Genomic DNA, 55,362 nt, shown 5'->3' on the forward strand with positions numbered 1-55,362 from the left:
GGCGCGCCCCCCCCCGCCGGCGCCGGGGGGCCCCCGCGCCGGGGCGGCGGCGGAGGCGGCGCGGGCGCCGCCCGGGCTGGGTCAGCGGGAGGCGCGCAGCTCCGGGAGCTGGAGCAGCTCGGTCTCCTCGTCCGGGGTCAGGTCCACCACGGTCGGCTCGACGCCCTCCGGCTCGGCGTCCTGGTCCGGGTCGGCCGGTACGGCGTCGGCCTGCCCGGTCTCGGGGTCGAGGCCGGCCGGCTCGACCGAGGGCCGCGCCCGGTCCGGGAGGGCGGCCGGCGGCACGGCCCTGACCGCGGCCACCGCCTCGTCGCCCACCACGTCCGCCAGATCGGCGCGCTCGCCCAGCTCGGCGACGCTGCCCAGGGCCGGCGCCGGGGCCGCCGGACGGCCGGCCGCTCCCGAGCGGCCGAAGAAGCTGAAGCCCTGCCCACGGGCCTGCTGCGGGCGCGGGCGCTGCCGCTCGGCCGGCACCACGGGAGCGCTGGGCGTCCCACCCAGCTGGCCCACCGTCGCCGTCAGCGCGGGCCGCGGCGCGGGCGCCGGAGCGACGGCTGCCGGGGCGGCCGCCGCGGGCACCGACGCGGGCACCGACGCGGCCGGCGTGGGGACGGCCGGAGCCACCGGGGCCGGCACCGGACGGGCGGGCGCCACCGGCGCGGACGCCGGGACGGTCGCCGGCGCGGTGCGGGCCCGCAGCGCGACCTCCGCACCGGCCGCGCGCTCACGCTGGGCGTCCCGGGCCGCCGCCTGCCGCTGCAGCTGCCGCAGCACGGCCGCGGCGCGGACGAACGCGGCCGGACTGGCCGGGTACTTGGGGCGGGCGGCGGCGAGGGCCCGCTGGGCCGCCTCGGCCTCCTTGAGCGCCTGCTCGGCGACCGCCACGGCGCGCTCGCGCAGCAGCCTGGCGATCTCCGTCTCGGCCTTGGCCAGCCGCGACTTCTCGGCCGTCAGCCGCCGCCCGAAGCGGGTGGCCCGCTCCTCGGCGACCTCCGCCGCGTACTCGGCCTCGGCGAGCTGCTCCTCGAAGCGCTCCTCGGCCCGGAGCCGCTGCGCGACGGACACCTCGGCGGCCGCCCGGGCGGCCCGGTCGCGCTGGCGCAGCAGCACGGCGATCCCGAGCGAGGCCAGCACGGCGGCGACGCCCACCGAGCGGACCAGGACGGTGTCCTGACTGAAGAGCAGCGCGGCCACCGCGGCGACGATGAGCACGCCGGCGGCGGTGGGAGGAAGGATCCGGCCGAGGACGGAGGAATGACGGTGGCGTCCGCGAGACATGCCAAGAAACTAGCGTGCGAATTGGGGCCGTGTCAGCCCAGGGTCCGCTTTGGCCCTTGACACTGCGCAAGCTTTACCGCTTGTACCCGGGCCCTCACCCAAGATCACCGAAGCGGGTCCGCTCAGCGGTGCGAGGTCGCCGCCGGCCCGCTCGGGTCGTCGTGGTCCTCCGGCAGCTTGCACACGTGCTGCAGCCAGAGCGCCGCCGCGATCACCGCCACCCCGGCCAGCACCGCGAAGCCGGCGGTGACGGCCTGGTCCTGGCGGGCCTGCACGTCCAGTTCGCCGAGCAGGTAGATGCCCGCGCCCGCGTAGATGCCGGTGACCACCGACGAGACCAGCGCGCTCGCCTGCGCCAGCACCACCGCCCGGGCGGCGCCCAGCGGGTCGACGCCCTTCGCCCCGGGCTGGCGCTCGCGCGCGGCCTTCAGCCGGGAGCGCAGCGAGATCGCCGTGGCGAGCAGGATCACCGCCACCGCGGCCAGCACCACCGGAGCCGCACCCGGCACCGCGGGCAGGGTATCCAGGGAGGCCCACAGCTTGGCACCGGCCCAGGACAGCGCCGTGGTCGCGGCGGTGATGCCGACCAGCAGACGGAGGCGAAGCAGCTTCACTCGGACGTGGTCCTTCCCGGGGTTGCGGTGTCGGGCGGCCGCCCCCGGGCCCGGCCCTGCTCCCCCCGGCCGACGGCTGGGAGGCGCCCCGGCCCGGCGACGGGGCGGGGCGGACGGTACGACGGCGCCAGGCCACCGTACCGGGCCCGGGCCGGCGGGCACCCGCGCGGATGGCGGACACCTACTCGTACGGCCGGGACCTCGTCCGAGTTCCCGGCCGTACGGGCTGGCGGGGCCTACTCCGGCAGGGTCAGCCCGATGTCCTCGCGCCGCCGGACGCCCTGGGCGTCGGCGCCGCCGAGCGCCTGGAGCAGCGCGGCGACCTGGCCGTGGCCGGGCACCTCGGCCTCCGGCTGGGCGTCCAGCCAGGGGGCGAGCACGAAGGCCCGCTCGTGCGAGCGCGGGTGCGGCAGCAGCAGCTGCGGGTCGTCGCTGGTGACGCCCTCGTAGGCCAGGATGTCGACGTCCAGCGTCCGCGGGCCCCAGCGCACGGTGCGGACCCGGCCGAAGGCGTCCTCGATCGCGTTGCCGCGCTCCAGCAGGTCGCGCGGGGGCAGGGTGGTGCGCAGCACCACCACCGCGTTGTAGTAGTTGGGCTGCTCGTCGGGGCCGCCGAGGGCCTCCGTCTCGTACACGCCGGAGACGGCCTTGATCTTGAGCCCGGGGGTGTCGGCGAGGGCGTCCACGGCGCCCTGGAGGGTGTCCAGGCGGTTGCCCAGGTTGGAGCCGAGGGCGATCACGGCGCAGCGCTGGCTGTGCAGCGTGGCGTCGGCCGAGTCCACCCGGTTCTCCAGGTCGAACGTGCTCGGCGAGGCGGTCGGGTCGCTGGTGCTCATCGGGCTTCCCCTACAACTGGAACGGGCTCTGCGGCTGGCACGGGGTACGCGGTGCGGGTCATGCGCGGCCCCGGTGGATGGTCACGGTCACGTCGTCGAACGGCACGGTGATCGGGGCGTCGGGCTTGTGCACGGTGACCTCGACCTCCTCGACCGCCTCGTGCGCCAGGCACTGGTCCGCGATGCGCTGCGCCAGGGTCTCGATCAGGTCGACCGGCTCGCCGGCGATGATCGCGGTGACCTCCTCGGCCACGACGCCGTAGTGCGCCGTGCGGGTGAGGTCGTCGCCGGACGCGGCGGGGCGGGTGTCCAGGTGGAGCACGAGGTCCACCACGAAGGTCTGGCCCTCGACGCGCTCGCGCTCGAAGACACCGTGGTGACCCCGGGCACGCAGGCCCCGCAGGGTGACGCGGTCCAGCAAACGAATCACTGCTCCCACTCGGACGGGCCCTGCCCCGGAAAGCGGGGGGAAGGCAGGGCGGAGGCGGACACGACGGCCGCCACTGCGTTTCGAATCTACCCGCGAGCGCCGACAACGCCTGACCGTCCTACCCGGCACGAACCGACGCCACGCACGCCGGATCGGCGATTGACGTGAACGTTCGGCGGCCGTCCGGGAATTCCCGGGCCGCCTCCGGCGGGCATTTCCCCGGCGGCCCCCGGGTCAGTCCTCGTCCTCGTCGTCCCCGCTGGTCAGAACGGGTGAACCGTGGTGGGACCAGAGCTTCCAGCCCGCCGGGGTGCGGCGGAAGAGATTGGTCGAGACGACCTTTCCGCCGACCAGCGGGCCGAGTTCGCCCTCCTCCTCCGCCTCGCCGCCGGAAAGGATGTTCTCGGTGCACGTGACAAGGGCCACATCCCCCTGAACCTCGGCCTCGACGTCGGTCAGGATGAACTGGATGTACTCCGTGTTCGCCATGATCAACATGTAGGAGCGGGTCACCTGGGCCCGCCCGCGCAGCACCGGCCAGCCGGGGTGCACGCAGACCACGCCGCCCTTGTCGTCGGCCTCGTCGGCCCCCAGCCAGGCCTCCTCGACGGCCTCCAGATCGCCGTTCTCCAACGCCTCGTACAGCGCCCGGTTGGCCTCCAGTACGGCCTCCCGGTCCGCTTCCCGGGCGCGCTGACCCGCGGTCTCGCCGCTCACCCTGCCGTCACCTGCCACAGACCCTCCCGTTTCACCTGCCGCTCCGGCCCGCCGACGGGCCGGAGGGGTCCTGCCGGGCCGCCCGCTGCCAGGCGGCGACCACCCGGACGGCGTCCGCCGTGCCGGCCACGTCGTGCACCCGCACCGCCCAGGCCCCGGCCCCGGCCGACAGCACCGACACCGCGGCGGTCGCGTCGTCGCGCTCCCTGGCCGGGCGCGGTTCCCCGGTTTCCGGGTCGGCGAGCAGCGTACCCAGGAACCGCTTGCGCGATGCGGCGACGAGGACGGGACGGCCGAGCGCGGTGAGCGCCGGGAGCCCGCCGAGCAGGGCCCAGTTGTGCTCGGCGGTCTTGGCGAAGCCCAGGCCCGGGTCCAGGATCAGCTGCTCCTCCTTGACCCCGGCCGCCAGCAGCGCGTCCATCCGGGCGGTGAGCTCGCCGACCACGTCCGCGACCACGTCGCCGTAGACGGCCAGGCTGTCCATGTCGGCGGACTGCCCGCGCCAGTGCATCACCACGAAGGGCACGCCGGTCTCGGCCACCACCCGGGCCATCGCGGGGTCGGCCAGGCCGCCGGAGACGTCGTTGATGATCCGGGCACCGGCCGCGACGGCCCGCTCCGCGACGGAGGCGCGCATGGTGTCGACCGAGACGACCACCCCGGAGTCGGCCAGCTCGCGCACCACCGGCAGCACCCGGCCCAGCTCCTCCTCCTCGGGCACCCGCTGCGAGCCGGGGCGGGTGGACTCGCCGCCGACGTCCACCAGGTCCGCGCCGCGGGCCCGGAGCGCCAGGCCGTGGGCGATGGCCCGGGCGGGGTCGTGCCACATCCCGCCGTCCGAGAAGGAGTCGGGGGTCACATTGACCACGCCCATCACGGAGCAGCGGTCGAGCCGCGGCAGTCCGGCCGGCAGCGAGAAGGACAGCGAAGTGCTCATAACCCCATTATCAGTTCAAGTCCCCGCTCCCCCGGAGACGACCGGACCCCCGCCGGGTCTCCGACGGGGGTCCGGGGGCGGGCGACGGCCTACGCGGCCTCGGTGACCTCAGGGCGGCCCGGGGCCGGCAGCGGGCCCTGGCGCTGCGGCTTGCGGCCGAAGCGCGGCATGCCGAGGGTGATGAAGGCCTCCGCCTGCATCGCGGCGAACCCGATCCGGGGCAGGTCCCGGGTGTTCGGGAAGACCAGGAACCGCGGCTCCCACTCGGGCTGGAACTTGGCGTTGAACTTGTACAGCGACTCGATCTGGAACCAGCGCGACAGGAACACCAGCAGCCCGCGCCAGGCCCGCAGCACCGGGCCGGCGCCGATCCGCTCACCGCGCGCCAGGGCCGAGCGGAACATCGCGAAGTTGAGCGAGACCCGGCGCACGCCCATCGCCGGCACCGCCTGCAGCGCGGCGACGATCAGCAGCTCGTTCAGACCGGGGTCGGCGGCGCGGTCGCGGCGCATCAGCTCCAGCGAGATGCCGTCCGGCCCCCAGGGCACGAAGTGCAGCACGGCCTTCAGGTCGTCGCCGTCCTCGCCCTCCTCCGGCGCCTTGTGCGCGGTGACCACCACGCAGGCGTCGTCGCCCGGGTCGCCGAAGCGGCCGAGGGCCATCGAGAAGCCGCGCTCGGTGTCGGTGCCGCGCCAGCGGGAGGCGGCGTCGGCGATCCGGTACTTCTCGTCCGGCGTGAGGTCGGCGACCCGCCGCACCTGGCAGGAGTAGCCGTTGCGCTCGATCCGCTTGACCATCTGGCGCACGTTGCGCATCGCCCGGCCGGCGAGCGAGAACGTCCCGGTGTCGACGATCGCCTCGTCACCCAGCTCCAGCGCGTCCAGCCCCGCCTCGCGGGTCCAGACCTCGCCGCCCACCTCGCTGCAGCCCATCACGGCCGGCACCCAGGCGTGCTCGCGGGCCTCGGTCATGAACACCTTGATCGCGCCCGGCCAGGCCTCGACGTCGCCGACCGGGTCACCGGAGGCGAGCATCACGCCGGAGACCACCCGGTAGGAGATCGCCGCCTTGCCGGAGGGCGAGAACAGCACGCTCTTGTCCCGGCGCAGCGCGAAGTAGCCGAGCGAGTCGCGCTCGCCGTGCCGGTCGAGCAGCGCGCGGACCTTCTCCTCGTCCTCGGCGGTCAGCTCCGGCTTGGGCTTCTCCGGCCGCAGCGCCAGGTAGGCGGTGGTGAAGGCGGTGATCAGGCCCAGCCCGCCGAGCAGGTAGGCGACCTGGTCGGAGACCCGGTCCGAGCTGTAGTCGACCGGCCCTTCGAAGCCGAACAGTCCGTATCCGACGTGCTCAAGCCGGTGGAACAGGCTCGGGTCGCCGATCTCGTACCCGGTCCGGGTGGAGACCACCAGCAGGCCGAGCGCGACGCTGATCGCCCCCATCACGACCAGGTTGACCACCGCCCGCCAGCGGGTCCGGGGGTCGGCCTTGGCGTAGAACTCGCGCCGGTGCACCAGCATCACCGCGAACAGCACCAGCGAGACGACCGCCGGGCCGATCTGGTGCCAGCGCAGGATGTGCAGCGCCGCGCCGACCGGCAGCAGCACGCAGACGGCCCGCCAGGCCCGCCGCTTGCGGCGGCGCAGGGCGTGGGCGAGCAGCACCAGCAGCAGGCCGACCATCAGCGTGCCGGCCGCGGCCAGGGTCGTGGTGCCGCCGGGCAGCTGCCCCGCGAAGTCGTGCACCTTGGTGTGCCGGAGCTTGGGGAACACCGCGCTGGCGGTGTCCACCAGACCGATCAGCAGACAGGCGTAGCCGACCGCGCCGGGGAGCCAGGCCCGGGGGACGGCGGCCGCTTGGGTACGAAGCGTCTGCAGGCCGCGGCGGCGGGGCGGCTGCTCGGGGCTCGGCTCAACGGACACGGGAACGCTCATGGAAGCTCAGCGTAGAGGCTGCGGACTGCAGTCCTGTCACTCCGGGGGAGGAGTTGTGAGGGACCTTCATGCCATTTCCTTCATCGGGCAATGCGCACACCAAACATCCGGCAACGGAGGGTAAACCGGTGTTCGGCGGACGCTGTGGTTGAGCCGAGGGGTGGGCGCCGGAGCCTTCCCGCCGCGTGGCGCGACGGACCCCCGCATACCCGGTACGTACGGTGGACGCCGCGTTCCGGGGGACCGGTTGCGTCGGATCGCCCCGGACTCCGCCTGCCCCGACGTCCGGACAGCCTAGCCGCGATGGCCGTGGCTGACGCACCGCCAGACGATGAAGCCTGCACCGAGAGTTTCCCACCGGAAGGCCGACGGCATGGAACTGACCAGCGACGCGCTGGTGAACTCGCTGCTCGCGCTCGGCGCGGCGGCCCTGCTCACCACCCTCTGGCTCTGGCCCCGGCTGGCCCGGCAGCGCCCGCTCCCGGTGCTCGGGCGGATCGGTCTGCTGACCGTCACTCAGGTCTCGGTGCTCGCGGTGCTGGCGCTGTCGGTCAACAACTCGTTCGGCTTCTACACCTCGTGGGACGACCTGCTCAGCCCCGGCGGCGCCAAGCTCGCGCTCACCAGCAGCGAGCGCCACCACAGCGGCACCCCGGTCTCCGACGCGCTGGTCCAGCCGACCGAGGAGGGCGGCCTGGAGACCGTGACCGATCTGCCCAAGGGCCCCCCGGAGGAGGTCGGCAAGGTCGAATCGGTCCGGGTGGCGGGCAAGGAGACCGGCCTCTCCGACCAGATGTTCGTCTACCTACCGCCCGAGTACTTCGACCCGAACCTCGCCATGGTGCGCTTCCCGGTGCTGCTGACCATCGCCGGCTTCCCCGGCACCACCATGCACCTGCTCAAGGACCTGCCCGTCCCGCAGACCGCCTGGGAGCTGCGCAAGGGCGGCAAGATGGCCCCCACCATCATCGTGATGGCCCGGCCGAGCGTCGCCCCGCCGCGCAACACCGAGTGCGTCGACGTCCCCGGCGGCCCGCGCGCCGAGTCCTGGTTCGCCAAGGACGTGCCCGAGGCGCTGCGCTCGGCGTACCGGGTCAGCCGCTCGCCCTCGTCCTGGGGCGTGCTCGGCTTCTCGACCGGCGGCAGCTGCGCGATGCGGCTCGCGATGCGCTACCCGGACGTCTACGGCAACGGCGTGGGGATGCACGGCGACTTCAAGGTCGCCGAAGACCAGTTCACCGGCGGCAACCTCTTCGGCGGCGACAAGGCGCTGGCCGACCAGAGCGACCTCGGCTGGCGGCTGCAGAACCTCCCCGCGCCGAACCTCTCGCTGCTGGTGATCAGCACCCGCAAGGAGACCGACTACCCGGAGACGGTGAAGTTCGTCGAGCTCGCCCAGCAGGTCGCGGCCGCCAATCCGCAGTTCAAGGTCGAGTCGCTCTACCTGGACGACGGCGGCCACAACTTCGACAGCTGGATCCGCGAGCTCCCGGCCGCACTGGAGTGGATGAGCGCCCGGCTCACCTGGACCTGACCACCGGCGGCGACGGCCGCCGGACGAGTGGTTACCGGCCGGTCGGGCCGGTCCGCCGCCACCACGGGGAACGTATCGCGACCGCCCGGCCGAACGGCCCGGGTGGACACCTGATCCGTGCAGGAGGCCCCATGCTCAGCACCCGATCGCTCTTCACCGAGATCTACCGCAACGACGAGGCCTATCAGCTCTTCTGCAGCATCGCAGCCGGCGGCGAGGACCAGGGCGGCTGGGAGAACGAGCGGATCACCGCCCTCACCCGCGACCCGGTCCTCGCCCCCAAGATCGCCCGGCACGGCGCCGACGAGCGCAAGCACGGCCGGATCTTCACCCAGCTGCTGCACAAGCGCGGCCTGCCCAGGATCGACGTCCCCGCCGAGGCCGACTACTGCATGCTGCTGGAGCGCCAGGGCGTCGGCCTCTCGCACGAGCGGCTGAACAGCGAGGTGCCGCTGGCCGAGCGGGAGATCATCACCTACCTGGCGCACAGCCGGGTGACCGAGCAGCGCGCGGCCGAGCAGATGCGCCAGCTGGTCAAGGTGTACGGCGACGACCCGGACCTCGGCCGGGCGATGCGGATGATCTCCGCCGACGAGGACAACCACCTCGCCTACTGCCACGAGGAACTGCTGCGGCTGGTCGCCGAGGGCCACGGCCCGTACGTCCGGCACACCCTGGAGACCAGCGCGCGCGGCGAGATCCGCACCCACCGGGACGTCGGGCTCGCCGTGACGGCCCGGATGGCGCGGATCCTCGGGTGGCCGCGCTGGCAGCGCGCCGTGGTGACGGCGGGCGTCCACGTGCTCTACCTGTACGACCGGGCGTTCGGCTGGCGGCGGATGGTGACCCTGCGGATGCCCCGGCGCCGCAACGCCCTGGGCACCCCGGCCCCGCCGCACGCGGAGCACCAGCTGCTCTGAGCCGGCGGGGCCGCGGGTGCCGACGGGGCCGTGGGGCTGCGGGGCCGCCGGGCCGCTAGCGACCGATGATCAGGCTCATCGCCTCGGCCCGGGTGGCCGGGTCGCGCAGCTGGCCCCGCACGCAGGAGGTGATGGTCTTGGCGCTGGGCTTGCGGATGCCGCGCATCGACATGCACATGTGCTCGCACTCGATCACGACGATCGCGCCGCGCGGTTCGAGGATCCGCATCAGCGCGTCCGCGACCTGGCTGGTGAGCCGCTCCTGCACCTGCGGGCGGCGGGCGTAGACGTCGACCAACCGGGCCAGCTTGGACAGGCCGGTGATCTTGCCGTTGACCGACGGGATGTAGCCGACGTGCGCGACGCCCCGGAACGGCACCAGGTGGTGCTCGCAGACCGAGGTCAGCTCGATGTCCTTGACCAGCACCATCTCGTCGTGGCCCAGGTCGAAGGTGGTGGTGAGGACGTCCTCCGGCTCCTGCCAGAGGCCCGCGAATATCTCCTTGTACGCCCTGGCGACCCGGGCCGGGGTCTCCAGCAGACCCTCGCGGTCCGGGTCCTCGCCCACCGCGAGGAGCAGCTCGCGGATGGCGTTCTCGGCCCGCTTCTGGTCGAAGGTCCCGACGGCGGACGGACCGTCGAGCGTCACCGGGTCGATCATGCGGGCCTCGCTAACTAGGGGGACGACTTGGCTGAACAGCACGGATGCCGCGCCTCCAGAGTACAAACCCTGGTGGCGCGGCATCCATTCCGTCCGTGTGCTGGCGCGATCAGCCCTCGGCGGGCGGCTCCACCGGCAGCGGCGGGAGCTTCACCACGTCGACCGGAGCGGCCTCGACGGCGGCGGCGCCATTGGTCAGCGCCAGCTCCTTCGGGGACTGCACCGGCGGCCGGGTGGACGGCGTACGACGGGACGAGCCCGTCCAGGCCGGCCGGGCCGGGCGCTTGACGATCGGGGCGAAGATCTCGGCGATCTGCTCCTTGTTCAGGGTCTCCTTCTCCAGGAGCTCCAGAACCAGGTTGTCGAGCACGTCGCGGTTCTCGACCAGGATCTCCCAGGCCTCGTTGTGCGCGTTCTCGATGAGCTTCTTCACCTCTTCGTCCACCAGCCCGGCGACCTCTTCCGAGTAGTCGCGCTGGTGGCCCATCTCGCGGCCCAGGAACGGCTCCGAGTTGTCCGAACCGAACTTGATCGCGCCGAGCCGCTCGGTCATCCCGTACTGGGTGACCATGGCCCGCGCGGTCGCGGTGGCCTTCTCGATGTCGTTCGAGGCGCCGGTGGTCGGGTCGTGGAAGACCAGCTCCTCCGCCGCGCGCCCGCCCAGCATGTACGCCAGCTGGTCGAGCATCTCGTTGCGGGTGGTGGAGTACTTGTCCTCGTCCGGCAGCACCATGGTGTAACCGAGCGCCCGGCCGCGGGACAGGATGGTGATCTTGTGCACCGGGTCCGCGTTGGGGGAAGCCGCCGCGACCAGGGCGTGACCGCCCTCGTGGTACGCGGTGATCTTCTTCTCCTTCTCGGACATGATCCGGGTCCGCTTCTGCGGTCCGGCCACGACGCGGTCGATCGCCTCGTCCAGCGTGAAGTTGTCGACCAGCTTCTTGTCCGAGCGGGCGGTCAGCAGCGCCGCCTCGTTCAGGACGTTGGCCAGGTCGGCACCGGTGAAGCCGGGGGTGCGCTTGGCGACGGCCTTGAGGTCGACGTCCGGCGCGACCGGCTTGCCCTTCTGGTGCACCTTGAGGATGTCCAGACGGCCCTGGAGGTCGGGGCGCTCGACCGCGATCTGCCGGTCGAAGCGGCCCGGACGCAGCAGCGCCGGGTCCAGGATGTCGGGGCGGTTGGTGGCCGCGATGAGGATCACGCCGCCCTTGACGTCGAAGCCGTCCATCTCGACCAGCAGCTGGTTGAGGGTCTGCTCGCGCTCGTCGTGACCGCCGCCGAGACCCGCACCGCGGTGCCGGCCGACGGCGTCGATCTCGTCGACGAAGACGATCGCCGGAGCGTTCGCCTTGGCCTGCTCGAAGAGGTCGCGGACGCGGCTGGCGCCGACACCCACGAACATCTCCACGAAGTCCGAGCCGGAGATCGAGTAGAACGGGACCCCGGCCTCGCCCGCGACGGCACGCGCCAGCAGGGTCTTGCCGGTTCCGGGCGGGCCGTAGAGCAGCACGCCCTTCGGGATCTTGGCGCCGACCGCCTGGAACTTGGCCGGCTCCTGCAGGAACTCCTTGATCTCGTGGAGCTCCTCCACCGCCTCGTCCGCACCGGCGACGTCCGAGAACGTCGTCTTCGGCGTGTCCTTGGTGAGCAGCTTGGCCTTCGACTTGCCGAACTGCATGACGCGGGACCCGCCGCCCTGCATCTGGTTCATCAGGAACAGGAAGACCAGAACGATGATCACGATGGGCAGCATCGACAGCAGGAGGCTGACGAAGGTGCTCTGCTTCTCCGGGCTGACGGTGTAGCCCTCGGAGAGCGAGTTCTGGTCGCTGTCGTTGATCTGGGCCTGGAGCTTGTCGGCGAGCGCGACACCCTGGTCGCCGATGTACGAGGCCTGGAACTTGCTGCCGGACGGGGTCTTGCCCGTGCCGGCGTTGGACAGCGTGGCGCCGTCCTTCAGTTGGATCTTGATCGTGTTCGAGTCACCAGTGGTGATCTGCGCCGACTTGACCTGCTTGGCGTCGATCGCTGCGACGACCTGCCCGGTGTCCACCGTCTTGTAGCCGTTCGAGTCAGAAACGACCTGCATCAGCACGATGACGGCGAGGACGGCCAGCACGATCCACATGATCGGCGCACGGAAGTATCGCTTGACGTCCATCCATGCGGGGCGTTGCCGCCCCGTCCCTCCTGCCACTCGACGGCGCCGCGGGGCCTGGGCCGCCGGCGCATCCGGTTCTGCTCATGTGAAGAGCGGTTTTATTGGACCGTACCGCAGTCCGACCCGCCGGTGGCGGGAGCACAGCGACACGACCTACTTCTATTTCCCCCGATGCAACGGGCGGGAACGGTCCACTGTTCCCGTCCGTAGCCCGAACGGGCCCCGAAACCCTCAGCCGCCGTAGACGTGCGGGGCGAGGGTGCCGATGAAGGGGAGGTTGCGCAGCTTCTCCGCGTAGTCGAGCCCGTAGCCGACCACGAACTCGTTGGGAATGTCGAACCCGACGTACTTGACGTCGATCTCGACCTTGGCCGCGTCGGGCTTGCGAAGCAGCGTGCAGACCTCCAGCGAGGCCGGGCCGCGCGAGCCCAGGTTGCCCAGCAGCCAGGACAGCGTCAGCCCGGAGTCGATGATGTCCTCGACGATCAGGACGTCACGGCCGGCGATGTCGGTGTCGAGGTCCTTGAGGATCCGCACCACACCGGAGGACTTGGTGCCCATCCCGTACGAGGAGACGGCCATCCAGTCCATGGTCACCTGCGAGTGCAGGGCCCGGGCGAGGTCGGCCATCACCATCACGGCACCCTTGAGGACGCCGACGATCAGCAGGTCCTTGCCTGCGTAGTCCCGGTCGATGCGCTCGGCCAGCTCCAGGAGCTTGGCGTCGATCTCGTCCTTGCTGATGAGCACCTTCGCGAGGTCAGCGCCCATGTCGTTCTGGTCCACCGGGGATACGTCCTCAAACGTTCGGGGTCTGGATGGCCGGCGGCCCGGCGCCCCGGGAGCATGCCTGCCCGTCAGTCGCCCTGCCGCCGAAAGACCAGCGTGCCACACCTACGGGTGGCTTCGACGCCCCCGGGTAGGTGCAACGGCCCCTGGCCGCGCCAACCGGTGACCAGCAGATCGATCGTTTCGAGGTGGCGCGCGAAGAGGTCCCCGGCCGGGCAGCCCGCCCGCAGCGCGGCCCTGCGCAGTACCCGGCGGCGCACCGCGGGCGGCAGTTCGGCCAGCTTCCCGACGTCCAGGGTGCCCTCGCCGGTACGGAGATCGCGCTCGGCGAGCGCGGCCCACTGGTCCAGCGCGTCGGCGTCGTCGCGGAACAGCCGGGCGGTCCGGGCCAGCGCCTCGACCACGCCGCCGCCCAGGTGCTTCTCCAGCACCGGCAGGACCTCGTGCCGCACCCGGGAGCGGGTGTAGGCGGGGTCACAGTTGTGCGGGTCGTCCCAGACCGGGATCGCCTGGGCGGAACAGGCCTGGCGGGTGGCGGCCCGGTCGAGCTCCAGCAGCGGGCGGCGGTAGCGGCCCTTCTGGGCCGGCATGCCGGCCAGCGAGCGGGCACCGGAGCCGCGGGCGAGGCCCAGCAGGACCGTCTCCGCCTGGTCGTCGCGGGTGTGGCCGAGCAGGACGGCCACGGCTCCGTGGCGCTCGGCGGCGGCGTCCAGGGCGGCGTAGCGGGCGTCCCGGGCGGCGGCCTCGGGGCCGCCGGCGCGGCCGACCCGGACCGGCACGGCCTCCACCGGGTCGAGCCCGAGCGAGCGGAGCCGCTCGGCGACCTGGGCGGCGCGGTCGGCGGAGCCGTTCTGGAGACCGTGGTCGACGGTGACGGCGCCGACCCGCAGGCCCAGCTTGGGGGCCTCGAAGGCGGCCGCGATGGCCAGCGCCATCGAGTCGGCGCCGCCGCTGACGGCGACCAGGACCAGCGGCGAGCCGGGCGCGGCCGGGGTGCGCGGCAGACCGGACGGGTGGCGGTGGGCGTTGCCGATCAGGGTGGTCCCGACGGCGGCGCCGACCAGCGGCGCACCGCTGGGACGCTCGCGGGGCTCGCGGGGTGCGGCGAAGGTGGTGCCGGCCTCGGCGGCGAGGTCGGTGAGCGTGCGGCGTACGGCCAGGCGTATCGCGGCGACAGCGGGGTGTGGGCCCACGGCGGACGACTCCTTGACGGAGGGGACGGGACGGCGGTGGGCGCGGCGGGGGCCGCGCATCTGTGAGCGCCGTGTTACCGGGCGCTCACAGATGGTGGCAGAAAGGAGGCACCCGCTACGCCACCCGCGCCACCGGTACGACCACCGTCCCACGTACGGGTGAATGGAGAAACGTATCTTCACCCGCCATCTGCACGATTGGACCACTCGTACGAACGGCTTTGACCGCTGCCGACCGCCCCCGGCCCCGCCCGAAGTGCGCGCACGGAGAGCGACCGCGGCGAGTCCCCGGCCACCCCGGGCCGAAGGGACGCTCCGGCGGGCGAGTCACCTCGCGACGCGGGCCACCCAGGCGGCGGGGTCGTGGATCTCGTCCTTGGTGGGAAGGGTGTTCGGGGACGTCCAGACCCGGTTGAAGCCGTCCATCCCGACCTGCTCCACCACGCCCCGCACGAAGACCGCGCCGTCCTGGTACTGGCGGAGCTTGGCGTCCATGCCGAGCAGCCGGCGCAGCACCAGGTCGAGCCGGTTGGCACCGCGGTCCCGGCGCTGCTGGAACTTCTCCCGGATCTCGGCCACGCTCGGCACCACGGCCGGGCCCACGCCGTCCATCACCACGTCCGCATGGCCCTCCAGCAGCGACATCACGGCCGTCAGGCGGCCGAGGATCTCGCGCTGGGACGGCGACTGGACGATCTCCAGCAGTCCGGTCGACCCGGACGCCTCGCCCCGCCCGCCGAGGCCGGGCAGGCCGCCGAGCGTGCCCGCCGCGTCCCGCAGCCGGTCCAGCAGCGCCCCCGGGTCGACGTCCGTCTCGGCCAGGAAGGACTGCACCTCCGACTGGATGTGGTCGCGCAGCCACGGCACCGCGGTGAACTGGGTGCGGTGGGTCTCCTCGTGCAGGCAGACCCAGAGCCGGAAGTCGGCCGGGTTCACGTCCAGCTCCCGCTCGACGTGCACGATGTTCGGCGCCACCAGCAGCAGCCGGCCCGGGCCGGGGCCCTCGGGGCCCAGCCGGGGCTTGTCGAAGAGCGCGGCCGGGCTGTCCGGCGCCTCCAGCGAGGGCTCGGCCGGGGCGAAGGTCTCGTACTGGCCGAGCACCTTGGTCGCCAGGAACGCCAGCAGGGCGCCGACCTCGATGCCGGTGGCCTTCTCCCCCACCGCGCCGAGGACGCCGGCCGCGGCGCTGCCGCTCCGGCGGGCCTGGAGCTTCTCCACCAGGGGCTGGACCACCGTCCGGAAGCCCGCGACGTTGGCCCGCACCCAACCGGGGCGGTCCACGATCAGCACCGGGGTCGCGGTGGCCGCACCGAGGCTGCTGGAGCGCATGCCCGTGAACGCCCGGACGTGCTCCTCCGCCTCCAGGGCGTGCCTGCGCAGTTCGGCGACCACGGCCGCCGCCTCCGCGCGACTCACCTCCGGCCCCGGCCGTACCAGCCTGGTCGCGGTTGCGACCGCGAGATTCCAGTCGACCATGTCAGCACCGCCGCTCGCGCTCGTCATGCCCTCACCGTACGTGCTCCGGCCCATCGGGGGGAGCCACGGGAGCCCACGTCCTGCCGGTCGGGTGCCCGGACGGCCGGACTCCGGGCGGCGGCCGTGCGGGGCCGAACCCCCCGCCGGTGTAGGGGGATCGGCCCCGGTCGGCGTCGCCGAGGGTGACTCAGTGGCAGCCGCAGGCCGCCAGTCTGGCCACGACGCGGTCCATCGCGGCGCGGGCGGTGTCGGCGGCCGCGGTGGTCTTCGTCATCACGGCGAAGGCGAGCAGCCGGCCTTCGGCGTCCACCACCGTGCCGGCCAGGGTGTTGACGCCGTTCAGGCTGCCGGTCTTGGCCCGGACCAGGCCGGCCGCCTCGGCAGCGCCGGAGCCGGCGCCGAAGCGCTTGCCGAGGGTGCCGGTGAATCCGGCGATCGGCAGGCCGGTGAGCACCGGACGCAGCGTCGGGTGCTGCTCCGAGGAGGCCAGCGCGAGCAGTTGGACGAGGACGGCGGGCGGGATCGCGTTGCCCGTGCTCAGCCCGCTGCCGTCGCCCAGCACCACCCCGGTCATCGGCACGCCGAGCCGGGCGAGCTCCTGGGTGACGGCGGTGGCGGCGCCCTCGAAGCTGGCCGGCTGGTGCGCGGCGAGCGCGGCCTGACGGGCGATCGCCTCGGCGAGGGTGTTGTCGGAGGTGGTGAGCAGGCGCTCGACCAGCCGGGCGACGGTCGGCGAATCGACCCGGCCGAGGACCGGCGCGGTGGCGGCCGCGGGGGCGGCGGCGGGCTTGGCCTTGCCGTCCACGGTGATGCCCTGGGCCTTCAGCTGGGCGGCGAAGGCGTCGGCGGCCTGGCCGGCCGGGTCGGCCACCCGGGCCGGCGCGTCCTCGCGGCTCTTCGGGTCGACCCTGCCCTCGTCGATCATCAGCGGGGTGACCAGCGCGATGTTGGCGGCGTCGTAGTTCTTGTGCTGGGGGCTGCCCGCGTAGAGCGAGAGGTCGTAGTCCAGCTTGACGGCGGTGGTGCCGGCCGCCTTGAGGGCGGCGGCGGTCTGCCGGGCCAGGGCCTCCAGGGAGGCGGGGGCGGTGTCCGCGTCGGCGGGCGCGCCGCCGATCTGCACCTGGTCGGCGGGCAGCGCGGTGAGGGTCGGGTCACCACCACCCACGAGGGTGATCTCGCCGGGGTTCGCACCCTTGACGACCCGGGTGGCCAACCGGGTGTCCCCCGGGATCAGCGAGAGCGCCGCGACGGTGGTCGCCAGCTTGGTGGTGGAGGCCGGGGTGGCGGGCGCGTTCTCCCCCGAGCCGTAGAGCACCCGGCCGTCCGCCGCGTCCGCGACGGCGAAGCTGACGGTGCCCAGGCTGCGGTCCGCGAGCGCGGCGGCGAGCGCCTGCTGGAGGCCCTGGGCGGTCGGCAGCGCGGCGCCCGGTCCGGCCTCGGCCGAGGCCAGGACGGCCCCCGCGACCGGGGCCGGGCGGCCGGCGGCCGGGGTGGCGGACGTCCCCGTGGGCGAACCGGCGGGCCCGGCGGGCGGGGTGCCGGGCGGCGGGGTGGCGGACGGCCCGGCGGCCCCGGTCGGGCCGGTCGGCTCCGCCGCTCCCACCCGGTTCCGGCCCTGGTCGCCGCCGCGGTCGTGCCCGCGGTCGCCGCCGCGGCCACCGTCCCCGCCGTCGTGCTTCTTCCCGTCCTCGCCGTGGCCCGCGCTGTGCCCGCCGGCCGGAGGGGAGGGCTGGGCGTACGCGCCGCCGCCCGAGCCCAGCACCGTGCCGGCGACCAGTAGTGCCGCCCCGAACAACCCTGCGGCCGTCCCCCTGCGGCGGTCTCCCGCCCCGACCACTGCTCCCACCGACCGGCCCCTTTCCTGAGCACCCGCTCCCGTAGGAGACACTTGGATTCTGTCAGTCCCTACCTTGGAGGAACCGTTGGAGTTCGACGTCCTTATCGAAATCCCTAAGGGCTCGCGCAACAAGTACGAGGTCGACCACGAGAGCGGTCGCCTTCGTCTTGACCGGATGCTGTTCACCTCGACGCGCTACCCGGCCGACTACGGCTATGTCGAGGGCACCCTGGCGGACGACGGCGACCCCCTGGACGCCCTGGTCATCCTGGAGGAGCCGACCTTCCCCGGTTGCCTGATCAAGTGCCGCGTCATCGGCATGTTCAAGATGACGGACGAGGCCGGCGGCGACGACAAGCTGCTCTGCGTCCCGGCGACCGACCCCCGCTGGGAGCACCTGCAGGACATCCACCACGTGTCGGAGTTCGACCGTCTGGAGATCCAGCACTTCTTCGAGGTCTACAAGGACCTGGAGCCCGGCAAGTCCGTCGAGGGCGCCAACTGGGTCGGCCGCGCCGAGGCCGAGGCCGAGGTCACCGCGTCGATCAAGCGGCTTGCGGAGCAGGGCGGTCACTGAGCCCTCGTACCGATCTCGTTCGCAGGGCGGTTCGAGGTAGGTCGGGGCAGTCGGAGGCCGGGGTTCGCGGATTCGTCCGCGACCCCGGCCTTCGCCGTTCCCGGACGCGCCCGGAGGCTCCCGCGCCGCTCCCGGACCGGCTTTGCCGACACTCTGTCGGTATGACGGCCACTTAGGTTAGGCTAACCAAAAAGTCGGGGCCCGTTCCGATCCCTGGAGGCCGCATGCCCACGCCCGAGCAGCCCGTCCCGTTCTCCACCGTGCTCCGCACCGCCAGCAGCGAGGAGCACGAGGCCGCGGAGCAGTCGTCCTTCATGAGCCGCCTGCTGGGCGGACGGCTCGGCATCGACGCCTACGCCGACCTCACGGGCCAGCTCTGGTACGTCTACCGGGCCCTGGAGGGCCGGACCGCCGAGCTGGCGGACCACCCGGTGGCCGGACCGTTCATCGACCGGGCCCTGCTGCGCACCGCCGCCATCGAGCGCGACCTGGAGCACCTGCGCGGGCCCGGCTGGCGCGAGGGGCTGGCGCCGCTGCCCGCCACCGCCGCGTACGTGGCCCGGGTGGAGGAGCTTGCGGCCGAGTGGCCGGCCGGGTACATCGCGCACCACTACACCCGCTACCTCGGCGACCTGTCGGGCGGTCAGATCATCCGCGGCATCGCCGAGAAGACCTGGGGCTTCGAGCGCAAGGGCGACGGCGTGCGCTTCTACGTGTTCGAGGAGGTCGACAACCCGGCCGCCTTCAAGCGCGACTACCGGGCCAAGCTGGACGCCGCCGGGCTCGCGCTGGACGACATCGAGCGCCGCCGGGTGGTCGAGGAGTGCAAGCGCGCCTTCGTGCTCAACGGCGCGATCTTCCACGACCTGGACGGGCGTTACCCGCTGAGCGCCTGACCACCGCCGAGCGGGAACGTCCCCGCACCGGTGCGCCCGCGCCCGACCGGACGGCGAAGCACCGGGCCCCGGCGAGCAACCGCTCGCCGGGGCCCGGTGCTTCCTGGGTGCCGGATCAGGCCTGCGCGGCGGTCCGGCGGCGGACCAGCACCGTGGCGCTGCCACCGAGCAGCAGCAGACCGGCCGCGGTGGCCAGCAGCGGCACCACCGGGGTGTCCGCGCCGGTGGAGGCCAGCGAGGCGCCGCCACCGGTGGTCAGCGAGGCGCCCACACCGCTCCCCGCGGCGCCGCCTGAGCCGCTGCCCGCCCCCGTACCCGTCCCCGCGCCCGTGCCGGCACCGGCCGCCGGGCCGGTGGGCAGCTGGGCACCCTTGTCGAAGGACAGCGCGACGGTGACCGGGTCGAGGGCCTCGCCGGCCGGGTAGCTGCCGAACGCGGGCACGCCCTCGGCGGTCAGCGTGGCCGGCACCCCGGAGAGCGTCACCACGCCGTTGACCGGGGCGAAGCTCGCCCCGGAGAGGTCCAGCCTGGCGATCCGGACGCCGGTGAGCGCGGTGTCGCCCCTCCCGTCCCGGGACTTCGCGTTGACGTCGGCGGTCAGGTAGGCGCCGTCCTTGTCGATCTTCAGGCCGAACCCGGCGAGGGTGGTGTCCAGCTGGTAGCCGCCGCCCTCCGGGTGGCCGAGGAAGCGGACCGAGCCGTTGAAACCGGCCGACACCGCGTGGGTCGCGGTGTCGTAGCTGCCGGTGCCGCCGCCGAAGCGGTAGTCCGCGGCGCCGCCGCCGAACTCCACCCTGCCGTTGGCCATCGTCGTCAGGTACTTGCGGAAGCTCTCCTTGACCGACCAGTCCAGGGTGGCGTTCACGATGGCGAGTTCGCCGTTCAGGGCGGCGGTGGCCGACGGCGAGCCCGGGGCGCTCGGCGACTTCGAGACGGACGGCGAACCGCTCGCGGAGGGCGAGCCCGAGGCGGACGGCGAACCCGAGGCGCTCGGGGACTGCGAGGCCGACGCCGAACCGGTGGCGCTCGGCGACCGGGTGGCGGAGGGCGAACCGGTCGCGGACGGCGACCCCGTGGCGGACGGGGACTGCGAGGCGGACGGCGAGGCCGAGGGCGCGACGGTCGCCGTGGCGGTCGGCGACGGCGTGGCCGGGCTCTGCTTCAGCAGCAGCGCCAGCGGGTCCATCGCGGTCCCGGCCTGGTAGAAGCCGGCGAACGCCTTGGCACCCTGCTCGGTGAGCGCGGCCGCCGTCGGCACGCCCGTGGTGGTGTCCCGGCCGACCGTGAACGTCACCAGCGGCACGTCGTCCCGGCGGGTGACCTCGGTGGCACCCATCGACTCCTTGGAGGCGGTGTCGGCGGTGAGCGTGCCGGTCGTCCCCGAGGTGGAGATCTTCAGATCGCTCAGACCGACGTCCAGCGCGCCGTGGTGGGCGGTGAACCGGACGCCGCCGCTGAAGGCCGAGGTGAGCGCGTGGGTGGTGAGGTCGTAGGACGCGCTCGCCAGGCCGAAGTGGAAGCTGCCGTCGGCGTTGGTGGTGGCGCCGCCGGTCAGCTCCACGCTGCCCCCGCCGACCGGGCCGGTGACGTAGCCGCGGAAGCTGCCCTTGACCCCCCAGTCCAGCGCGCCGGTGTCGTACGTGACGCTGCCGGGCCCGCCGGCGCCGAAGGCCAGGGCGGGAGCCCCGAAGGCGGTCAGGCCGAGGCCCGCGGTGGCGGCGGCGAGGGCGGCCAGCCGGGTGCGGTTGCGGCGGCCTGCGGGCATGGCGGAACTGCGGGACATGGTGGGACTCCGTTCGGTGGGCGGGGGACGGGAACCGACGTCAGGCCGCGTCGGCGGGGCTGGCACGGCGCCGGCGCCGGGCGAGCACCGCGGCGGTCGCGCCCAGTGCGACCACCAGGGCGCCGCCGGCCACCGCCACCGCCGGGACGCCGCCCGAGGAGGAGGACGCGGCGACGGGGGCGGCGGAGGCCGTGGTGGCGGCGGGGCCCGGCGCGGCCGGCGGGGCGCTGCCGATGTCGGGCAGCGGGGGGAGCGCGGCGGCCGGGTCGAGGGCGACGGCGAAGCTCAGCGGGTCCATCTCGGTACCCGCCGGGTAGAGCGTGCCGAAGGCCTTGGCGCCCGCCTCGGTGAGCTTGAGCGGGAGTTCGGCGGCCTTCAGCAGGCCCGCCTCGGACGTGAGCCCGGCCGGATCGAAGGCGGCCAGCTCGACCCCGGTCAGCGCCTGCGAACCGCCGTCCGGCGTACGGCCGGAGACGTCCGCGACCAGCCGGCCCCGACCGTCGGCCACCGTCACTCCCGGGTTGGCGAGGGTGAGGTCGAGCCCGTAGCCGTCGCCGCTCCGCAGGCCGGTGAAGCGGACGCTGCCGGAGAAGGCGGCGGTGAGGGTGCCGGCCGCCGGGTCGTACCCGCCCTTGGCGGGGGTCCAGCGGAAGAACGCGCCGCCGTCCGCCGCGCCGCCGGCGAGCTCCCAGCGGCCCTGGGCGATCGCGCCGGTGACGTAGTCGCGGAAGGTCCGGCGCACCCCCCAGTCGAGGGCGCCGTTCGCGAACTCCGTCCGGGCCGGAGCCGCGGGGGCGGCCGCCGACGGGGGCGTCGACGCCGGGGCGGCCGTCGGCTGTTCCGGCGACGCGGTCGGCCGGTCGGTGGTCGGGGCGGCGGCCGGCGCGGACGGCGACGGGGCCGCCGGGGTCGGCTGGGCCGCCGGCAGGTTGACCGAGAGGTTGACCGGGTCCAGCGCCGTCCCGGCGGTGTAGAAGTTGCCGAAGGCCTTCGCTCCGGCATCGGTCAGCGTCGCGGGCACGTTGCCGAGCGTCAGGGTGCCGGCGGCGCCGCGCAGGTCGACCCCGGCCAGCGAGAGGTCGGCGAGCTTGGCCTGGCTCACGCTGCTGACCCGGCCGGTCTCCTTGGACTTGCTGCTGACGTCCGCGTACAGCCCGGCGCCACCGCCGGCGGCGGCCCGGAAGGTGAGCCGGCCGATGCTCAGGTCGAGCGCGTCGACGCCGTTCTCCTGGTGCCCGGTGAACCGGACCCCGCCGGAGAACGCGGCGCTCAGCGCGCCGGTGGCCGGGTCGTACGCGCCGGTGGCCGAGTGGAACCGGAAGGTGCTCCCGCCGACCGTGGCGGCGCCCCCGGTGAGCGCCCAACTCCCCTTGGCGATCGGGCCGGTGACGTAGGTCAGGAAGGACTGCCGGATCCCCCAGTCCAGTCGGCCGCCGGACACCCGACCCTCCGCCGCCCCGGCCTGGACCGGCAGCAGCGCCACCGTCAGGAGGGCGGCGAGGGTGGCCACCAGGGTGGCGGCCAGGCGACGGAGCCGTCTGGGCAGAGGCACGGCGGATCACTCCTCGGCACGACTGGGGAGGGGTCGGCGCGGCGCCGACCCCCTTGCGAAACTCAGGTAAGGCTAACCTAATATATGAGTCAAGAGTCCCGCCGACCTCCCCGGCCCGCCGCCGATGGCGACGACAACTCCCAGCGAAGGGAAGCATGTTGAGCAGCAGCACGATCCGACCCCGGGTGACCCGCGGCCCCCTCCTGCTGCTGGTGGCCCTCGGCATGCTGCTCGGGCTGACCGCCTGCGGATCGGGCGCCGGCGCCACCGGAGCGCCCGGCCGGGCCGCCGCCACCCGCGCCCCGGACACCGTGGAGCCACTGGCCGAGACGCCCGCTCCCCGGCTCCCGGCCACCGCCGCCTCCGCCGACGGCCGCCAGGTCACGGTGACCAGCGCCGAGCGGATCATCCCGCTCAACGGGAGCCTCGCCGAGATCGTGTTCAGCCTCGGCCTCGGCCCCAGGGTGGTCGCCCGGGACGTCTCCACCACCTTCCAGCAGGCCGCCGCGCTCCCGGTGATCACGCAGGCGCACGATGTCTCCGCCGAGGGCGTGCTCTCGCTGCACCCGACCGTCGTCCTCGCCGACCGCTCCACCGGCCCGGCCGAGGCGATCGCGCAGATCCGCGCGGCGGGCGTCCCGCTGATCGTCCTCGACGACGCCAAGAAGCTCGCCGACGTCGGCCCCCGGATCGACGCCGTCGCCGCCGGCCTCGGCGTCCCGGACGCCGGACGGCAGCTCAAGGAGCGCACCGAGCAGCGGATCACCGAGGCGAAGGCCGGGCTGCCCACCGCCGGCCGGCACCCCAAGGTCGCCTTCCTCTACCTGCGCGGCAGCGCCTCCGTCTTCCTCCTCGGCGGCCCGGACTCCGGCGCCGGCTCGCTGATCGAGGCCGTCGGCGGCGCGGACGCCGGCCAGGGCGCCGGGCTCACCGGCGACTTCACCCCGCTCACCAGCGAGGCCCTGGTCAAGGCCGCCCCCGACGCGATCCTGGTGATGAGCAAGGGCCTGGAGTCGGTCGGCGGCGTCGACGGCCTGCTGAAGCTGCCCGGCGTCGCCCAGACCCCGGCCGGGCTGGACCGCCGGATCGTCTCGATCGAGGACGGCCAGCTGCTCAGCTACGGCCCGCGCACCCCGCAGGTGCTCCGCGAGATCGCCGACCAGCTCTACCCGGCGGCCGCCAAGTGAGCACCGCCGTACGGAAGAAGGCCCTCGCACTGCCCGGACCCCGGCGCACCGCCGTGATCACCGCCGGTCTGGCCGCCGCCCTGGTGCTCTGCGCCCTGCTCGCGGCCGGCATCGGCGCCTACCGCATCCCGCTCGGCGACATCCTCGCCTCCTTCGGCCACCGGCTCGGCCTCGGCGGCCACCCGCTCGACCGCGTCCCGGAGTCGGTGCTCTGGAACGTCCGCCTCCCCCGGGTGGTGCTCGCCCTGCTGGTCGGCGGCTCGCTCGGCTGCGCGGGCGCGCTGATGCAGGGCGTGTTCGGCAACCCGCTGGCCGAGCCCGCCGTGATCGGCGTCTCCTCCGGCGGCGCGGTGGGCGCGGTCGGCTGCATCGTGCTCGGCCTCGACGCCTTCGGCAACTGGACCGTCACCGCCTTCGCCTTCGCCACCGGCCTGCTGACGGTCTTCGCGGTGTACGCGATGTCCCGCTCCGGCGGCCGCACCGAGGTGGTCACGCTGATCCTCACCGGTGTCGCGGTGAACGCCTTCTGCGGAGCGCTGATCGGCCTCTTCCTGTTCACCGCCGACTCCGCCGCGATCAGCCAGGTGACGTTCTGGCAGCTCGGCTCGCTCTCCCAGGCCACCTGGGGCAAGGTGCTGGCGGTGCTGCCGTTCGCACTCGTCGGCCTGGCCCTCGCCCCGCGCTACGCACGGCAGTTGGACCTGCTGGCGCTCGGCGAACGGCCGGCCCGCCACCTCGGCGTGGACGTCGAGCGGATGCGCCTGGTACTGATCACCCTGGTCGCCCTGCTCACCGCCGCCGCCGTCGCGGTCAGCGGCATCATCAGCTTCGTCGGCCTGGTCGTCCCGCACCTGCTGCGGATGCTGGCCGGCCCGGGCCACCGGTTCCTGCTGCCCGCCTCCGCCCTCGGCGGTGCGCTCGTCCTGGTCGTCGGCGACCTCGCCGCCCGCACCCTGGCCAAGCCCGCCGAACTGCCGCTCGGCGTGCTCACCGCACTGATCGGCAGCCCGTTCTTCTTCTGGCTGCTGCGCCGCACCAGGACCAAGCAGGGAGGCTGGGCATGAGGCTGCGGACCCGGCCCGAGGTACCCGGACGCCCCGCCCCGGGCACCGAGCTGCTCGCCGCCGAGGGCGTCCGGCTGACGGTCGGCGGGCGCGAGCTGCTGGCCGGCGCGGACGTCCGGGTGACGGCCGGCGAGGTGGTCGCCCTGCTCGGGCCGAACGGCGCCGGCAAGTCCACCCTGCTCTCCGTACTGGCCGGCGACCTCGCGCCGACCGCCGGCACCGTCCGGCTGCTCGACCGCCCGCTGGCCGGCTACCGGCCGGCCGAACTCGCCCGGCACCGCGCGCTGCTGCCGCAGTCGGCCGCCCTGTCCTTCCCGTTCCCCGCCGACGAGGTGGTCCGGATGGGCCGGGCCCCCTGGGCCGGCACGGCGGCCGCCGCGGAGGACGCCGCGGTGGTCGCCGGGGCGATGGCCGCGACCGAGTCCACCGCCTTCGCCGGGCGGCCGTTCACCGCGCTCTCCGGCGGCGAGCGGGCCCGGGTGGCGCTGGCCCGGGTGCTGGCCCAGCGGACCGCGCTGCTGCTGCTCGACGAGCCCACCGCCGCCCTCGACCTGCGTCACCAGGAGCTGGTGCTGCGGGTCGCCCGGGCGCGGGCCGCCGCCGGGGACGGTGTGGTCGTCGTGCTGCACGACCTGTCGCTGGCGGCGGCCTACGCGGACCGGGTGGTGCTGCTGACCGCCGGTGCGACGATCGCCGACGGCCCGGTGGCCGAGGTGCTGCGCGCGCCGCTGCTCAGCGAGGTCTACGGGCACCCGGTGGAGGTGCTGGCGCACCCGCGCACGGGCGTCCCGCTGGTCCTGCCCGAGCGCGACCGCTGAGCTGGGGACGGGCGCCGGGCACGGGCGGGCGCCGAACTCCGGCGACCGCTGGACACGGCCGACCCCTGCGCACCGGGGCCCGGCGCGCGCCGGGCCCCGGTCAGGCGTCGTCGTCGAGCCGGAAACCGACCTTCAGACCGACCTGGTAGTGCTGGATCCGGCCCTCCGCCAGGTGCCCCCGGACCTGCGTCACCTCGAACCAGTCGAGGTTGCGCAGCGTCCGGGAGGCCCGCTCCACCCCGTTGCGGATGGCGGCGTCGATGCTCTCGGTCGAAGACCCGACGATCTCGGTCACCCGGTAGACGTGCTCGCTCATGACGGACTCCCTCACCTGTGCGACGGCCCCCGTCCACCGTGCACCGCCACCGGCCGGTCCGCACTCCGGCGCCCGCCGGGCGGGCCCCGGCCCCGTCCTCGGGAGCGCGGCGCCGCCCGTGCCGGGGAACCCGGGCGCGGGCCTAGAAGGCCGCCCGGATCCCGCCCACCGGCACCCCGCCGCCGAGCAGCGGCGCGGCCGCGATCCGCTCCACCGTGCCGTCCGCCGTGGTCACCCCGAGCCGGCGCAGCGCGGCCGCCAGGACCGGCCCGCGGGCCCGCTCGGCACCGTCGTCGATCTTGAAGGCGAGAGCCCGGCCGTCCGGCAGCGCCACCGCCTGCACGGCCTCGGCCCCCATCTTGGACAGCGCGCCCGGCACCGCCCGCATCAGCCAGGTGTCGGCCCGACGGGTGCCGGCCACGTACTCGGGGTGGGCGCGCATGGCGTCGGCCACCCGGCGCTGCGGCGTCCCCGGCTCGGCGCCCAGCAGCGCCCGGTAGCCGCGGGCCAGGCCGGTCAGGCTGACGGCCAGCAGCGGGGCGCCGCAGCCGTCCACCCCGGCGTGCGCCGCCGGCTCGCCGGTGGCCTCCGCCATGGCCTCGCGGGCCAGCACCTGGAGGGGGTGCGCCGGGTCGAGGTAGCTCTCGGTCGGCCAGTCGTTGGCGACGCAGGCGGCCAGCCAGCCGGCGTGCTTGCCGGAGCAGTCCATCAGGATCGGTGCGCGCCCGCCGCCGGACCGCAGGTGCAGCTCGGCCTCGGTCTCGTCGAGCGGCAGGTCGGCCGGGGTCCGCAGGGCGGACTCGTCCAGCCCCGCGTCACCCAGGATCCGCCGTACGCCGTCCAGGTGAAACGATTCCGCGGAGTGGCTGGAGGCGGCCAGCGCCAGCAGCTCGCCCTCGATCGCCAGGCCCGCCCGCAGGGTGGCCACCGCCTGGAACGGCTTGGCGCACGAACGCGGGAAGACCGGGGCGTCGGGGTCGCCCAGCGCGAAGTCCACCGAGCCGTCGGCGGCGAGCAGGACCAGCGATCCGTGGTGCCGGCCCTCGGTGAAGCCGGAGCGTATGACCTCGGCGAGCACGGGCAGGGCGACGGAGTGGGACATGGCGGAAGCCTTCCGGGGTGAGGGTGGGCCGGGGGCGAGCCGGACCGCACGCACCCGCCCCGGACACCTCACCCGGTCAGAGCGGGCCGCCCGCGAGCAGGTCGTCGACCCGCGCTTCCCCATCACGGTACCTGCGGGTGATCTCGGCACTGCAGCCGTCCGCCGTCCGCAGCAGCAGCTGCCGCCGGCCGGACACCTCGCGCTCGTGCGCGCGCAGCCGGTCCAGCGCGGCCAGCAGCTCCTCGGGCGGGTGCGCGGCCAGGTCGGCCAGCTGGACATCGCCCATCAGGGCGTCCGCCTCCAGCTGGGACTGCTGGCCGCGGGGCGGCCCCAGGGTGACGTGCCGGGCGGAGCGGCGGACCGTCGACGGGGCATCGGTGAGGATGGCCGGCAGCCGGTCCAGCAGCGCGCCGCCCGCCGGGCTCTCACCCCCGGCCGCCACCAGGAGCGCGCCCGGCCGACGGTCGAGCTCGGCCCGCAGGATGTCCATCCGACCGTGCAGCAGGCGCCGCAGATAGGAGAGGTCCGCCTCCTGCTCCAGGGTCTCCCGGCGCAGGGTGCGCAGCTGCTCCAGGCGCAACCGCCCCAGATCGGGCTCACCCTCCGTACCCGCTGCCGGGCCGGAGGAGCCCCCCACCGGCTCCGGCCCCTCGGGCGTCTGCCCGGACCGGCCCCGTGCCGTGCTGCTCGCGTCCATCAACCAACCACCTGCCGTCGTCCGATCCCGCCCGCTCGCGGCACCCCGTCGCCTGCCGCCGGTCCGACCCGTCCCCCGGGCGGGCCGTCGCGCGTACCCGCCGCGCACACCCGTCCGATGGCACGCGCGATCGCCCCCGAAAGGTTCCCGCCCCCGCCGATGCCACCCCACGGGGCGACACCACCAGAACGCCTGACCTACCGACTCGACCACCCGGCCGAACGGACCCGGCGCGGCGGACCTCTGGCGCCCCGGACCCTCGTACCGCCCCAGCGTGCCACCCCGCCCACCGCCGGTGCACCGCCCGTGCACCCGAACGGCCCCCTGGCGAACGGGGGTGGCTGATATGACCGGGGCTTTTCGCAGCGAGAGCGGCGTCCCCTGGCGCGCAGGCGCGCACCACCCGGCGCGTACGGGCCTGCCGCACGCCCCCAGGGGGCCGCCGGAACGCGCCGCCCGCTCCGGCACAATGGCCGCATGCGAGCAGTGGTGCAGCGAGTGACCGAGGCCAGGGTGACGGTGGCCGGCGAGACCGTCGGCGCGATCGAGGGACCGGGGCTCTGCGTCCTGGTCGGCGTCACCCACGAGGACACCCCCGCCAAGGCGGCCCAACTGGCCCGCAAGCTCTGGACGCTACGACTGCTGGAGCCGGACGGGGCCCGGGCCGACGGGGTCGAGCAGTCCTGCTCGGACCTGGGCGCGCCGCTCCTGGTGATCAGCCAGTTCACCCTCTACGGGGACGCCCGCAAGGGCCGCCGCCCCACCTGGAACGCCGCCGCCCCCGGCCCGGTCGCCGAGCCGCTGGTGGACGAGGTGGTCGCCCAGCTGCGCGCCCTGGGCGCCAAGGTCGAGACCGGCCGCTTCGGCGCGGACATGCGGGTCGCACTGGTGAACGACGGCCCGTTCACCGTCCTGGTCGAGGTCTGACCGGACCGGGGCCGACCGGCCCGGCTACTGCGGGACGATCACGTCCTGCGTCCCCGGCACCGTCCCGGCCAGCAGCACCGCGTCCACCGGGACGTTCCGCTTGACGATCGCCAGCGCGATCGGCCCCAGCTCGTGGTGGCGCGCCGAGGACGTCACGAAGCCCAGTGCCCGGCCGTCCGGGTCCGAGGCGAGCCGCACCTCGGTACCGTGCGGGGGCAGCGTCTCCTCGGTGCCGTCCAGGTGCAGGAAGACCAGCCGGCGCGGCGGCCGGCCCAGGTTGTGCACCCGGGCGACCGTCTCCTGGCCGCGGTAGCAGCCCTTCTGCAGGTGGACGGCGGTCGTCAGCCAGTCCACCTCGTGCGGGATGGTCCGGTGGTCGGTCTCGAAGCCGAGCCGCGGCCGGTGGCCCTCGATCCGCAGCGCCTCGTACGCCCAGATCCCGGCCGCCGGGCCGTAGCCCCCGGTCAGCGCCGCCAGCTCGGCACGCGGCAGGAAGAGGTCCCGCCCGTAGGCCAGCTCGCGGACCGCCGCCGCGCCGTCCGCCGCGGCGGTGGAACCGGCCGGCAGGTGGACCACCGCGTAGTCGGCGGTCGCGTCGGCGACCTCGACCCGGTAGAAGAACTTCATGCTCTCCAGGTAGCCGAGCAGCGCCTGCGCCGTGCCCGGCTCGACGTGCGCCCAGGTGGTGGTGCCGTCGTCGACCAGGTACAGGGCGTGCTCGACGTGTCCGTTCGGGGAGAGCACCAGCGCCTCGGTGGCCTGCTGCACGGGCAGCTCGCTGACGTGCTGGGTGAGCAGCAGGTGCAGCCAGGCCAGCCGGTCGTCGCCGGTCACGGTGATCACGCCGCGGTGCGAGAGGTCGACGAAGCCGCTGCCCCGCGCGAGGTTGCGTTGCTCGCGGAAGATGTCGCCGTAGTGGGCGGCCACGCCCTCGTCGGTTCCCTCGGCGGGGACGGCACCGGGCAGCGCAAGCAGCGGGCTCTTCATACCGGCCAGCTTACGGCCGGTCCTCGGCGAGCTTGGCGGTGCAGTCGGCGCAGCGGCCGAAGATGGCGAAATGCTTGAGGTCGGTGTCGAAGCCGTGCTGCTCGCGCAGGCTCTCGATCAGCGGCCGGGCGATCTCGGTACCGGTCTCGGTGACCTTCTCGCAGTCCCGGCAGACCAGGTGCAGGTGGTGGTGACGGCCCGCCAGGTGGTACGTCGGAGCGCCGTGGCCGAGGTGCGCGTGCGACACCAGGCCGAGCTCCTCCAGCAGCTCCAGGGTCCGGTAGACGGTGGAGATGTTGATGCCGCTGGCCGTCCGGCGGACGTGCCCGAGGATGTCGTCCGGGGTCGCGTGGTCGAGCACGTCGACCGCCTCCAGGACGAGCTGGCGCTGGGGCGTGAGGCGGTAGCCGCGCTGACGCAGATCGGCCTTCCAGTCGCCGGAGAGCTGCCAGTCTGTGGTGCCGGTGTCCGCCACGGTGCTGTCCCTGCCAAGGTCGGGGGTCCTGATGCAAGTGTAGGGACCGGCCGTCAGCCGGTCCCTACCTCGTGCGCCGTGGGCTGTGGGCTGTGCCCGGCGGTGCGCTGTGCCCTGCGGTGCGCTGTGCTCAGCGGTGCGCCGTGCTCAGCGGTGCGCCGTGCTCAGCGGAAGAAGGCGATGCCGTCGTCCGGCAGGTCGTTGATGTCCTTGATCAGCTGGGCCGGGCTGAGCACCTTCTTCAGCTGCGCCGACATGTACGGGCGCAGCGGCACGTTCGGGGCGGCCTTCTCGCCGACCCAGAGCAGCTCCTCGTTGACGAAGCCGAAGAGACGCTTGCCGCCCGAGTACTCCGGCGAGCCCTCGATCCGGGCCACCGCGTCGGTGGAGACGTCGATCTGGGGCTTGCCGTCGGCCAGCTCGCCGTACCAGATCTCGACGGCGCCGTCGTCCCGGACGGAGGAGATCTCGATCCCGCGGGCACCGCTGGTGCCGTGCTGGTTGCTGGTCACGCGCCAGAACGCGTGCTCGTTCTCCAGCGGGCGGACCTTCTCGCCCTCGCTGTCCAGCACCCAGGTGCGGGAGCGGAACTCCAGGAACGGCCGGCCGTCGTGCCGGAAGACGATCTCCTGGCCGAAGTTGCACTTCTCCGCACCGGCGGCCTCCTCGCCGGGCAGCGGCGCGTAGACGCCCGCGCCCTCCCAGGTGCCGAGGAGGAAGGCGAGCGGGACGACGTCCTTGTGGAGGTCAGAGGGGATCTCGATCATGTTCCTGGTCGCTGTCGTCGACGATGTGGGGCAGCTTCAACCGTACGGCAGCCGGACTCAGCGCTGGCCCTGGTACAGCTTCATCACCGAGAAGATGGCGAACCAGGTGATCAGCACGGCCATGAGGGCCAGCAGACCGTCGAAGAAGATTTCCAGACCGGACACGGGGGGCTCCCAGGGCGGCGACAGTGTGGTGGATTTTGCTGGCGCTCACTCTATCCGCCGGGTGACGACGGGTCTCGGTGAGCCCCACCACGTCGGCATTTCGCCGGGATCTAGGGTGGCGGCATGTCCTCCGATACGAAGTCCGACTCGAAGAAGCTCGTCATCAAGGTCACCGCCGGTGCGGACGCGCCGGAGCGCTGCTCGCAGGCCTTCACGGTGGCGGCGGTGGCCGTCGCCAGCGGGATCGAGGTCTCGCTCTGGCTGACCGGCGAGTCGTCCTGGTTCGCCCTGCCGGGGCGGGCGGCGGAGTTCGAGCTGCCGCACGCGGCGCCGCTCCCGGACCTGCTGGAGTCGATCCTGGCGGCCGGCACCGTCACCCTCTGCACCCAGTGCGCGGCCCGACGCGGGATCGAGCAGAAGGACACCGCCGAGGGCGTCCGGATCGCGGGCGCGCAGGTCTTCGTCAGCGAGATCATGGCGGACGGCGTGCAGGCCCTCGTCTACTGATCCGGCCCCCGCCGCTCCTCGTGGTCCGGGTGGTCCCGGTCGTGACCGGGGTCGTCCCACTTCGGGTCCTCCCAGCGCGGGTCGTTCCACCAGTCGTCCTCGGGGTCCCGCTTGTTCGCGAACACCGCGGCGGCGGGCGGGATCACCATCGCGACCACGCACATGCCGATCGCGGCCGGGACGGACCAGAACCGGACCACGCCCCAGGCCAGGACGAACAGCCCCAGGCAGACGCCCATCATGGCGAAGTAGTAGCGATGCCGCCGGCTCCCCTGCACGCTTCCACCGTACGACCGAGGGCCCCTGCGGAAGCAGGGGCCCTCGGGATCGGATCCGGCCGTTTCGGGCCGGATCCGGCGCACTCGGTCACCCGGAGCGCTCGGCGTGCGAAGCGCACGCGGGGCGCTCGGAGCGGGGTCGGAGCGCTCAGACGGCGATGGCGACCTCGGTCAGGTTGCCCTGGGAGGCGACCACCTGACGGTCCACGGTCTGCCCCGGGACGAGCGCGCGCAGCGTCCACTTGCCCGGGCGGGCGAAGAACCGGAACTGGCCGGTCGCCGAGGTGGGCACCTCGGCCGTGAACTCGCCGCCCTCGTCGAGCAGCCGGACGTAGCCGTTCACCGGCTCGCCGTCTCGGGTCACGGAACCCTGGATGATCGTCTCGTTCGCCACGTCAACTCCTGCCAGGTCCGGCCCACCGGCCTTCGCACCGCACATGTCTTGTCTTCCCTTCAGCCTTACGGGTGGAGCCGGCGGTTCAGTTGCCGAGCTCGATCGGCACGCCGACGAGGCTGCCGTACTCGGTCCAGGAGCCGTCGTAGTTCTTCACGTTCTCCTGGCCGAGCAGCTCGTGCAGCACGAACCAGGTGAGCGCGGAGCGCTCGCCGATGCGGCAGTAGGCGATGGTGTCCTTGGCCAGGTCGATGCCCTCGGCCTCGTACAGGGCCTTCAGCTCGTCGTCGCTCTTGAAGGTGCCGTCGTCGTTGGCGTTCTTGGCCCACGGGATGTTGCGGGCGCTCGGCACGTGGCCGGGGCGCTGCGACTGCTCCTGCGGGAGGTGGGCCGGGGCGAGCAGCTTGCCGGAGAACTCGTCGGGCGAGCGGACGTCGACCAGGTTGAGGGTGCCGATGGCGGCGATCACGTCGTCGCGGAAGGCACGGATCGAGGAGTCGACGGCCTGCGCCTTGTACTCGGTCGCGGGGCGGGCCGGCACCTCGGCGACCAGGTCGCGGGAGTCCAGCTCCCACTTCTTGCGGCCGCCGTCCAGCAGGCGGACATCGCCGTGGCCGTACAGCTTGAAGTACCAGTAGGCGTACGAGGCGAACCAGTTGTTGTTGCCGCCGTAGAGCACCACGATGTCGTCGTTGGCGATGCCCTTGGCGCTCAGCAGCGCCTCGAAGCCGGCCTGGTCGATGAAGTCGCGGCGGACCGGGTCCTGGAGGTCGCTCTTCCAGTCGATCCGGACGGCGTTGCGGATGTGGTTCTTGTCGTAGGCGGAGGTGTCCTCGTCGACCTCGACGATGACAACCTTCGGGTCGTCCAGGCGGGCCTGGACCCAGTCGGCGTCGACCAGGACGTCGCTGCGGCTCATGGTGGTGTTCTCCATCCGAGGGCGGTTTGCGGAAGGTGCTGCTGCGGGTGCTCGTCGGCGGCCGTTCCGAATTCATGTCCGAATAATGGGACGAACCAGGGAGGCGCACTGTTCCGAGCGGTGGTCTGCGGTGTGCAGCGGGAACGGCCGGTACGGGGTACCGGGCCAGATCACCGGGAGAATCGGCGGCGGGCGGGAAATGCCCTGCAAAGACGCCGAGTTAGCGCATTCGACACAGACAGGCGGCCACGCGGCACAGGTCTACCGCCCGCCGCTTCGTGAGGTCCGTCTGTCGCTTCATGCCGACGATGCTAGGGACACGGGGCACCCGCTGTCACCAGCGTATCGAATACTGAGACCAGATGGCTCAGATAACGAGATTTGACCTTCTCATGGTGGGCGGGAACCGGCCAGCCGCCGTTCGGGGCCTCCCCGGGGGACGGCCGGGGGCGGGAAGCACACCGCTCCACGGTCGGCGCTGGACAGCGCGTCTCGCGGAGCGGAACAGGGGCGAGGAGTGCGGGGTACGGCGGTACGGGGTACGGCGGTGCGGGCCGGTGGCGCGGCAGGCGGTGCGGCAGGCGGTGCGGCAGGCGGTGCGGGCCGGCGCTGCGGCCGGCGTCAGCCGATCAGGGTCACGCCGTCGCCCTGGAAGGACAGCTGGAGGCCCTCCTCCTTCGGGGTCACCCCGGACAGCTTCAGCCCGGCCGGGAGCTGGTCGAGGGTGAAACTGACCGGATCGACCTTCTGGTTGGTCAGGCCCGCCACCATCGCGGCCACCCCGCTGAGCTGGAACCCGTCCGTCGTGACGGTGTTGCCCTGGCTGTGCACCGAACCCTCGCCGACCGCGAGCGGGCCCAGCGCCGCCTTGATCCTGCCCGGCCCGCCGTACGACAGGCTCAGCCGGGCGTTGGGGGCCACCGGCAGCTTCCCGGCGGCGGGCACCATCTCGGCGGCGGGCGGCAGCAGCTGGGCGAGGTCGGCGTAGGAGATCAGGCCGCTGCCGCTGCCCTTGGCCACCGTGGCGCTGCGCAGGCTGTCGCTCACCGCGACGCCGGACAGCCGGGCCTCGAAGGAGTGCAGCGCCACCTGGCGGGTGCCGTCACCGACGGTCAGCCCGTCGGCCGAGATCCGGAGGTCGTCCACCCTCTTCGACAGCAGATCGGTGAGGAACGGGACGTCGCCGATCGACACGTCCGGCCGATGGCTCATCCGGCCGCTCTTCACCAGTTGCTCGGCGACCTCGTCCTCGGCCAGGCCCACGGCGATCCGGTCCGCGCCCACCAGCAGGCCGGAAAGGACCACCAGGCCGATCGTCGCCTTCAGCCAACCGCGCATCGCTCTCCCCCGTCGTCGCCCGCCGCTGTCGTCGTACGCGTCGTTCTCTTCGTCGATCTCGTCTTACCGGTCGGTCTCGTCCTACCGGTCGGTCCGGTCCTACTCGTCGGTCCGGTCGGCGCCACCGGGCCCGCGAGCGCCCCGCCCGCCCGGCCGCCGCGACGGCCGCGCTCGCACGACCGTACGACGCCCGGCTCCGGACCATGGTTCCGGAGCCGGGCGTCGCGGGGCGTGCCGCCGGACCTCAGCCCGCCAGCAGCCGGGTGGCGAGCCAGACCAGCGGCGAGGCCACCGCCAGCGGCAGGGCCACGCCCGCCGTCATGTGCACGAAGCGGGACGGGAAGTCGTACCCGGCCACCCGGCGGCCGACCAGGGCGCCCAGACCCGCCAGCACGCCCAGCGCCAACGGGGCGCCGACGACCAGGCCGAACACCACGGCCGCCAGCAGTCCGAGCACCGGGCCCAGCTGCTTCGGACCGGGCAGCGGCGCCGCGGCCAGCACGGTGGCCAGCGCGACCGCGCCGACCGCCGCCGGCACCCAGTCCGCCAGCAGCAGCGCGGTGCAGAGCACCGTCACCACGCTGGCCGAACCGAGCACCGTGAGCGCGTAGAACCGCTCCTTCGGGTCCGAGGGGCGGAACGTCTGGAGCACCAGGACCAGCAGGAAGAACCCGCCCAGGGTGCCGACGACGGCTGCCGCCCCGCCGTCCGAGTCGGCCAGCAGCACCGCCACGTCGGCGGTGAGACCGGCCAGCACGGCGAGGGCGATGCCCTGACGGGCAGGCCACATGCCGTTCAGCCGGAACCAGCCGGCCGCGGTCAGCACCTGGAGCAGCGCGACGACCAGCGCCAGCGCCGGCTGCCCGATCGCCGCGCCCCCGGCCAGCAGCGCGGCCGCACCGGCGGTGATCAGGGCGGGCTGCAGGCCCGGGTCGATGATCGGCGAACCGGTCCGGACGGGCGCGGCGGAACCGGGCGCCACCGGTCCGGGCGCGGCGGTGCCTGGCCGACCCGGCACGGCGCCGTGCGGGGCACCGGCGCGGCGGCGGCCGGTGGGGGCACCGGGGCCGTCGGCGGGGGCCGTCGGGCGCTTGAGCGTCATGGTCGGCGAGTCGAGGACGTGCGCCGGGGCCGGGGCGGGGGCCGGGTTCGCGGCCGGGGCCGGCGCGGGCGGCATCGTGCCCGACACCACCACCGGTGGGAGCAGCGTCGTCGCCGCGTCGTCCATCGGCGGGACGGGCGGGAGCAGGGCCGTCGCCGCGTCGTCGACGGGCGGCTGGGCGTACGGCTGCTGCCCGTACGGCTGCTGCCCGAGCGGCGGCTGTCCGTACGGCTGCGGCTGCTGCCCGTACGTCGGTCCGGCCTGCTGCGGTCCGGCCTGCTGCTGACCGCCCGGCCGGGCCTGCGGACGCTGCTGCCCGTACGGCTGCTGCGGAGGCCGGGGCTGTCCGTACGGCGGGGGCTGCGGGGGCTGCTGCTGCCCGTACGGCCGCTGGGGCGGCTGCTGCGCGGGGCCGCCGCCGTACGGCGGCGGCTGCCCGGGAGCACCGGCCGGCGGCCGGCTCCCCGGGTGCTCCGGCTGCCCCGGTGCCCGGCCCGCGGCGGGAGCGGGAGCAGGGGCGTACGGCCGGGCCACCTGCTCCTGCGGCTCCGGCGCGTACCCCTGCTGGGGGGCGTACGGGTGCTGGGACTGCGCCTGCGGATGCGGCGGCTGCTGCGGCTGCTGCTGCCAGCCGCCCGGGCCGGTCCCCTGCGGGCCGCCGTTCACGTTGTTCGGGTCCGTCACGCCGCTCACCCTCCCGCGAACGGCGGGAGCACCTCGACCGTGCCGCCCTCGGTGAGGGACACCGTCGCGTGGTCACGGCCGCCGACGGGAGAGCCGTCGACCAGGTAGGAGCAGTGTCCGAGCAACCGGACGAGCTTCGGCCGGTCGGCGTGCCGCGTCCTGGCCGCCGCGAGCGCCTCCGCCAGGGTCGCCGCCTCGTACGGCTCCTCGGCCAGCCCGGCCTCCGACTTCGCCGCCGCCCAGTAGCGGATCGTCCCGCTCACCCGAGCGGCGCCCGCTGGTTCGGTGGTCGCGCCCATGGCAACCCCTTCTCGTCGTCCTCGCCCGGGCCCGGTGCCCCGGGCGGGTCCCCACCGGCGGCCGAACACCACTCGAAAGAGGTACGCGCACGGTGCCGCCGATACGCGTCCCATGATGGCGTGTCCGCCGACCCGACCGGCAATCGCCCTGGCCGTGCGGGTGCCGGCGCCCGCACGACGCTGTGGTCAGGCTCACCCCCGGCGTGCCCGAAAAGGCCGAACGGCCGCTTTCGAGCCCTCCCGGCGAGAGAGCAGGTCGGCTATCCTCGACCCCTGAGGGATCCGGGCAGAGTCGCCCCCGGATCCTTTCGTGCTTTCAGGACGCCAGTACGGACGTTCTTGCGATTCGTCGGTCCACCCCCGGCGCGGAGCAGGAACCGCCCCGCCATTCCCGGCACAACGACGTACCGGGACCAGGACGGGGTGTCGGATCCCGGCTCCGGGCCGCCGCCCGGTACGGGACAGACCGGAAGGTTCACGGGATGGGCAGGGCAGAAACGGTGCACCAGGGGTTGCGGGACCTCCGACGCACGCCTCGTTCTGCCGTGCACGCCGGTGAATCCTCCGGTGGACGCCTGGCCTCCTCCCCCACCTCCCTCGCGTCGCCCGCCGCCGCCCCACCCGGGGCCCGCGCGCGACACCTCCTCGCACGTGCGCCAACCGGCTGTGGCGGCAGCCGTCACGCGACCGCGACGACCCGGAAAGGGGACTACCGGGTATGAGTTCTCTGCTCCTCCTCACCAACGCGCTGCAGCCCTCCGCGGAGGTACTGCCGGCCCTCGGCCTGCTGCTCCACAACGTCCGGGTGGCGCCCGCCGAGGGCTCCGCCCTGGTGGACACCCCCAGCGCGGACGTCATCCTGGTCGACGGCCGGCGGGACCTGCCGCAGATCCGCAGCCTCTGCCAGCTGCTCCGCTCCACCGGCATCGGCTCACCGCTGATCCTGGTGGTCACCGAGGGCGGCCTGACCGCCGTCACCGCGGAGTGGGGCATCGACGACGTCCTGCTGGACACCGCCGGCCCCGCCGAGGTGGAGGCCCGGCTGCGGCTCGCCCTCGGCCGCCTCCAGGTGACCACCGACGACAGCCCGATGGAGATCCGCAACGGCGACCTCTCGGTCGACGAGGCCACCTACTCCGCCAAGCTCAAGGGCCGGGTGCTCGACCTCACCTTCAAGGAGTTCGAGCTGCTCAAGTACCTCGCGCAGCACCCCGGCCGGGTCTTCACCCGGGCGCAGCTGCTCCAGGAGGTCTGGGGCTACGACTACTTCGGCGGCACCCGGACGGTCGACGTCCACGTCCGGCGCCTGCGGGCCAAGCTCGGCGTCGAGAACGAGCAGCTGATCGGCACCGTGCGCAACGTCGGCTACCGCTTCGTCGTCCCGGAGAAGCCGGACAAGGGCGAACGGCCGGACCTCGCGCAGCGCTCCTCGGCCTCGCTGGAGGCCTGACCGCCGGCCGGGCGGCCGACCGCCGCCCGGCCTGTCCGGATTCGCCCCGCGCTGTCCTGCCGGCATCCGCCGAGCAGCCGAGCTACCACTGCCCGGGCGGACGCCACACGCGTAGACTCCTCCCGTGGCCAAAGTGACGCGCGACGATGTAGCCCGACTGGCTGGTACCTCGACCGCGGTCGTCAGCTACGTCATCAACAACGGGCCGCGCCCGGTCGCGCCCGCGACCAAGGAGAAGGTGCTCGCGGCGATCGAGCAGCTCGGCTACCGGCCGAACAGCGTCGCCCAGGCGATGGCCTCCCGCCGCACCAACCTGATCGGCATGGTCGTCCCCGACGCCCGCCAGCCGTTCTTCGCCGAGATGGCGCACGCCGTGGAACGCGCCGCCTCCGAGCGCGGCAAGCTCGTCCTGATCGGCAACTCCGACTACGTGGACGACCGCGAGGTGCACTACGTCCGCGCCTTCCTCGGCATGCGGGTCTCCGGCCTGATCCTGGTCAGCCAGGGCCCCTCGCAGCGGGCGGCCGAGGAGTTCGCCGCGATGGAGGGCGCCAAGGTGGTGCTCCTGCACCGCCGGCCCGAGGCGATCGACGACGTCGCGGTGGTCACCGACGACGTGGCCGGCGCCGAGGCCGTCGTCCGCCACCTGCTGGAGGAGCACGGGCACCCGTACGTGGCCTGCTTCGGCGGCCCGGTCGAGTCCCCCGCCCCCGGCGACCCGGTCATCGACCACGTCGAGGGCTGGCAGCGCGCCATGGACGCCCACGGCCTGCCCACCGAACCGCACCTGATCGACGCGCCCTTCCACCGCTACGGCGCCTACGAGGTCGCGCTCGGCCTGCTGGGCTCGGCCGAGCGGCCGCCCGCCGTCTTCTGCTCCACCGACGACCAGGCGATCGGCGTGCTGCGGGCCGCCCGCGAGCTCGGCCTGCGGGTCCCGGAGGACCTCGCGGTGGCCGGCTTCGACGACGTGCCCGAGGCCGCCTTCGCCGACCCGCCGCTGACCACCGTCGCCTCCGACCGCGACGCGATGGCCCGGGCCGCGGTGGACCTCGTCCTCGACGACTCGCTGATGGTGCCCGGCTCGGACACCGAGCGGGTCCGGAAGTTCCCGTCGCGCCTGGTCATCCGCCGTTCCTGCGGCTGCCAGCCGAGCGCGCCGCAGGAGACTCGGCCGTCCTAGCGGCGGTCCCGGCCTGACCAGGCTTTATGAGAAGTCAACGGGCTTCTCGGGGGCTTCTGACCCCGTTCTCATCGGATCCTCATCCGGCGGGCGGACGTTGGTCGGCATGAGCGATCAGCAGCACGGCAGCGAGCAGTACGACCCGTACCGGGCCCCGCACGGACACCCGCACCCCGCCGAGGGCCAGGTCGTCCGGGGCACCGTCCTCGACAGCACGACCACCGGGTACCCCGCCGCCGGTCACCCCTCGGTCGGCACCCCGCCCCCTCCCCCGCCCGCGGCCCCGCCGATGCCGTCGGCGCCCCCGGCCGCCGACGGACCGACGTCCCACGGCGGGCACGGCGGCCGGGGCAGGCGCGGCCTCCTGCGCGGCCGGGTCGCGCTGGTCACCGCCGTCGCGGCGATCGCCGCCGTCCTCGGCGGGGTGACCGGCGGTGTGGTCGCCGCCCAGGAACACGGCTCGGCCACCCGCACCGGCACCATCGCCAGCCCGGTCTCCGCCCGCTCGGACGGCAGCGCCGACGTCGCCGCGATCGCCTCGGCCGTCTCGCCGAGCGTCGTCCAGATCACCGTGAAGACCGCGAACGGCACCGCCACCGGCACCGGCGTGGTGCTCGACAAGGACGGCCGGATCCTCACCAACTACCACGTCGTCTCCGGCGCCTCCGACGGCGGCCAGGTCACCGTCACCTTCAAGGACGGCTCCACCGCCAAGGCCACCGTCACCGGCACCGACAAGTCGCTGGACGCCGCCGTGATCACCGCGAGCGGCGCCAAGAACCTCAGCCCCGCCACCCTCGGCGACTCCTCCACCGTCGGGGTCGGTGACGCGGTCGTCGCCATCGGCAACCCGGAGGGCCTCACCGGCACCGTCACCTCCGGCATCATCAGCGCCGAGAACCGCGAGGTCACCGTCCAGGTCGACGAGGGCACCACCAGCGGCAACGGCGGCTTCGGCTTCCCGAACCTGCCCGGTCTGCGCGGCAGCACCCCGCAGCAGAACAGCGGTGAGACCGCGACCTACAAGGCCTTCCAGACCGACGCCGCGCTCAACCCCGGCAACTCCGGCGGCCCGCTGATCAACGCGAACGGCCAGGTCATCGGCATCAACTCGGCGATGTACTCGGCCGGCGGCTCCAGCTCCACGGCCGGCGGCGGCACCGCCGGCAGCGTCGGCCTCGGGTTCGCCATCCCGATCAACGACATCAAGCAGGTGCTGCCCGAGCTGCAGGCCGGGCAGAACATCTAGACGGACAATTACTCCGAGCAGGTCACCTCAGCACCCGAGCAGCGCCCCCGGCAGTTCCCGCAGCACCCGAGCAGCACCCCAGCAGGCTCCCGACAGGCTCTCCGCCGAGGAGAGACGACGAGAAAGGGCAACCGCCCATGACCCCGGCCGCCGACGACCGCACCCCCGCCGAGCCCGGACCGGCCTCCGCCCGGCTCCTCGTGGTCGACGACGAACCCGCCCTCCGGGACGCACTGGAGAGCAGCCTCGCCTTCGAGGGCTACGAGGTCGCCACCGCCACCGACGGCTACGAGGCGCTGGAGACCGTCGAACGGGAGAAGCCCGACCTCGTCCTGCTGGACATCATGATGCCCCGGATGGACGGCCTCACCGCCGTCCGCCGGATGCGCTCGCGCGGCGACACCGTCCCGGTCCTGATGCTCACCGCCCGCGACGCCGTCGGCGACCGGGTCACCGGCCTGGACGTCGGCGCCGACGACTACCTCGCCAAGCCCTTCGAACTCGACGAGCTGCTCGCCCGGGTCCGCGCCCTGCTCCGCCGCAACGCCCTCGCCACCGAGGCCGCCGCCCGCGCCGCGGCCGTCGAGGACGACAGCGAGGTCCTGGCCTTCGCCGACCTCCGGATGAACACCGCCACCCGCGAGGTCACCCGGGCCGGCAGGCCGGTCGAGCTGACCCGCACCGAGTTCATGCTGCTGGAGATGTTCCTCTCGCACCCCCGCCAGGTGCTCACCCGCGAGCAGATCCTCAAGGCGGTCTGGGGCTTCGACTTCGAGCCCTCCTCCAACTCCCTGGACGTCTACGTGATGTACCTGCGCCGCAAGACCGAGCAGGGCGGCATGCCCCGGATCATCCAGACCGTACGCGGCGTCGGCTACGCCCTCCGCCCGGCCGCCGGCACCACGGCGTGAGCGACACCGCCACCCCGCCCCCGCCCCTGCTACCGCCCCGCGTCCACCGCCGGCAGCGGCTCGCCCGCTGGTACCGCGCCCAGTCCCTGCGCCGCCGGCTCACCTTCCTGACGGCGGCGGCGGTGGCGGTGGCGATCGCCCTGTCGGCGCTGGCCTGCTGGTTCATCGTGGAGAAGCAGCTGTACGGGCAGGTCCGCAACGACCTGCAGAACGTGCCGCCTCCCCGCGCGGCCCCGCTGAGCCTTCCGTGCGCCACGACCCCGGAAGCCGCCCTGAAGATGGTCCAGCAGGCCAAGGAGGCCGGGACCCTGCCGGAGCCTCCGGGCGGTGGCCCCGCCGCCCGGGACACCCAGTTCGTCTGGGCCGACCCGGCCTGCGTCACCCTGCCGGCGAGTGCCACCAGGGCGATCGTGATCCAGCCGGAGGACGCCCGGGCGTTCGCGCTGAAGCCGAATCAGTCGATCATCCGCGACGGCCGCTTCACCAACGGTGATCCCGCCACGGTCAAGATCACCACAGCCGTCGCCACCAACCACTCCTCCGTGCTCATCATGGTCGCCTCCCCGACCAAGTCGACCGAGGAGTCCCTGCAGAACCTCGCCCTGATCCTCGGGGGCGTGGCCCTCGGCGGCATCATCCTCGCCGGGGTCGCCGGCCGGTTCGTGGCCCGCTCGGCGCTCAAGCCCGTCGACCGGCTCACCGACGTGGTCGAGCACATCGCCCGCACCGAGGAGGTCGGCAGCACGATCCCCGTGCACGGCAGCGACGAGATCGCCCGGCTCTCCGCCTCGTTCAACTCGATGAGCACCGCGCTCGCCAACTCCCGCGACCGCCAGACGCGGCTGATCGCCGACGCCGGGCACGAGCTCCGCACCCCGCTCACCTCACTGCGCACCAACGTCGACCTGATGATCCGCAGCGACGACACCGGCCGTCCGCTGCCCGCCGCGACCAGGACCAAGCTGCTCGGCAACATGAAGGCGCAGATGCAGGAGCTCACCGTCCTGATCGGCGACCTGCTCCAGCTCTCCCGCCCCGACACGCCGAAACCGGGCCGGATCCTGGCGGTGGTCGCCCTGCACGAGCTCGCCGACCGGGCCGTCGCCCGGGCGAAGCTGCGCGGTCCGGGGCTGGTCTTCGAGACCGACGTCGAGCCGTGGTTCGTCCAGGGCGACGCCGCCGCGCTGGAGCGCGCCGTGATCAACCTGCTGGACAACGCGGTCAAGTACAGCCCGCCCGGCGCCGCGATCGACGTCCGGCTCCACCAGGGCGTGCTGACCGTCCGGGACCACGGCCCCGGGATCCCGTCGGACGAGCTGCCGTACGTCTTCGACCGCTTCTGGCGCTCGCCGTCCTCGCGCCAGCTCCCCGGGTCCGGCCTGGGGCTGTCGATCGTCGCGCAGAGCGTGCGGGAGGCGGGCGGCGAGGTGTCGCTCGGCCCGGCGCACGACGGGGGCCCGGGCGCCCTGGCCACCGTCCGGCTGCCGGGCGGCCCCTCGGCCGGCTAGCGGCCGGGCCCGGACGGACGGAACGGGCGGGGCGCCCCGACAGCGCCCCGCCCGTTCCTCCGTCGGCTCCGGTCAGTCGTTGTCGACGCCCGGGCCGATGACCTTGATGCGGTCCTGCGCCGGCGCCTTCAGCGGCGCGGCCGCCGAGCTGTTGGCACCGAGGTAGGCGGCGAAGACGTCCAGGTCGGAGGCGCCGACCAGCTTGTCGGTGCCGGCCGCGAAGGCCGGGAAGCCGTCGCCGCCGCCGGCCAGGAACTCGTTGGCCGCGACGCGGTACTTGGCGGCCGGGTCGATCGCCGCACCGTTCAGCCGGATCGAGTCCACGAGCACCCGGTCCGCACCGGCCTTGCGCATGTCCAGGGTGTAGGTCAGGCCCTTGGAGGACTGCAGGACCTTCGGCGAGGCCGCGTTGGCACCGCTCACCTGCTGCTGGAGCAGCTGGACCAGCTGGGCGCCGGTCAGCGTCTTGACCTGCATCATGTTGGTGAACGGCTGGACGGTGAACGCCTCGCCGTAGGTCACCACGCCGTCGCCCTCGGCCCCACTCGCCTTGTAGACCAGGTCCGAGCGGATGCCGCCGGGGTTCATGAAGGCGAGCTGCGCGCCGCCCTTGTCGGCGGGCGCCAGGCCGGCCAGCTGGGCGTCGGCGATCACGTCACCGAGCGGCTTCTCCAGGTCGCTGTTGCCGCGGCCGTTGATGTCCGAGGCGATGTAGCCCAGCGGGCGGTTGGCGATCGGCGCGGCCAGCTTGGAGTAGTGGTCGATCAGCGCCGTCATGTCCGGGGCCTTCTCGACCGTGCGGCGCACGATGTGGTTCTCGGCCTTGACCGAGGGGCGCACGATGGTGCCCGTGGTCTTGTCGAGCTTCAGGTCGATCTCGGTGTAGAGCCGGCCGAACGAGGCGGCGCTGGTCACCGAGCGCGGCACGCCCTGCGGGTCGGGGATGGTGCAGGCGTAGGCGTTGTGGGTGTGACCGGTGACGATGGCGCCGATCGCCGGGTCCAGGTTCTTGGCGATGTCGACGATCGGGCCGGAGATGCCCTCACCGGCGGCGCCGCAGTCGTAGTTGTAGGTGCTGCTGGCCGGCAGCCCGCCCTCGTGGATCAGGGCGACGATCGAGTTCACGCCCTGCTTCTTCAGCTCGGCCGCGTACTTGTTGATCGTGTCGACCTCGTCGCCGAACTTCAGGCCCTTGACGCCCTCGGCGGTGACGATGTTCGGCGTGCCCTCCAGGGTCGCGCCGATGAAGCCGACCTTGACGCCCTGCGACCTGGTCACCCAGTACGGGGCCAGGATCGGCTTGCCGGTCTTCTCGTTGGTGACGTTGGCGGCCAGGTAGTTGAAGTTGGCGCCCTTGAACTTGCGCCCCTCCTCGTAGCAGCCGTCCACCGGGTGGCAGCCGCCGTCCTGGAGGCGGATGAGCTCCTTGGAGCCCTCGTCGAACTCGTGGTTGCCGACCGCCGTGACGTCCAGGCCGAGCTTGTCCATCGCCTCGATGGTCGGCTCGTCGTGGAAGAGCGCCGAGGTCAGCGGGGAGGCTCCGACGATGTCACCGGCGGCGACGGTGATCGAGTCGTCCGCCGGGATCCGGGCCTGGCGCAGCGCGGTGGCCAGGTACTCGATGCCGCCGGCCGGGGTGCTGACCGGCTGACCGGTCGCCGGGTCGATCTCCCGGATGGTGCCGGACGAACCGGCCGGGGGCTCCAGGTTGCCGTGGAAATCGTTGATCGCCAGCAGCTGGAGGTTGACGGTCTTGTGACGCTTGGCGTCCGCGGCCTGGGCGGCGGTCGGCATGGCCACGGTGCCGACGAGGCCGGCCGCGGCGACGGCGGCCAGAACGGCACGTCGGGATCTGACGGTGAGCATGAAGGTCCCCTGCACCTTGAGAGAGCGCCCGGCGGTCGACATGCGTGGACGGGCGACGGGAGGCGTTGCGCCAGTGCAGCCTAGAGTCAACGCGCGTAGCTGTCAGGACCCTGGACGTAACGACAGGGTTACCTGCTGACGAACCGTCGCCGCACGGCGGGCCGCCGGACGGGCGCGCCGAAGCGGCCCGGAGCCGGACCGGACTGACGCGGCGAGGGCTCCGGCGCACGCCGGAGCGGGGTTCAGAGACCTGGTTCGGACGCCAACTGGCGCTCTGCACGGGTCCGCTCGGCGACCGTGTCCTCCGTCATCGCGCGGTCGGTGTAGACCAATGGCCGCTCGGCCTCGGTGATGATGTGCTTCACCACCTGGACGTTGCCGTTGACGTCCCAGACCGCGATGCCGGGCGAGAGTGTGGGGATGATCTCAACCGCCCAGCGCGGCAGACCCAGCACCCGGCCGGTGGCTCTCGCCTCCTCGGCCTTCTGCATGTAGATCGTCCGGGTGGAGGCCATCTTGAGGATCGCCGAGGCCTCCTTGGCGGCCGCGCCGTCCACCACGTCGGACAGGTGGTGCACCACCGCCACGAAGGAGAGACCGAGCCGGCGCCCGAACTTCAGCAGCCGCTGGAACAGCTGGGCGACGAAGGGGCTGTTGATGATGTGCCAGGCCTCTTCCACCAGGAAGATCCGCTTGCGCCGGTCCGGCCTGATCCAGGTGTGCTCCAGCCAGACGCCGACGATCGCCATCAGGATCGGCATCGCGATCGAGTTCCGGTCGATGTGCGACAGGTCGAACACGATCAGCGGCGCGTCCAGGTCGATGCCGTCGGTGGTCGGCCCGTCGAACATGCCGCGCAGGTCACCGTCGACCAGCCGGTCCAGCACCAGGGCCACGTCCAGACCCCAGGACTGCACCTCGTCCACCCCGACCCCGAGCGACTCCACCGAGGCCAGCTCGGGGCTGCGCAGGGTGTCGATGATGTCGTCCAGCACCGGCTGCCGGTCGGTCACCGAGGCGATCACATGGGCGTGCGCCGCCTTCAGCGCGAACCCCGCCCGCTCCTCCAGCCCGCGCCCCATCGCCACCTCGACGATGGTGCGCAGCAGCGACAGCTGGCCGGTCTGGGTGATCGCCGGGTCCAGCGGGTTGAGCTTCACCCCGCCGTCCCGGGCCGCCATCGGGTCGAGCCGGATCGACTTTATGCCCAGCGCGTTGGCGATCAGGTTCCACTCGCCGACGCCGTCCTCGCCCTGCGCGTCCAGCACCACCACCTGCCGGTCGCGGAACCGCAGCTGGCGCAGCACGTACGTCTTCTCCAGCGCGGACTTGCCGTTGCCCGACTCCCCGAGCACCAGCCAGTGCGGCGCCGGCAGCTGCTGCCCGTACAGCTGGAAGGGGTCATAGACGTAGCCCTTGCCGCTGTACACCTCGCGGCCGATGATCACGCCGGAGTCGCCCAGCCCCGGCGCGGCGGTGGGCAGGTAGACCGCCTGCGCCTGGCCGGTGGAGGTGCGCACCGGCAGCCGGGTGGTCTCCACCTTGCCGAACATCAGGCTGGTGAACGCGTCGGTGAGGTTGCCGATCGCCATGCGGGGCCTCCAGGTGGATCAGCGGCGGATGCCGGTGGCGAACGGCAGGGTGTTGACGAACGCCCGGTGGTGCTCGCGGTCGCACCACTCCAGCTTGAGGTAGCTCTTGCCGGCCGAGGCACGGATGGTCCGCTTGTCGCGGGCCAGCGCCTCCGGGTTGCGCGAGGAGACGGTGATGTAGCCGACCAGGTTCACCCCGGCCGCGCCGGAGGCCAGGTCGTCACCGCGCTGGTCGACCCGGCCGGTGTGGGCCAGGTCGCGCGGGTCGACCGTCCGGTTCATCTTCGCGGCGCGACTGGCCTCCGCCTCGTCGTTGGTCTTCTCGGTGAGCATCCGCTCGATCGCGACGTCGGTGGGCTCCAGGTCCATCGTCACCGCGACCGTCCGGATCACGTCCGGCGTGTGCACCAGCAGCGGCGCCAGGAAGTTGACGCCCACCGGGGTCAGCGGCCACTCCTTGATCCACGCGGTGGCGTGGCACCACGGCGCGCGGGTCGCCGACTCGCGGGTCTTCGCCTCCAGGTACTGCGGGTTCGTCGCGTCCAGCTCGGCCGGCCAGGCGTTGCGCCGGGACATCGCCTGGATGTGGTCGATCGGGTGGTCCGGGTCGTACATCGAGTGCAGCAGCGAGGAGAGCCGCGCCTGCCCGAGCGGCTGGCGCACCCGGATGTCGGCCTCCGCCAGCCGGGCGCAGATGTCCGTCAGCTCACGGGCCATCACCGCGGCCAGGCCCTCGTCGTCCCGGGCCCGCCGCCCGGTCGCCGTCCGGCCCATCGCGTGCGCCTCGGCGGCCAGGTCACGGGTGTAGTGCATGCAGGCCACCAGGTACGCCCGGTGCTGCTCGGAGGAGGTCGACACCATCGACTGCAGCTGGTCGTACGAGTCCTTCAGCCAGCCCGGCGCGTCGTGGTCGCCGCGCCGCTCCACGTCCTTGGCGTGCGCGTCCGGGTCCGCCGGCAGCGTACGGGCCAGGATCTGCAGCCGCGTCACGAAGCCGTCGCCGTTGGCGACGTGCTTCAGCAGCGTGCCGAACCGGTCGACCAGGGCCTCCTGGTCCTCCGAGTCGCGCAGGCCGACGCCCGGGCCCTCGATCTCGATCGCGGCCGTCACCGTCCGCCGCTCCAGGTGCATCAGCACCCCGACCTCGTCCGGCCCGAACGGCGCGGCCAGCCAGCGCAGCCGCCCCACCCCGGGCGGCGGGCCGACCTCGACCTCCCGCCCGTCCATCCGGGTCCCGGCGTCCATCACGTCCGACTTCCACACCGCCCGGCCGCTGCGGACCGTCCGGCGGTAGGTGCGGTTGATCTCCACCCACTTGTAGAACGTCCGGCGCCGGTACGGCACGTAGACCGCCGCGATCGCCAGCAGGGGCAGACCGACCAGACCCGCGATGCGCAGCGGCAGGATCGGCATCAGCAGACCCCAGAGCATGCCGAGGAACGCCCCGAAGATGATCAGGACGATCTCGCCGGACTCCCGGTTGCGGCCGATCGGCGCGTTCGGGCGGGCCTTGCCGATCAGGTAGGTGCGGCGCTGGTGCACGTACGGCTGGGCGTACTGGGCGCCGTACTGGCCGAGTGGTTCGCTGCTCACTTACCCGTCACCCTCCCTTCGCTGGATTGCTGTCGCGGGTCGAGGCCGAGGCCGGCGAGGCCTGCGGCGGCGGCGCGGGGGACCGCGTCGCGTGGGCGGCGATGCCCGGCGCGACCGAGCCGCCGCCCACCCCCGGGCTGCCGCCGCCCCCCTGCGCGCCGCGGTCGCCGTGCGTGCTGATGCCCTGCTTCACCAGGTTCGCCGTGCCGTTGATCATCGCCGACCCGGCCGACACCGCGCTGGCCCGGGCATGGCGCATGCTCATGATCTCGTCACCGAAGCCCGGCACGAAACGGTAGACGGAGGCGCTCGCGAAGATCGAGAGGAAGAGGATCGCCAGGCCGGACAGCACCCGGGCGAAGTCGTCGTTGGCCCCGGCGCCGGTGGCCACCGCGCCGGCCAGCCCGAGGATGATCACGATGATCGGCTTCGCCAGGTCCACCGCCAGCATCACCCCGGCCCAACGGCGCACGTGCTTCCACAGCTGCTTGTCGACCAGCCCCGCGTACACCGCCGTCCCCAGCAGCGCGCCCACGTACAGCATCGCCGCCCGGATCAGCAGCTCGACCCAGAGCACCGCCGCCGCCAGCACGGCCACCAGCGACACGATGATCAGGATCAGCGGGCCGCCGCCCATGTCACCCTTCTCCAAGGTGTCCGCGAACCCGCCCAGGTACGTCCCGGTGTCGGACTTCGTCCCCACCGCGATCGCCGTGGTCAGCCCGTCGGTCGCGCTCACCACGGTGTACAGGATCAGCGGCGTGAACGCGGAGGCCACCACGGTCAGCCACAGGAAGCCGATCGCTTCCGAGATCGCCGTCGTCAGGGGCGCGCCGCGCACCGCCCGCTTCGTCACCGCCAGCAGCCAGAGCACCAGCGTGATGACCGTCGAGGCGGCGAACACCACCGCGTACTGCTGCAGGAACGACGCGTTGGTGAAGTCCACCTGCGTCGTTCCGTCGATGGCCCCCGACAGCTTCCGCACCACCCAGGACGCCGCCTGCGCACACCCCTTCGCGAGCGCCCCGAGCGGATCGGTGACACTCCCGACGGTCCCGGAGCCGGGGATGACCACCGCCCCGTTCGGAGCACAGCCCGCATCGCTGCCCGGAATCGGCAGGTCGACCTTCTGACAAGTTGCGCTGGGGGACGGCGTCGCCGTCGGCGACGGCTCCGCGAAGGCCCGCTGCGCCGTCAGCAGCGCGGCCACCTGCACGGCGGCCAGCGCCCCCGCGACCGCGCCGGCCCGGCGGGCACCGGGGCGCACGGCGGAGGGGGCGACAGGACGTGCGGCACGGCGCCGCGGGGTGGACTCAACGGGCATAGCGGAAACCCCCGAACTGCTGGACGGCGCCGGTGATCTCCTCGGCGGTGGCGGCCTGCTGGTCGCCCGGCATCGGGGCTGGGCCCGGCCGGCTTGCGTAGTCGGCGAGCTTCCAGTCGCTGCCCGCCCAGCGCAGGGTCAGGGTGAGGGTGAACCAGTTCTCCATGACCGGCTGGACGGAGCGCTCGCCGGCGAGCCCGGTGAGACCCGTGCACCAGACCTCGACCTTGGCCTCGCCGTCGCTGTAACCCACCTGCTTGGCACCCACCGGGACGGTGCGGCTGACGAAGGTGAGCCCCTTCGGCGCGCGGCCCTGGGCGTCGAGGCCGTAGCGGGCCGCGGTGTCCCCGCCGAACCCCTGGTCCAGGCGCGTCTGGAGGGCCGTGACGGCCGACGGGTCGGCGATGGTGGCCACGATGGTGTGGCGGCTGTCGGTGCGGAACATGTCGGCCGAGCCGATGGCGACCGCGTAGTTGGTGGCGGCCGACTGCGCGCCCTGGTCGGTGTGCGGGAAGCCGCCGGCGATCCCGTTGGTCGTGGTGCCGACGGGCTGGTCCCCGCTGGGTGCCGGCCCGGCGCCGGAGGCGGCCGTGGGGGCGACGCCGTCGGCCGAGCGGGCGGGCCCGGAGCCGGGGTCGGCCTTGCCGCGGTTGGCGATGGAGATCGCCACGACCAGCAGGGTCACGACCACCAGGACGGCCAGCAGGGTCCGCAGCGGCCGGGGCTGACGGGCGGTCGGCTGCGACGAGGGCTGTTCGCCGACCGGCAGCCGCGTACGGGTGTGCGGCTGGTCGTCGGACAACGGCACGGCGGCCCTCCTGGTGCTGGGAGCCGGGGAGGCTCCGGGGGCCCCTCCGCCCGTGGGCGGGCGCGGAGGGAGGGGTGGTGGGGTGGACTCCCGACGGGGGCTCCGACGGAACCGGCGGCCGGGCGGGCGGACAGCCGTGCCGCCCACGCGCGCCCGAACTGTTCCGATCGTCAGATGGCCATGCCGTACACAATGGTGAACAGAGTGCCAAGTGATCCAATGATGAACACGCCGGTCAGCCCGGCGATGATCAGTCCCTTGCCCTGTTCGGCACCGAAGCTGTCCCGCATCGCGGTCGCACCGATCCGCTGCTTGGCCGCGCCCCAGACGGCCAGGCCGAGGCAGGCCAGGATCGCCACGGCCATGACGACCTCGACCATCACCCGGGCCTCCGACCCGAGACTCGCGAACGGGCCCCAGTCCGGCGCGATCCCGCCGATGATGGTGTCGATATTCGGCTTCTTAGGAGGGTCTTCGGCCAGGTGGCCGATCGCGAGTCTGTCCACGCTGCTCAGGTTCATTTCCATCTCACCGCCCGATCAGGCAAATTCAAGGGCCCAGACCCCGTCCGCGCGAAGGGTCGGTACCTATTCTTGGCCAGATCTGATGTCGACTTGGCTGCTTCTCGCGGATTGGTCGTGCGGCACCGGACACGTACGCGAGGATGTCCACCGTACGAAGGATAGCGCTCACTCTTTGTATCTCTGATGATTGCGGTGAGCAACGCCTTCCGGGACACTTCGACTGACGATTCGTCGGGATGGTGCTGATGGTACTCCGGAAGGCCGGTACGGCCGCCGCCGCTGCGGGAGTTGTAGCGGTCGGCTTCATCGGGCTGGTTACGGTTGCGACGTATGCGGCCAGTGGTGCGCCGCAGCAGTCGGCCAATCGCGCCGCGCTCTCCCCGGGCACCGTTCCGGCGGCCTACCAGGGGCCGATCCAGCAGTGGGGCTCGCTCTGCCCGGAGATCTCCCCGCCGATGCTCGCGGCGCAGCTGTACCAGGAAAGCGGCTTTGACCCCGGCGCCCGATCGCCCGTCGGCGCGCAGGGAATGGCGCAGTTCATGCCGGCCACTTGGGGAACATACGGCACGGACGGCAACAATGACGGCAAGAAGGATGTCTGGGACCCGCTGGACGCGATCGCCTCGGCCGCCACGTTCGACTGCGCACTCGCCGACGACGTCGCCAAGGTCCCGGGCGACCGCCAGGCCAACCTGCTGGCCGCCTACAACGCCGGTCCGTACGCGGTCACGAAGTACGGCGGGATCCCGCCGTACAAGGAGACCCAGGGCTATGTGAAGAACATCCAGGCCATGGCCCGCAGCTTCACCGCGCCGACCGCGCCGGTGGCCGTCTCCCAGCAGTCGGCCGGGGCGATCTACTTCGCCCAGACCAAGCTCGGTACCCCGTACCTGTGGGGCGGCGAGGGCCTGCCCTCGCAGAACGGGCGGTTCGACTGCTCCGGGCTGACCCAGGCGGCGTACGCCAGCGTGGGCATCACGCTCCCCCGGGTCGCCAACGACCAGTGGTACGCCGGGCAGCACCCCTCGCGCGACCAGCTCCGCCCGGGGGACCTGGTGTTCTGGGCGACCGACCTGGGCGACCCGCGCACCATCCACCACGTCGGCATCTACGTCGGCGGCGGTTACATGATCAACGCCCCGCACACCGGCGCGGTGATCCGCTACGACAAGATCGACAGCAAGGAGTACATCGGCGCCACCCGGGTCACCTCGGACGGCGCCGAGGCGCTGCCGGTCCGCAACACCGACGGCAGCATCACCGGCCCCAGCCGCCCGGGCACCCCGGACTCCCCGGCCCCGTCGGCCCCCGCCGCCCCGGCCAACCAGGCCGCCCCCGCGCCGCCGTCCGCCCTCGGCGCGCCCGGCTCCGCGGCGACCCGCCGGGCGGTCGCGGCCGGCCCCTCCCCGACAGGTGCAGGTCAAAACGCTGCAAAGAGCTGAACCCTCCGGGCCGCCGGGTGTGAGTGCGCTGTGGACGCTGAGTCAAGTTTCCATAACCGCGCGTTTCCGTGGAACGCTGTGCACCGGTTATGACGTTGTGTTCGTTGGCTCCACGTCAGCTCCCTGAACAGGGCGGGGACGGCGGGCCACGGCCGGATCGAACAGGTGCTGCGGAACCAGAAGGAGGTGCGGCGTGTCGACGCCGCTTGCCGACACGACCAACCCCGACCTCGGACTGCTCTACGCCGTCAACGGCCTGGCCAAGCGCTCCCCGCAGTGGTTGGACCACTCGGTCTCCTGGATCGGCGAGTACGGCATCCTGATCGGCCTGGCCCTGCTGGGGCTGGTCGGCTGGCTCCAGGCGCGACGCCGCCCGGACGCCCCGGTGGCCGTCGCCGGCCTGCTCTGGGCGCCGCTCGCGGTCGCCCTCGCCGAGCTGGCGAACCTGCCGATCGCCGCCATCGTCAACCGCCCGCGGCCGTTCGTCGACCACTCCGGGCTGGACGTGCTGGTGGAGGGCAAGGAGGGCACCCACTCCTTCGTGAGCGACCACTCGACGATGTCGATGGGCATCGCGGTCGCCCTGTTCCTGGTGAACCGGCGGCTGGGCTGGATCGCCGGCGGCCTCGCGCTGCTGCAGGGCTTCTGCCGGATGTACATGGGCGTCCACTACCCCACCGACGTGATCGGCGGCTTCGCGCTCGCCACCGCGGTGGTCCTGCTGCTGGCGCCGATCGCGATGGCCGTGCTGGTCCCGCTCTGCCACGCGCTGAGCCGCACCGCCGTCGCCCCGCTGATCCGGGCACCGCAGTCCGGCAACCGCCCGCGCGGCGGCCGACGGGGGCGGACGGGCGGCACCGTGACGTCCGGCGAGCAGCCGCCGGAGTCCGACCTCGCGGCCTAGCGGCGGGGCCGCCGAGGCCGACGGGGCCGCGTCCGGCCGGCGCCAGACCGTCGTCCGGCCGGTGCTAGACCGTCGTCCGGCCGGCGCCGGTCCCGGCCAGGTGGTCGGCGGCCTCGCGTCTGGTCAGGTCACGGGAACGGCGGGCCGGTGAGAACCAGCCGCACGCGCAGGTCGCGAAGCAGAAGGAACCGCGCTCGCCGATCTCGACGCGGTGCTCGGGCATCCGGGCGGTGCCGGGCTCGGCCGGCAGCTCACTGTGCACGTGCTTCACGGTAACGCGCCCGGGACCCGGCGCGCGACGCCCGCCGTGCGCCGGGTGCCGCGTAACCCTTCGATGCCCAACTCGTTTGCCCGGAAAGAGCTCTGCCCACCCGGTGGTGGTGGCCGGCGGGGCAGTCGGGGCCCGAGGGGGTTGTCGCGAGGATGAAGATGACCGACCAGCAGCGCAGCGGCCGGCGGCACGGTCGCCCACTGCCCCACCTGCGCTCGGCGGCCGGCGCCGCCGTGCTCGCTGCCGCGCTCGCCGGGCTGGCCGGCTGCTCGGGCGCCACCGCCGACTCCGGCGGCTCGGCCGACCAGAAGGCGGGCGCCGACCGGCTCTCCGCCGACCCGGTGACGGCCGTCCGCAGCGCCGCCGACATCACCGGCCGGACGGGCTCCGCGCACACCGCGACCGAACTGGTCACCGAGTCGGCCGAGAAGAAGGCCGTCTTCACCGGCACCGGCGGCTACGACTACGTGAAGCGGATCGGGCGGCTGGAGGTCGCGGTGCCACCCGGCGCGGCGACCACCGGGAAGATCGTCGAGGTGGTCCTGCCGGGCACCGTCTACCTGCAGAACAGCGGCGCCAAGGTGCCCGAGGGCAAGTGGGTCAAGCTCGACGTGCGCCAGCTGCCGGACGGCAACCTGGTCAGCAGCGGCGCCACCGAACCGGCCTCCGCCGCGGGTGCGCTGCGCGGGGCGCAGAAGGCGGACCTGGTCGGCACCGAGACCGTCGACGGGGTCCCGCTGAAGCACTACCGGGGCACCCTGGACCTCGCCAAGGCCGCGGACGCGACCGGCGGCCGGGGCGGGGACGGCCTGCGGATGGGCTCCCAGACCTTCACGGTCAAGGACGTCCCGTACGACGCCTGGCTGGACGAGCAGGGGCGGCTGCACAAGGTGGTCGAGATCTTCACCTTCGCCGGCGTGGCCGGGTCCAAGGAGGCGAAGGACCAGGTGAAGGTGACGTCGACCACCACGCTGTCGGACTTCGGCAAGCCGGTGGAGGCGGCCGAGCCGCCCGCCGCCGACATCTACGCGATGAAGCCCACGGAAAGCCCGAAGTAGCCGGCGGCGGGGACGCCGCCGGATCGGGTGGGCCACCCCGGGCAGCGCGGCCCACCCGTTTCGGCGGCGCCGAGATGGCCCGTCCGTGCCATGTGGACGGGCTGCGAAGTGCCTAGGCTGGACATCGGGTGGCTGCCGCCCGGGCTGGCGAGGCGCTGAAGGGGTGGTGCAGGTGGTGTCGTCCACGGGCGGCCGCAGCGGCGGCCACGAGGACGCGGCCCTCGACGAGATCGACCTGGCCGGCGAGCTGATGATCGCCGCCACGGCCAGCGACGGCGACCGGCTCCCGCCGGAACGGATCGACGAGGTGCTGCTGCTGGACCGGCCCGACGGCGCCGCGGCCGCCGACCGGCCGTCGGAGGCGGGGCACCGGACGCCCCAGGAGCGGGCGCCCGGACGCGCCGGCCGCCGCTCCGGAGCCGGGCCCTCGGCGGGCTCCGGAACCGGCCGCCAGGGCAGCTCCTAGGCGCCCGGCCGAGGGGCTAGCTGCGCAGCAGCCGGCCGATCGCGGCGGTGGCCTCCGCCACCTTGGCGTCCAGCTCGGCGCCGCCCTCCTCGGCGGCCGCGGCGACGCAGTGCCGCAGGTGCTCCTCCAGCAGGGACAGCGCGAAGGACTGCAGGGCCTTGGTACCGGCCGACACCTGGGTCAGCACGTCGATGCAGTAGACGTCCTCGTCGACCATCCGCTGGAGGCCGCGGATCTGGCCCTCGATCCGGCGCAGGCGCTTGAGGTGGGCGTCCTTCTGGGCGCTGTACCCGTGCGGACCGTGTCCGCCGTGCCCACCGTGCTGTGCGGGCGCCTCCGGAGCGGCCGGCCCGGCGGCGCCGTGCGGCTCGCCCCCCGGCGCCTGGTCCGGGTCGGTGCGCGCTTCCGTCGTGGTCATCGGCCCGCCTTCGTCTGGATGCCTGGGTGGCTGCGTCGGCCTCCAGTGTCCAACACCGGGGCCGGTCGTGGTGTTCCTCCGGCGCGGTCCACGGCCCGGAGCGGCCCCGGAGCGGCCCCGGAGCGGCCCCAGAGCGGCCCCAGAGCGGCCCAGAGCGGCGCCGGGCGGGGTCCGGCCGGGCTCCGGGGCCGGCCCGGAGGGTGGTTCCCCCGTCCGGGCCACACCCCGCTGTTCCGCGCGCACGACAGGGGCAAACCGCGCGAGGTTCCGTCAGACTGGGGGCTCACGTCCGCACATGGGTGTGCGGGCCGGGTGCACCACTACGGCGACCAAACGGAAGCGGAGGATCCGCCTCCCCTCGCACCACCCCGTTTGCGCAATTGCGCTTGGTTGCACCTAGCATCGTTCAGTCCCTACCCCGCACATCGGAGATTTCCGTGCGTTTTAGCCTGACCCCGAAGGAGACGAGTTTCTACGACATGTTCGCCGCGGCAGCGGAGAACCTCGTCGTGGGATCGAAGCTCCTGCTGGAACTGCTGGGATCAGACGTGTCGGCCCGCGCGGAGATCGTCGAGCGCATGCGCGCCGCCGAGCACGCCGGGGACGACACCACCCATGCGGTCTTCCACCAGCTGAACTCGTCGTTCATC

55 protein-coding genes (1 of these 55 only partly in view) are annotated in these 55,362 nt (G+C 73.5%); 19 read left to right on the top strand and 36 right to left on the bottom strand.

Annotated elements, in window-relative coordinates; all coding sequences use genetic code 11:
• Window positions 1-81 precede the first annotated feature (81 nt).
• The 7 genes from ABT263_RS25425 to ABT263_RS25455 form a co-directional block, all read right to left on the bottom strand.
• Window positions 82-1,278 carry a hypothetical protein gene (locus ABT263_RS25425; protein ID WP_352293619.1) on the bottom strand — a complete coding sequence of 399 codons (1,197 nt, stop codon included), beginning with the start codon at window positions 1,276-1,278 and terminating at the stop codon, window positions 82-84.
• 122 nt (window positions 1,279-1,400) lie between these two features.
• Window positions 1,401-1,892: a DUF3180 domain-containing protein gene (locus ABT263_RS25430; protein ID WP_329489130.1), complete on the bottom strand. Its 492-nt coding sequence runs from the start codon at window positions 1,890-1,892 to the stop codon at window positions 1,401-1,403.
• A gap of 236 nt (window positions 1,893-2,128) precedes the next feature.
• Window positions 2,129-2,728: a 2-amino-4-hydroxy-6-hydroxymethyldihydropteridine diphosphokinase gene (gene folK / locus ABT263_RS25435; RefSeq protein ID WP_329489129.1), complete on the bottom strand. Its 600-nt coding sequence runs from the start codon at window positions 2,726-2,728 to the stop codon at window positions 2,129-2,131.
• A 58-nt stretch (window positions 2,729-2,786) separates the two neighbouring features.
• Window positions 2,787-3,146, bottom strand: a complete 360-nt coding sequence (gene folB / locus ABT263_RS25440; RefSeq protein ID WP_329492204.1) for a dihydroneopterin aldolase — start codon at window positions 3,144-3,146, stop codon at window positions 2,787-2,789.
• A gap of 246 nt (window positions 3,147-3,392) precedes the next feature.
• Entirely contained in the window at window positions 3,393-3,875 is a 483-nt protein-coding gene (locus ABT263_RS25445; protein WP_329489128.1) for a nuclear transport factor 2 family protein, read from the bottom strand.
• Window positions 3,876-3,906: 31 nt separating this feature from the next.
• Window positions 3,907-4,812 (bottom strand): dihydropteroate synthase, encoded by a 906-nt coding sequence (gene folP / locus ABT263_RS25450; RefSeq protein WP_352293622.1) that lies wholly within the window; start codon window positions 4,810-4,812, stop codon window positions 3,907-3,909.
• An 89-nt stretch (window positions 4,813-4,901) separates the two neighbouring features.
• Window positions 4,902-6,740, bottom strand: coding sequence for a phosphatidylglycerol lysyltransferase domain-containing protein (locus ABT263_RS25455; RefSeq protein ID WP_329489126.1), 1,839 nt, complete (start codon window positions 6,738-6,740; stop codon window positions 4,902-4,904).
• A gap of 373 nt (window positions 6,741-7,113) precedes the next feature.
• Between ABT263_RS25455 and ABT263_RS25460 the strand changes: the two genes are divergently transcribed.
• A complete protein-coding gene (locus tag ABT263_RS25460) occupies window positions 7,114-8,274 on the top strand; it encodes an alpha/beta hydrolase (RefSeq protein WP_352293626.1) in 1,161 nt (386 codons plus the stop codon).
• A 131-nt stretch (window positions 8,275-8,405) separates the two neighbouring features.
• On the top strand, window positions 8,406-9,194 hold the full coding sequence (locus ABT263_RS25465; protein WP_352293629.1) for a ferritin-like domain-containing protein: 789 nt from the start codon (window positions 8,406-8,408) through the stop codon (window positions 9,192-9,194).
• Between the two features lie 55 nt (window positions 9,195-9,249).
• On the opposite strand, the gene folE is transcribed toward ABT263_RS25465, so the two are convergent.
• From folE to dacB, 6 genes are all read right to left on the bottom strand, one after another.
• Window positions 9,250-9,855 (bottom strand): GTP cyclohydrolase I FolE, encoded by a 606-nt coding sequence (gene folE, locus ABT263_RS25470; protein WP_352293716.1) that lies wholly within the window; start codon window positions 9,853-9,855, stop codon window positions 9,250-9,252.
• Window positions 9,856-9,964: 109 nt separating this feature from the next.
• A complete protein-coding gene (ftsH, locus tag ABT263_RS25475) occupies window positions 9,965-12,016 on the bottom strand; it encodes an ATP-dependent zinc metalloprotease FtsH (protein ID WP_352293632.1) in 2,052 nt (683 codons plus the stop codon).
• Between the two features lie 231 nt (window positions 12,017-12,247).
• Window positions 12,248-12,802 carry a hypoxanthine phosphoribosyltransferase gene (gene hpt, locus ABT263_RS25480; RefSeq protein WP_030059589.1) on the bottom strand — a complete coding sequence of 185 codons (555 nt, stop codon included), beginning with the start codon at window positions 12,800-12,802 and terminating at the stop codon, window positions 12,248-12,250.
• A 71-nt stretch (window positions 12,803-12,873) separates the two neighbouring features.
• A complete protein-coding gene (gene tilS / locus ABT263_RS25485; protein ID WP_329489121.1) occupies window positions 12,874-13,998 on the bottom strand; it encodes a tRNA lysidine(34) synthetase TilS in 1,125 nt (374 codons plus the stop codon).
• 327 nt (window positions 13,999-14,325) lie between these two features.
• Entirely contained in the window at window positions 14,326-15,501 is a 1,176-nt protein-coding gene (locus ABT263_RS25490) for an Rv3626c family coenzyme F420 biosynthesis-associated protein (RefSeq protein WP_352293634.1), read from the bottom strand.
• A 160-nt stretch (window positions 15,502-15,661) separates the two neighbouring features.
• Window positions 15,662-17,320, bottom strand: coding sequence for a D-alanyl-D-alanine carboxypeptidase/D-alanyl-D-alanine endopeptidase (gene dacB / locus ABT263_RS25495; protein WP_352293637.1), 1,659 nt, complete (start codon window positions 17,318-17,320; stop codon window positions 15,662-15,664).
• A gap of 76 nt (window positions 17,321-17,396) precedes the next feature.
• Between dacB and ABT263_RS25500 the strand changes: the two genes are divergently transcribed.
• Both ABT263_RS25500 and ABT263_RS25505 read left to right on the top strand, forming a co-directional pair.
• Window positions 17,397-17,888 (top strand): inorganic diphosphatase, encoded by a 492-nt coding sequence (locus ABT263_RS25500; RefSeq protein ID WP_329492202.1) that lies wholly within the window; start codon window positions 17,397-17,399, stop codon window positions 17,886-17,888.
• A gap of 224 nt (window positions 17,889-18,112) precedes the next feature.
• The gene (locus tag ABT263_RS25505; protein WP_329489118.1) at window positions 18,113-18,784 is read left to right on the top strand and encodes a biliverdin-producing heme oxygenase; all 672 of its coding nucleotides are present in this window, start codon (window positions 18,113-18,115) and stop codon (window positions 18,782-18,784) included.
• Between the two features lie 115 nt (window positions 18,785-18,899).
• Here the strand turns inward: ABT263_RS25505 and ABT263_RS25510 are convergent, their stop codons facing one another.
• A complete protein-coding gene (locus ABT263_RS25510; RefSeq protein WP_352293640.1) occupies window positions 18,900-20,567 on the bottom strand; it encodes an HtaA domain-containing protein in 1,668 nt (555 codons plus the stop codon).
• A 40-nt stretch (window positions 20,568-20,607) separates the two neighbouring features.
• Window positions 20,608-22,119 carry an HtaA domain-containing protein gene (locus ABT263_RS25515; protein WP_352293643.1) on the bottom strand — a complete coding sequence of 504 codons (1,512 nt, stop codon included), beginning with the start codon at window positions 22,117-22,119 and terminating at the stop codon, window positions 20,608-20,610.
• 155 nt (window positions 22,120-22,274) lie between these two features.
• On the opposite strand from ABT263_RS25515, the gene ABT263_RS25520 reads away from it, so the two are divergent.
• The 3 genes from ABT263_RS25520 to ABT263_RS25530 are packed head-to-tail and all read left to right on the top strand — an operon-like array spanning window position 22,275 to window position 25,188.
• Window positions 22,275-23,306: a heme/hemin ABC transporter substrate-binding protein gene (locus ABT263_RS25520; protein WP_502885863.1), complete on the top strand. Its 1,032-nt coding sequence runs from the start codon at window positions 22,275-22,277 to the stop codon at window positions 23,304-23,306.
• On the top strand, window positions 23,303-24,370 hold the full coding sequence (locus ABT263_RS25525; protein ID WP_352293646.1) for a FecCD family ABC transporter permease: 1,068 nt from the start codon (window positions 23,303-23,305) through the stop codon (window positions 24,368-24,370). The genes ABT263_RS25520 and ABT263_RS25525 overlap by 4 nt, the downstream gene beginning before the upstream one ends.
• A complete protein-coding gene (locus ABT263_RS25530; protein WP_352293649.1) occupies window positions 24,367-25,188 on the top strand; it encodes a heme ABC transporter ATP-binding protein in 822 nt (273 codons plus the stop codon). The genes ABT263_RS25525 and ABT263_RS25530 overlap by 4 nt, the downstream gene beginning before the upstream one ends.
• Window positions 25,189-25,288: 100 nt before the next feature.
• Here the strand turns inward: ABT263_RS25530 and ABT263_RS25535 are convergent, their stop codons facing one another.
• The 3 genes from ABT263_RS25535 to ABT263_RS25545 all read right to left on the bottom strand — a co-directional run bounded on the left by ABT263_RS25535 (window position 25,289) and on the right by ABT263_RS25545 (window position 27,303).
• Window positions 25,289-25,504, bottom strand: coding sequence for a dodecin (locus ABT263_RS25535; RefSeq protein WP_329489112.1), 216 nt, complete (start codon window positions 25,502-25,504; stop codon window positions 25,289-25,291).
• A gap of 142 nt (window positions 25,505-25,646) precedes the next feature.
• Complete coding sequence (locus ABT263_RS25540; RefSeq protein ID WP_352293653.1) at window positions 25,647-26,606, bottom strand: asparaginase; 960 nt, start codon at window positions 26,604-26,606, stop codon at window positions 25,647-25,649.
• A gap of 76 nt (window positions 26,607-26,682) precedes the next feature.
• Window positions 26,683-27,303: an RsiG family protein gene (locus ABT263_RS25545; RefSeq protein ID WP_352293656.1), complete on the bottom strand. Its 621-nt coding sequence runs from the start codon at window positions 27,301-27,303 to the stop codon at window positions 26,683-26,685.
• 477 nt (window positions 27,304-27,780) lie between these two features.
• Here ABT263_RS25545 and dtd point away from each other — a divergent pair, with 477 nt between their 5' ends.
• Entirely contained in the window at window positions 27,781-28,230 is a 450-nt protein-coding gene (gene dtd / locus ABT263_RS25550) for a D-aminoacyl-tRNA deacylase (protein ID WP_352293659.1), read from the top strand.
• Window positions 28,231-28,254: 24 nt separating this feature from the next.
• Here dtd and ygfZ read toward each other — a convergent pair whose 3' ends face one another.
• The 3 genes from ygfZ to ABT263_RS25565 all read right to left on the bottom strand — a co-directional run bounded on the left by ygfZ (window position 28,255) and on the right by ABT263_RS25565 (window position 30,459).
• Window positions 28,255-29,217: a CAF17-like 4Fe-4S cluster assembly/insertion protein YgfZ gene (ygfZ, locus tag ABT263_RS25555; RefSeq protein WP_329489108.1), complete on the bottom strand. Its 963-nt coding sequence runs from the start codon at window positions 29,215-29,217 to the stop codon at window positions 28,255-28,257.
• A gap of 10 nt (window positions 29,218-29,227) precedes the next feature.
• Entirely contained in the window at window positions 29,228-29,692 is a 465-nt protein-coding gene (locus ABT263_RS25560) for a Fur family transcriptional regulator (RefSeq protein WP_329489107.1), read from the bottom strand.
• A 164-nt stretch (window positions 29,693-29,856) separates the two neighbouring features.
• Window positions 29,857-30,459, bottom strand: a complete 603-nt coding sequence (locus ABT263_RS25565; RefSeq protein WP_329489106.1) for a heme-binding beta-barrel domain-containing protein — start codon at window positions 30,457-30,459, stop codon at window positions 29,857-29,859.
• A 288-nt stretch (window positions 30,460-30,747) separates the two neighbouring features.
• On the opposite strand from ABT263_RS25565, the gene ABT263_RS25570 reads away from it, so the two are divergent.
• Window positions 30,748-31,131 (top strand): DsrE family protein, encoded by a 384-nt coding sequence (locus tag ABT263_RS25570; RefSeq protein WP_352293662.1) that lies wholly within the window; start codon window positions 30,748-30,750, stop codon window positions 31,129-31,131.
• Here the strand turns inward: ABT263_RS25570 and ABT263_RS25575 are convergent.
• The 7 genes from ABT263_RS25575 to ABT263_RS25605 form a co-directional block, all read right to left on the bottom strand.
• The gene (locus ABT263_RS25575; RefSeq protein WP_352293665.1) at window positions 31,125-31,409 is read right to left on the bottom strand and encodes a DUF3099 domain-containing protein; all 285 of its coding nucleotides are present in this window, start codon (window positions 31,407-31,409) and stop codon (window positions 31,125-31,127) included. The genes ABT263_RS25570 and ABT263_RS25575 overlap by 7 nt on opposite strands.
• A gap of 148 nt (window positions 31,410-31,557) precedes the next feature.
• Window positions 31,558-31,848 carry a DUF1416 domain-containing protein gene (locus ABT263_RS25580; protein WP_093861460.1) on the bottom strand — a complete coding sequence of 97 codons (291 nt, stop codon included), beginning with the start codon at window positions 31,846-31,848 and terminating at the stop codon, window positions 31,558-31,560.
• A 40-nt stretch (window positions 31,849-31,888) separates the two neighbouring features.
• Entirely contained in the window at window positions 31,889-32,722 is an 834-nt protein-coding gene (locus ABT263_RS25585; protein ID WP_352293668.1) for a sulfurtransferase, read from the bottom strand.
• A 220-nt stretch (window positions 32,723-32,942) separates the two neighbouring features.
• Window positions 32,943-33,023: an Ms5788A family Cys-rich leader peptide gene (locus ABT263_RS25590; RefSeq protein WP_350517234.1), complete on the bottom strand. Its 81-nt coding sequence runs from the start codon at window positions 33,021-33,023 to the stop codon at window positions 32,943-32,945.
• A 320-nt stretch (window positions 33,024-33,343) separates the two neighbouring features.
• Entirely contained in the window at window positions 33,344-34,060 is a 717-nt protein-coding gene (locus tag ABT263_RS25595; protein ID WP_352293671.1) for an LmeA family phospholipid-binding protein, read from the bottom strand.
• A 244-nt stretch (window positions 34,061-34,304) separates the two neighbouring features.
• Window positions 34,305-35,846 carry a hypothetical protein gene (locus ABT263_RS25600; RefSeq protein ID WP_352293674.1) on the bottom strand — a complete coding sequence of 514 codons (1,542 nt, stop codon included), beginning with the start codon at window positions 35,844-35,846 and terminating at the stop codon, window positions 34,305-34,307.
• Window positions 35,847-35,851: 5 nt separating this feature from the next.
• Window positions 35,852-36,145, bottom strand: coding sequence for a MoaD/ThiS family protein (locus ABT263_RS25605; RefSeq protein ID WP_329489100.1), 294 nt, complete (start codon window positions 36,143-36,145; stop codon window positions 35,852-35,854).
• A 718-nt stretch (window positions 36,146-36,863) separates the two neighbouring features.
• On the opposite strand from ABT263_RS25605, the gene ABT263_RS25610 reads away from it, so the two are divergent.
• From ABT263_RS25610 to ABT263_RS25630, 5 genes are all read left to right on the top strand, one after another.
• Window positions 36,864-37,595, top strand: a complete 732-nt coding sequence (locus ABT263_RS25610; RefSeq protein ID WP_352293677.1) for a response regulator transcription factor — start codon at window positions 36,864-36,866, stop codon at window positions 37,593-37,595.
• A gap of 124 nt (window positions 37,596-37,719) precedes the next feature.
• Complete coding sequence (locus ABT263_RS25615; protein WP_352293680.1) at window positions 37,720-38,778, top strand: LacI family DNA-binding transcriptional regulator; 1,059 nt, start codon at window positions 37,720-37,722, stop codon at window positions 38,776-38,778.
• Between the two features lie 106 nt (window positions 38,779-38,884).
• A complete protein-coding gene (locus ABT263_RS25620) occupies window positions 38,885-40,027 on the top strand; it encodes a S1C family serine protease (RefSeq protein ID WP_352293683.1) in 1,143 nt (380 codons plus the stop codon).
• Window positions 40,028-40,164: 137 nt separating this feature from the next.
• Window positions 40,165-40,938 (top strand): response regulator transcription factor, encoded by a 774-nt coding sequence (locus ABT263_RS25625; protein WP_329489096.1) that lies wholly within the window; start codon window positions 40,165-40,167, stop codon window positions 40,936-40,938.
• Window positions 40,935-42,446: a sensor histidine kinase gene (locus ABT263_RS25630; RefSeq protein ID WP_352293686.1), complete on the top strand. Its 1,512-nt coding sequence runs from the start codon at window positions 40,935-40,937 to the stop codon at window positions 42,444-42,446. Before ABT263_RS25625 ends, ABT263_RS25630 begins: the two co-directional genes overlap by 4 nt.
• 72 nt (window positions 42,447-42,518) lie before the next feature.
• Here ABT263_RS25630 and ABT263_RS25635 read toward each other — a convergent pair whose 3' ends face one another.
• The 6 genes from ABT263_RS25635 to ABT263_RS25660 all read right to left on the bottom strand — a co-directional run bounded on the left by ABT263_RS25635 (window position 42,519) and on the right by ABT263_RS25660 (window position 50,150).
• A complete protein-coding gene (locus ABT263_RS25635; RefSeq protein WP_380385463.1) occupies window positions 42,519-44,312 on the bottom strand; it encodes a bifunctional metallophosphatase/5'-nucleotidase in 1,794 nt (597 codons plus the stop codon).
• 242 nt (window positions 44,313-44,554) lie between these two features.
• Complete coding sequence (locus ABT263_RS25640; RefSeq protein ID WP_329489094.1) at window positions 44,555-45,904, bottom strand: ATP-binding protein; 1,350 nt, start codon at window positions 45,902-45,904, stop codon at window positions 44,555-44,557.
• Between the two features lie 18 nt (window positions 45,905-45,922).
• Window positions 45,923-47,497: an SCO6880 family protein gene (locus ABT263_RS25645; RefSeq protein ID WP_329489093.1), complete on the bottom strand. Its 1,575-nt coding sequence runs from the start codon at window positions 47,495-47,497 to the stop codon at window positions 45,923-45,925.
• 7 nt (window positions 47,498-47,504) lie between these two features.
• Complete coding sequence (locus ABT263_RS25650) at window positions 47,505-48,821, bottom strand: hypothetical protein (RefSeq protein WP_352293689.1); 1,317 nt, start codon at window positions 48,819-48,821, stop codon at window positions 47,505-47,507.
• Window positions 48,811-49,629 (bottom strand): DUF8175 domain-containg protein, encoded by an 819-nt coding sequence (locus tag ABT263_RS25655; RefSeq protein WP_352293692.1) that lies wholly within the window; start codon window positions 49,627-49,629, stop codon window positions 48,811-48,813. Before ABT263_RS25655 ends, ABT263_RS25650 begins: the two co-directional genes overlap by 11 nt.
• A 170-nt stretch (window positions 49,630-49,799) precedes the next feature.
• Window positions 49,800-50,150: a DUF8827 family protein gene (locus tag ABT263_RS25660; RefSeq protein ID WP_329489090.1), complete on the bottom strand. Its 351-nt coding sequence runs from the start codon at window positions 50,148-50,150 to the stop codon at window positions 49,800-49,802.
• A gap of 248 nt (window positions 50,151-50,398) precedes the next feature.
• On the opposite strand from ABT263_RS25660, the gene ABT263_RS25665 reads away from it, so the two are divergent.
• Entirely contained in the window at window positions 50,399-51,595 is a 1,197-nt protein-coding gene (locus ABT263_RS25665; protein ID WP_352293721.1) for a C40 family peptidase, read from the top strand.
• 193 nt (window positions 51,596-51,788) lie between these two features.
• Entirely contained in the window at window positions 51,789-52,499 is a 711-nt protein-coding gene (locus ABT263_RS25670; protein WP_352293695.1) for a phosphatase PAP2 family protein, read from the top strand.
• 64 nt (window positions 52,500-52,563) lie between these two features.
• Here the strand turns inward: ABT263_RS25670 and ABT263_RS25675 are convergent, their stop codons facing one another.
• Complete coding sequence (locus tag ABT263_RS25675; RefSeq protein WP_352293727.1) at window positions 52,564-52,761, bottom strand: hypothetical protein; 198 nt, start codon at window positions 52,759-52,761, stop codon at window positions 52,564-52,566.
• 167 nt (window positions 52,762-52,928) lie between these two features.
• Between ABT263_RS25675 and ABT263_RS25680 the strand changes: the two genes are divergently transcribed.
• Both ABT263_RS25680 and ABT263_RS25685 read left to right on the top strand, forming a co-directional pair.
• The gene (locus ABT263_RS25680) at window positions 52,929-53,828 is read left to right on the top strand and encodes an SCO4651 family lipoprotein (protein ID WP_352293698.1); all 900 of its coding nucleotides are present in this window, start codon (window positions 52,929-52,931) and stop codon (window positions 53,826-53,828) included.
• Between the two features lie 172 nt (window positions 53,829-54,000).
• A complete protein-coding gene (locus tag ABT263_RS25685) occupies window positions 54,001-54,294 on the top strand; it encodes a hypothetical protein (protein WP_502885864.1) in 294 nt (97 codons plus the stop codon).
• Window positions 54,295-54,310: 16 nt separating this feature from the next.
• Here ABT263_RS25685 and ABT263_RS25690 read toward each other — a convergent pair whose 3' ends face one another.
• The gene (locus tag ABT263_RS25690) at window positions 54,311-54,712 is read right to left on the bottom strand and encodes a metal-sensitive transcriptional regulator (RefSeq protein ID WP_352293701.1); all 402 of its coding nucleotides are present in this window, start codon (window positions 54,710-54,712) and stop codon (window positions 54,311-54,313) included.
• A 437-nt stretch (window positions 54,713-55,149) separates the two neighbouring features.
• Here ABT263_RS25690 and ABT263_RS25695 point away from each other — a divergent pair, with 437 nt between their 5' ends.
• Window positions 55,150-55,362, top strand: partial view of a DUF47 domain-containing protein gene (locus ABT263_RS25695; RefSeq protein WP_329489086.1) — the 5' end (the start) only. 408 nt of this gene lie beyond the right edge of the window; 213 of the gene's 621 nt are visible here — the first part of the coding sequence; the start codon lies at window positions 55,150-55,152; its stop codon lies beyond the right edge, outside the window.

Source organism: Kitasatospora sp. NPDC001603, assembly GCF_040298365.1.
Lineage (GTDB): Bacteria > Actinomycetota > Actinomycetes > Streptomycetales > Streptomycetaceae > Kitasatospora.

Excerpts from the sequence above, each read along its gene's own strand:
- ABT263_RS25680 (WP_352293698.1), top strand. The coding sequence starts at position 52,929 with ATGACCGACCAGCAGCGCAGCGGCCGGCGGCACGGTCGCCCACTGCCC.
- ABT263_RS25545 (WP_352293656.1), bottom strand. The coding sequence starts at position 27,303 with ATGGACGCGAGCAGCACGGCACGGGGCCGGTCCGGGCAGACGCCCGAG.
- ABT263_RS25650 (WP_352293689.1), bottom strand. The coding sequence starts at position 48,821 with ATGCCCGTTGAGTCCACCCCGCGGCGCCGTGCCGCACGTCCTGTCGCC.
- ABT263_RS25590 (WP_350517234.1), bottom strand. The coding sequence starts at position 33,023 with ATGAAGCGACAGACGGACCTCACGAAGCGGCGGGCGGTAGACCTGTGC.
- ABT263_RS25540 (WP_352293653.1), bottom strand. The coding sequence starts at position 26,606 with ATGTCCCACTCCGTCGCCCTGCCCGTGCTCGCCGAGGTCATACGCTCC.
- ABT263_RS25595 (WP_352293671.1), bottom strand. The coding sequence starts at position 34,060 with ATGCGCGGTTGGCTGAAGGCGACGATCGGCCTGGTGGTCCTTTCCGGC.
- ABT263_RS25625 (WP_329489096.1), top strand. The coding sequence starts at position 40,165 with ATGACCCCGGCCGCCGACGACCGCACCCCCGCCGAGCCCGGACCGGCC.
- ABT263_RS25530 (WP_352293649.1), top strand. The coding sequence starts at position 24,367 with ATGAGGCTGCGGACCCGGCCCGAGGTACCCGGACGCCCCGCCCCGGGC.
- ABT263_RS25425 (WP_352293619.1), bottom strand. The coding sequence starts at position 1,278 with ATGTCTCGCGGACGCCACCGTCATTCCTCCGTCCTCGGCCGGATCCTT.
- ABT263_RS25455 (WP_329489126.1), bottom strand. The coding sequence starts at position 6,740 with ATGAGCGTTCCCGTGTCCGTTGAGCCGAGCCCCGAGCAGCCGCCCCGC.
- ABT263_RS25665 (WP_352293721.1), top strand. The coding sequence starts at position 50,399 with ATGGTACTCCGGAAGGCCGGTACGGCCGCCGCCGCTGCGGGAGTTGTA.
- ABT263_RS25605 (WP_329489100.1), bottom strand. The coding sequence starts at position 36,145 with ATGGGCGCGACCACCGAACCAGCGGGCGCCGCTCGGGTGAGCGGGACG.
- folK (WP_329489129.1), bottom strand. The coding sequence starts at position 2,728 with ATGAGCACCAGCGACCCGACCGCCTCGCCGAGCACGTTCGACCTGGAG.
- ABT263_RS25690 (WP_352293701.1), bottom strand. The coding sequence starts at position 54,712 with ATGACCACGACGGAAGCGCGCACCGACCCGGACCAGGCGCCGGGGGGC.
- ABT263_RS25585 (WP_352293668.1), bottom strand. The coding sequence starts at position 32,722 with ATGAGCCGCAGCGACGTCCTGGTCGACGCCGACTGGGTCCAGGCCCGC.
- ABT263_RS25520 (WP_502885863.1), top strand. The coding sequence starts at position 22,275 with ATGTTGAGCAGCAGCACGATCCGACCCCGGGTGACCCGCGGCCCCCTC.
- dtd (WP_352293659.1), top strand. The coding sequence starts at position 27,781 with ATGCGAGCAGTGGTGCAGCGAGTGACCGAGGCCAGGGTGACGGTGGCC.
- ABT263_RS25580 (WP_093861460.1), bottom strand. The coding sequence starts at position 31,848 with ATGTGCGGTGCGAAGGCCGGTGGGCCGGACCTGGCAGGAGTTGACGTG.
- ABT263_RS25510 (WP_352293640.1), bottom strand. The coding sequence starts at position 20,567 with ATGTCCCGCAGTTCCGCCATGCCCGCAGGCCGCCGCAACCGCACCCGG.
- ygfZ (WP_329489108.1), bottom strand. The coding sequence starts at position 29,217 with ATGAAGAGCCCGCTGCTTGCGCTGCCCGGTGCCGTCCCCGCCGAGGGA.
- ABT263_RS25565 (WP_329489106.1), bottom strand. The coding sequence starts at position 30,459 with ATGATCGAGATCCCCTCTGACCTCCACAAGGACGTCGTCCCGCTCGCC.
- ABT263_RS25460 (WP_352293626.1), top strand. The coding sequence starts at position 7,114 with ATGGAACTGACCAGCGACGCGCTGGTGAACTCGCTGCTCGCGCTCGGC.
- ABT263_RS25635 (WP_380385463.1), bottom strand. The coding sequence starts at position 44,312 with ATGCTCACCGTCAGATCCCGACGTGCCGTTCTGGCCGCCGTCGCCGCG.
- folP (WP_352293622.1), bottom strand. The coding sequence starts at position 4,812 with ATGAGCACTTCGCTGTCCTTCTCGCTGCCGGCCGGACTGCCGCGGCTC.
- ABT263_RS25570 (WP_352293662.1), top strand. The coding sequence starts at position 30,748 with ATGTCCTCCGATACGAAGTCCGACTCGAAGAAGCTCGTCATCAAGGTC.
- ABT263_RS25610 (WP_352293677.1), top strand. The coding sequence starts at position 36,864 with ATGAGTTCTCTGCTCCTCCTCACCAACGCGCTGCAGCCCTCCGCGGAG.
- ABT263_RS25465 (WP_352293629.1), top strand. The coding sequence starts at position 8,406 with ATGCTCAGCACCCGATCGCTCTTCACCGAGATCTACCGCAACGACGAG.
- ABT263_RS25535 (WP_329489112.1), bottom strand. The coding sequence starts at position 25,504 with ATGAGCGAGCACGTCTACCGGGTGACCGAGATCGTCGGGTCTTCGACC.
- folE (WP_352293716.1), bottom strand. The coding sequence starts at position 9,855 with ATGATCGACCCGGTGACGCTCGACGGTCCGTCCGCCGTCGGGACCTTC.
- ABT263_RS25640 (WP_329489094.1), bottom strand. The coding sequence starts at position 45,904 with ATGGCGATCGGCAACCTCACCGACGCGTTCACCAGCCTGATGTTCGGC.
- ABT263_RS25660 (WP_329489090.1), bottom strand. The coding sequence starts at position 50,150 with ATGAACCTGAGCAGCGTGGACAGACTCGCGATCGGCCACCTGGCCGAA.
- ABT263_RS25620 (WP_352293683.1), top strand. The coding sequence starts at position 38,885 with ATGAGCGATCAGCAGCACGGCAGCGAGCAGTACGACCCGTACCGGGCC.
- ABT263_RS25490 (WP_352293634.1), bottom strand. The coding sequence starts at position 15,501 with ATGACGAGCGCGAGCGGCGGTGCTGACATGGTCGACTGGAATCTCGCG.
- ftsH (WP_352293632.1), bottom strand. The coding sequence starts at position 12,016 with ATGGACGTCAAGCGATACTTCCGTGCGCCGATCATGTGGATCGTGCTG.
- ABT263_RS25505 (WP_329489118.1), top strand. The coding sequence starts at position 18,113 with ATGCCCACGCCCGAGCAGCCCGTCCCGTTCTCCACCGTGCTCCGCACC.